Below are 49,012 nucleotides of genomic sequence, written 5' to 3'. Positions count from 1 at the left end.
CCCACTTGAGAGCCACAGGCGCTCAGTGCGATGGCTAATACAACTAATGCAACCTTGTTGAGTTTAGTTAATGGCAATGGTTAGGTCCTATAAACGCGACATCGGGCGTAGGTTCCAGACATCACAATTGCTTATCGGCAAAATTCAGAAAAAATTTAGAGGTAACTGATCCCGACTCGTACGGTGTGGTGAAAATTCCAGCAAAAAAGCGCTAGATCAACTGCTCGTGGGCTGTTAAATTTACAAAGAATTTCATCTGTTTACATTTTTTAGGGTGAGTTTTTGAGCCACCAACCGTCGAGCTGAGGTGATGCTATGTATGGTAAGCCCCGCCGGGTCTCGCTAGTCCCGTCTTTGCTGTGGGTGGGTTTTCTGGTCTCGGGTTGCCAAAGTACGGCTGTCCACAACCGCATTAATCCAGTGGAGCGGTCCCAAGGTGCTAGCGAGGCCTCACAGCGAGGCACCAACAGTGGACGCTCGTACCCACCGGGTCAGGTTGGCATTCCCGGTCAACAGGCTGCCAATGCGGGCCCAGGTTCAGCTGGCTGCGGCAAGTCCCCGACAGCCCTGGGCTTGCACGACGGTTCCGTTAGTGTCAATGGCGCGCAACGAACCTTTCTACGCTACCTGAGCCCTAACTATGATCCCAACCGGCGCCACATCCTGATCATTGGCTACCACGGTTTAGGGCTGGACGGGACCTCGCCGCGTCGTGATCACAAGTGGACGACACTTGAGGAGTCTTCTCAAGATGCTGCGATATTTATTTACGCAAATGCTGCGGGTGGATCCTGGAGCGGTGGTGGTAACAGCCGGGATGTGCTTTTTTTCGACGAGCTTGTGAGGGCCTCTGGAGATGAGCTCTGTGTCGATAAGGCACGCGTTTTTGTGCATGGATTCAGTAACGGTTCGTACTTCGTAAACGCTCTGGCAAGTGCCCGTAACTCTGCCATTCGCGGTGTGATTACTGTCGCTGGCGGCGGCGGTGGCACCAAGATGCCAGTTATGGTCATCCACGGTAAGCAAGATCAGAACGTGGGGTTCTACGGCAATGCTCCGAGTACTGTTAATGCCTATGCGCGCGCCAACGGTTGTAAGGTGCCTCCCAGTATCGATCAGTTGAAATCTGATACCTGTCAGCTTCTCGAGGGGTGTGCCCCCAAACTGCCAGTGTGGGTCTGTCCTTGGAACGGCAACCATCACTGGCCGGAATTTACCTTGCCTGATGTTTGGAAGTTCATAACGACCACGTGAGGAGTCTCAAAAGCGTCCTAACGCAAATGCATAAACATGCATAAAATAAAATTTTATGCAGATAATAAAATACAGGCTAACTAATTGACAATATGTCTGGACATGGGTTTTTATATCAATTATTCACGGCTAAATATCCACCGTTATGCAGGTGTGGCGGTGGTCGATGGGAGAGAGCTGAATGAAAACCTCGGGTTACTTGTGCCGTCTCGTTTATGTCGTGACTTCGATGGGCCTTGCACTGAGCTGTGGTCATAGTCAGCAAACTAGTGCGGTCAAAATCGTGCGAGGTCATGAGGTAGACGCGCGTAAATATCCAGCTGTTTCCCTGCAAGAAGTGGGGCCGGATGGTGCCTACGAGTCTTTTTGCACGGGTGTGATGCTCACTCCCGAGTTTCTCCTTACTGCCGCTCACTGCTCTCTCGGACCTGATGGTTTGCCTTCACTCCCGGAGTCGGTCGCAGTGGTCGCTTCTGACAACGATCCCGAATCTTCACGGGCTGTCCGTCACGAAGTCGCAGCGATTACCATTGAGTCCGGTTACAGCCACGGTGCTGGCGATGATGACGAGGACGACTCTGGGATCGTGAAGCCTGGCAATGCCAGGGACATTGCCGTGTGGCAGCTGCGCGATCCTATACCTGGCGTCATAACAGCGTCCCTGCTTGCCGCGAGCGATCTCGACGCCGCCTTCGCCGATGCGGCTCCGATTGTGATCATGGGGTACGGTAAGCAAGCGCGGCGCGAAAAACGCTACGTAAAGCACAACCTCCACATGGCGGAGACTAAGTACTTTGAGCATCTGGGCGCAGACCCGCAGGATTTTAGTGAGCACTCCGAGGATATCGGTGGACGCACTACGACCGAGTTTTATGCCGGTGCGGAGGGACTTCCCGATACTTGTAACGGTGACAGCGGTGGTCCGGCCTTCGTCAAAAGTGCGTCAGGTCGCTTGTTACTCGCAGGAGTGACGTCGCGCGGTTTGCCTTCTTGCGATCGTGGCGGTGTGTATACTTTGGTTCCGGCCTACCTCGACTGGATCCGCACTGTTGTTGCGAGTCTTCGGTTAGGCCGGATTGACGACTGACGGTGAGCAAACTCAAACGATGGTTTGATCAGATCTTTTTAGTCAACGCTATGGATTGGCCGTCACGAAGCTTGATGGTCAATCGGTCACCCTCCAGCTCGTAGCTAGCCCATTCTTTCGATGGGAGGTCGATAGTCGGAAGGCGCTGAGGCCAACAAGCTCTGAGGGTCGTGACTAAGTGCCAAAGCGCACCTGTCTTAATCGCGCCACTAGGGGCGAAGACAAAACCAGTAGCCTCGGCACCGCTGTCAATGCCACTGAAGAGGTTACAACCGTCGTCTCCGGAGACATTGTGATCGTCAATGTGTAGTGTGCCAAAATGGCCAGGCTGCTCCCAGTCCGTGCCAACCAGAGCCGTCACAGTGCCTTCGATCGCAATGCTTAAGCTATCAGTTGACTCATCAGAGTCAGCGTGTGCCAGAGTACACGAAGCCGCTACGACTAAGCTAAACCCAAGGCGATAGATTTTAGATAAGATGATACGGCGAGAGTGCTGAAAGTTTGGATGTGTCATACTGAGCTACTCCTTAGTGTCGCCCATAATTGGGGGAAGTCGATGAAGTTAGCACCAAGCACTTTGGTCAACAAGCTATCGTTTGCCGTGTTGATGTTCTTTGTGTCCCAAACGGCAAATGCTCAACATCTTGTTGTTAGTGGCTCCATGCAGCAAGAGCTGAGAGGCGAAGTTGGTCCATTTATCGTCGCGTGGCGTGGAGACGTAAGTGGGGCTGAGTCTCTGGTTGTAAGCCATCGAAGTTTTGCCGCGCGCAGGATTTGGCACACGGTTCCTGGTGAGCCCTTTGTCGCATTTTCCGTTGGGAGAGAGCATATCACCGAAGCGCGGGGTTCCATTACCGTGAAGGATCACTCGCTCGTGACGTGCGACCAGGTTTTCATTTCAGACTGGCAAGATGAAGACGATGAAGTTTTGTTGTCAGGTACCGTTCGTGGCAAGGGCTGCGCCGGTAGTTGGACTATCAGGATTCACCTGGTAGACGACGAGCGCCTCGCGGTCGATGTGTCTGGTCACAGCGCGATGCCACGCAGTTTTAATCGCGTCACGCTGCGCTATGCCGCGCCAATGGGTGAGCGAGTCCACGGATTTGGGATGCAGTTTACGCGATTTGATCTGAAGGGATCATTAATACCAGTTATTACGGAGGAGCAGGGGGTTGGGCGTGGGAGGCAGCCGCTGTCTTGGGCCGTCAATGCTACGCAGGGCACCGGTGTAGCGGGTGACTGGTCAAGTAGCTACGCCACTGTGCCTGCATACCTGTCTAGTGCCGGTTATGGCATATATCTTGATCAATACGAGTATGCGCAGTTTGACTTAAGGAGGCCGTCCCAAAGCAATATTCGTGTGTTTGCACCACATATGGCACTGCGGTTAGCAGTTGGTCGCGACTACAAACAGCTGGTAGAGGTGTACACCCGTTGGAGCGGCCGGATGGAGGCGCTACCGGAGTGGGTGGGCCGTGGTGCTATCGTTGGCGTACAGGGTGGCCTGGATCGGGTTAGGTCTGTGTACCAAAAACTACGGACGGCAGGCGTGGCCATCAGCGCTTTGTGGATCCAAGACTGGGTCGGAAGGCGGCAGACCACTTTCGGCTCGCAGCTTTGGTGGAATTGGGAGTTAGATGAAGGGAGTTACCCAGGCCTCGCTGCTTTTGCTGCAGAACTGAGAACGCAAGGAGTTAGACTTCTTACTTACGTTAATCCTTTTTTGGCGGACCCCAGTGCCAAACCAGTGGTAAAGCGAAATTTATTTAGCGATGCCAAAGCGTCAGGCTACCTAGTAATGAACGATGCTGGTGAGCCCTACATGATCCAAAATACGAGTTTTGCGGCAGCGCTGATCGACTTAACTGATACAGATGCAAGGCATTGGTTCAAAAACGTGCTCCGCGAGCAAGTTATGGTGACGGGGGCCAGCGGATGGATGGCTGACTTTGGGGAGGCCCTGCCCTACGACGCTAAACTTAAATCAAAGAGCGCCAAATCTTACCATAACCAGTATCCAGAAGAGTGGGTTAAGGTAAATCGCGAAGCACTCGAAGATGAGGGGCTTTGGCAAGATAGCCTCATCTTTAGTCGCTCCGCTTATTCCCGTAGCCCAGGCTTGGCTCGACTCTTTTGGTTGGGTGATCAGTTGGTGTCATGGGATGGTTACGACGGATTGCAGTCGGCACTCACGGGACTACTGACGGGTGGCTTTACCGGGTTTAGTTTGAATCATAGTGATACCGGTGGCTATACCACGATTGATAATCCGCTCCTGAAGTTTCATCGGTCGCGGGAGTTACTCCAACGTTGGACGGAACTCAATGCGTTCAGCGCTGTGTTGCGTACCCATGAGGGCAATATCCCGCGCCTGAACGCTCAGGTTTACGATGACAGCGAATCGTTGGCACATTTTACCAAGTTCAGCAAAATTTATGCGGCTCTGACGGAGTACCGGCAAACACTGATGGGCGAAGCGGCAGCGTCGGGGATGCCTCTAGTTCGTGCCGTTACCATGATGTATCCCGATGATGCGGGGGCACGCACGCTCGATCGGGAATTCATGCTGGGCTCCGATCTCTTGGTGTGTCCAGTTGTGCGGCCGCGTCGTGATACGGTGAGTTGCTACCTGCCACCAGGACACTGGCGTCATATCGTTTCCGGGCAGCTCTTCCGCCAGGGGTGGCACCGCGTTCAAGCTCCGATTGGCAAGCCTGCCGTATTTTTTCACGAGCGAGATGTTGCGGCACCACAGCCAGAGTGGTTACCGCGATTAACTACTCTGCTCCGCGATGATTCTGCTGCGTAGGGGCAAGTCTGTCGGCCCTAGCCATCAATTCTTGAGCCTCCGGATGTTCCTGATAAAACTGGCGCACAACGGTTGCTAGTTTAGCCTTGACCGCATCGTCGACAAGGCTTTTGGGAGCGTCAGGCAGGACATCAAGTAAGTTTGAGAGCAGTGTCTGCTGGAGCTTTGGCAACTGGGGTACGCACGAGCGGAGTAGCGCCTTGTCTACATGCGAGGGAAGCGAACCCAAAATGCCGACGTCATTTTCTGCATGTACAAGCAGTCCCGATGTCGTCCCACGGTCCAGTGTCAACACTTGGAGAAAATAAATACTATGGTAAGCCAACTGAGCAGCCCAGTCACTCGGGGTGAGAGTGCTCGGTGACCCCAAGTGACTGAGACTGATCTTGTGATAAGTTTCGATGACGGTGCGGCCAAAGCGCCCGGCCATGGTTAGATCAGCATCGAAGACGCCGCTCGTGTGGGCCTCCAGATAAAAGTGCGCAACACCGCGATGGCGCTTAAGTGCCGGGATATAAAAGTATTCCGCTCCCTGCGCCATTCCGTAAGTGCAGAGCTCACGTCCGACTGCATCAACGAATGCCTGTTCAAATAGGGATTTATCATCAGCATCTGGTAAGGCTGGATTTAGATCCCCCATCACGCGCCAGTAGCCACTACCATCCTTCATCTCGGTCCAGCTTATATGCATGTGCATCGATGGCATATCTGGGCGACGTGGGTGGACGATAGTCGATAGCGCCGTTGCCGAAGCCATTTTTTTTGTAGCATCGTTTTCGTATTGAATCTGCGACACGTTGACCGAGGCGCGATTAAATAGCTGTTCATCGGTAGCGATGAATCGCGTGCCCCCACCAAATTTGCCACCGGCTCTCAGCCAGCTAGCCGGATTAAAACGTGACCCCTGTACCGGCTCGGGTAGGGCATCAAGTTTAGATACAAAGTATGCCTGCAACTCATTCACTAGGTCGTAGGCCCTTCTTGCCGTTACCGTTGTTGCTAAACATATGGTCATAGAGTTGCCTCGAGAATGGTTATGCCGCTCATACTATACCCGGTAGTAGATGGTCGCAAGGTCGTGGCAGAGATTTTAGGCTGCTATGAAGTCTGCTATCATTACAGATATTTCCAAGACCTAGGGTAGCCCGGTCAAACTTCTACAGGGTGGCACCATGACTCAGTTTAGGACTGCGGCGATCATGCTCTTTACACTGTTGACGTACGCGGCTGCGAGTTGCCGCTCGACCGATAAGGAGGGTAACCCCGAGCCTCCAAGGGTAACGACAAGTGAGCTCGACGCTAAGGACCGACCTAAACAAAAACCGGTTACTTCTGTACCACCACCCCCCACTTATCCAGATGCCGTAAAATCCCCAGGGTGTGGTAAACCGACGGTAGGGCGCGGCGTGGAAGACCTCAAGTTAACCGTAGCCACCCAGGCGCGTGCCTATCTTCGGGTAGCCCCGGCTCAAGTTACCCCGGGTAAACCGCTGGCGTTGGTATTCTGGTGGTACGGAGCCGCTTCGTCGGTAGAGAAGACGCGTGCCACACCTGACTTTAATCATGCGCCAAATCTCGAGGCGTTAACCGCTAACGATGCCGTTTGGATCCATCCAAGGCATATTCAAGGCACGAATTTGACCTGGGAGCGTCGGGACAACGGCCGCGACGTGCAGTTCTTTGACCAGTTGTACCAGCAAGCGATCCAGGACTTCTGTGTCGATCTACGTAAAGTCTATACGATCGGGGTGAGTAACGGTGGTACGTTCGCCAACTATCTGACGAGTATTCGGGGTGACAAGATCAAGGGCGCTGTCGCCGTGGCCATTCCAGCAGTTGGGGCCGCTTGGCGTAAGGTCAATGTCCCTAGCATGCTGATCCAAGATGACCGGGATAATTTTCGAAGTGCCCAGCAAACCTTGGCCAAGATGACCCAGGACTCTGGTTGTCCACTGGCTACAAATCAGCAACTGACGGCGCAAGAGCCGGCTACCTGCTACTTGGTACCGAATTGCCCGAAGACTACTGCGGTGGCGTTCTGCCCTTGGAAGGTAAAGACTGGTGCAAATCCCCACGATTGGCCCCGTTTCACGGGGGCTGACCAGCAGATTTGGCGATTCTTAACCACTGGGTCTGTCAATTAGTCTGAATTTACCTGCTACCGAGACACTCATGAACTGTGACGAAACGGTAGCCAGCACTGCGGACCATTTGAATCATTTGTGGCAGCACCTTAGTAGTGACTGCCGCGTAGTCATGATTAAGGTCGAGAAGCGAGGTGTTGATGCCGCTTGTTCTCTTGGCTTTGACCAGGTCGAGTTGCTGTTGCACGCGGCTGATGACAGTAGCCGTGTCTTTCTCGGTCAGTGACCAATCGGCCCGATCTGCATTCCACCTGAGTGTCGTAAATCCGCCACTCAGTAGACTCTGCTGGACGGTGCCATCGATAAGTCCGTAGGGAGGCCGCAGGTAATGGGCACCTTGTACAGCTCGCTCACTGTGACCCACGGTGCGCAGTATAACGTCGCGGGTCTTATTTGCCTGCTCACTCACTTCTCTTGGTGTCAGCTTGGTCAGGTCTGGATGGGTGAAGCTATGATTGGATATCTGATGACCGTCGTTAAACGCGGTCCGCAGGAGGGCTCGCTTCTCTTCGGAATCCACTTTACTCCCAATCACAAAGAAAGTCGCTGCCACATGCTCTTGTCGAAGGATGTCTAGCATAATTGGCAATTGTGCGGACGGGACGTCATCAAAGGTCATGGCATAATGGTCGGGTGCGACGCATTCATGGTGTACAGTCAAAGGTACGCCGAGGTCGTGCAGTAGCTGCGCTGAGTTGGTGATCGAACAGTCCCCTATAGTGCAATAGGTGAAGTCTTTGCTTCCGTGGAGTGTCTCTGCGAGCTCAGAGCTACTTCCCTTAGGCGCTGATTGGCAACCAACAGCCATGGCGAAGGCCAGAGGCCCACAGCTTAACTTCAATTTTTCAAGTCCAGATTTGAAGGCCATAGTTCCGTCCCAGTATCCTTGCCAGTATCCTTGCCCACTCATCTAATCGTGTGGAATTTTACTAGTGCTCGCGGCGTCGAGTAGCCCAAAAATCCTAACTTGCCCAGCCGATTCGTCAACTACATAAATTTAGCTTTCTTTACGCCTCGGTCGCTATACGCCTTGTCTTTTATTTTTTTCTGCATAAAGACAATAATTTTGATGTCTTAGCTAATTCGGTAGTGGCCGATGCGCAGTCTCTGGCGCCCATCGCAAGGCAACAAGACCCATGATGTAAACAAAGGACAGTGCAATCGCCGTAAGACGCAGTGGCTCGGCGACACCATAGGCAGCCAATGACGACAGGATCGGTGCCATACCCAGGACACCGGCTGCTGTCAGATAGCGGGCGCTATTGTAGCAAAGGCCAATGCCACTGGACCTTAGGCGGGTCGGGAATAGCTCTGGAAAATATAAGGCATACCCGGCTAAGGGGGACCAAATTGTTAAGCCGAGTAGAGGCATCATCCACCAAATATGTGTGGTTTCGCTCATGCCGCCAAAGCAGATGATGACGGCAATCAGAGAGGCGATAAAACTCGCCGCGAATGCGGATCTGCGCCCAAAGCGTTGCGCTCCCCAGGTAAACAGAGCGATGCCAACGAGAGAGGCAACATCCTTCAGAATGAGGCCGGTACCAACGATTTGGGATTTCTCTGCGGCGCTTACGTGTTGGACCTTATCCAGTACTAGTCGCATCAATTCAGGTGTCCAGGTGCCGATGGCCCACACACCGAGCTGACCGGCAAATCCTAGGGTAATGCCGACCATGGTAGCTGTCTTCCATGGCGTGCTGAATAGTTCTCGTAGGCTGCCAATCGCCTCGTGGTGACGAGCTGCCTCAGCTTTAGCCCTCAGCCAGGCCTCTGATTCTTTGACGCGCAGGCGTAGCAAAATGAGCAGCAATGCTGGCAGAACGCCAATGGCAAAGAGTATGCGCCAGCCCTCGGTGCCTCCGTAGCGCGTCGATGCCTCGAAGATTAATGAAGCTATCGTTCCAAGCAGCGTGCCGACCATAGCCGTACCTTGCATTAATCCTAGAGCATAGGGTCGCTTTGCTGCTGGCAGTATTTCAGCAATAAGTGCGGCGCCGGCGGCAAATTCACCGCCCACACCTAGCCCGGTGAGAAATCTATATAAGCCAAAGTCCCAGACACTGGTTGCTACTCCGGACAGCCCCGTAAACAAGGAGTACACTGCGATTGTTAAACCCATCGTGCGAACACGGCCAAGTTTATCGCCGTAGATGCCGCATATGACGCCGCCCGTGGCCCAACCGGCAATAAACAATGCTGTCATACTAGTCCCGGCTTGCGCCACCGCTAGAGGTCCTGCCGTTGGCGCGAGTAGTGATGCCATCGCTGGAGTTCGCGCGAGGATAAATAGCCTCTGGTCAAAGGTGTCGAACATCCACCCTAAACAGGCGACTATGAGTCCCCACCTCTGCTCTTTAGTCAGTCCTGTTAGGCCTTTTATTAGGGACATGCTGTTATTGGGATCCTCAGTTTAAGATGCCGTGCGCAATACAGCTTCTGACTATGGGGGATTTCGATCTTAGCCGATCCCATTAGTGATTTCCTTGCTATGGCGGCGCGTGACGTAAAGTACACCGATACAAAATCGCAGCAGATACATGGCGGCTGTAAGTACTGGATGTGCCAATAGTTGCCAAATCTTGCCGTTTTCAGCATAAACTACGAGGTAGCGGTAATTAAATCCTAATTGTTTGCGGATAGTGCTGTGATCGCGCCCCCATTTATTGACGTAAGCGTCAAATGACTTGGCATAGTAAGATTTCTTTTTCAAATATCCGGGCAGGTCGAAATGCCCTTCATTATGGTAAAGTTCACATGGTGCCACCGCCACCGGACCATGATTGCGCATGCGGATGTCGATGTCCCAGTCTTCGGTACCTGTCAAAGATTCATCAAATCCACCGATAGCATCGAAGTCTTTGCGTCGCACGAAGCGCACGGCATCTATCACAGTGCCGTCATAAAAGCTGCGCTCGAATCGCCGTACCTTAATCCAAAAGCCGTGGCCGATCACCTTCTCAGGTATGTAAAGGCCGACGAGGCTCGGGTCCTTATCCATCATAGCGACGCATGTCTCTAGCACGTTGGGCGCTAGCGTCATGTCTGCATCCAGATACAAGGCAAAGGAGCCCGACCCTGACCGGATCCCGTAGTTGCGTTGGGCACTGCGCTCTGGCCCAACGTTGTAGACGTTAGGCGTGAACTCTAAAGCTATCTCTTTGGTGCGGTCGCGGGAGTTGTTATCGACAACAACGAGCTCAAAGTCCCGAAACTTCTGGTTTTTGATGCTTTCGAGGCAGGAGCGTAAGTTAGCCTCCTCGTTTTTGGTCGAGACCACCACGGTAACTACGGGCATCGCTATCCTCACGTCGAAATCATGCGGAGTTTATCTAATTATAACAGGATACTACAAGAATGCCTCAAGTCTGGGGCCGATATGCCCGAAAAGAATTTAAATAGATTCTGAATACCGCAACTCGAGAATGGATGAAAAGAGGAACTCATGCTCAAATTATTTGGCACTTCCACGAAGATCCTTGTCCTTCTGAGCCTCACTGGCCTTGCGTGTAAGGCGTCGCATTTCGGCGGTGCTTCGGGAAGCCTCCGTCAAGCGGCGGCCGCCTCCCAGGAGGCCTTGCCGGTACAAACTGAAATGACTGCTGAAGACAAAGAGCTAAAGGCACGTGCAGAGCAGCAAAAAGTGGAGACGAAAGCAGAGGAGGTGAAGGCCTTGGCGCTCAGCGGCGCACTCGATGTCTTGGCAAAGGTCTCGGATCTTATTGAAGGTATGCCCAAGTCCGACGACGAGCTTAAGGCCAATCTGGTCTATCAAAAATCCTTGGTCACCACAGCTACGGCGATCATAACTGGCGTATCTCTGATTGAGCGAGTGACGGTGGTTGTTGGTGCCGATAACGAAGAGGCGGAGACAAATAAAAAACTTGCTTTAATCGGTAGTGAGCGGCGTGAGCCAGCATTGCAGTTACAGTCCCAAGAGCAGTCACCCACTGAGCTACTTAAGCAAGCATCGGGTGCTGTGAGTCATCTACTGCGCAACGAGGCAGCTTGTAGCGGCGTCGTTGAATCAGCGCGGCCAGAAGAACAAGTCGACAATGCACTTACCGTGAAAACGGTGCAAAGACTCTTACAGGGACTTATTTTCGGCTTCGACAACGTCATGAAATCGTGCCTAGCAAAGGTTGCGGGGCCGACGGATTGCAAGCAAATCCACGGACATTGAATACACCATGAAGATCAATTTTAAGAAACTCCTGAACGCAGGCTCAGCAAAATAGCCAAGGGCTCGTGATTGGATTAGACTTGGTGGCAGCTATAGATAGCTGGTGACGGTTGATATCAGCCGATGGCACAGCATAGCCAACGAGGTCTCAGGATGTGGTTCATAAGGCTACTGATTACTGGATTGATATTGGTTACCGCAGAAGGGTGTGTCATGAGCAAAATCGAAGAACCCAAGTATGAAGTTGTCCGCGACTATGGCGCGTTCGAGCTACGACGATATCAGCCAACGATAGTGGCTGAGACGGTTGTTGATGGGGAATTCGACAGTAGTTCAAGTGTCGGTTTTCGACGACTCGCCAACTATATTTTTGGTGGTAACAAATCTAAGGTGTCTATGGAGATGACTGCACCGGTAACTGCGGCAGCAGGGCATTCAACATCCGAAAAGATTAGTATGACGGCACCCGTCTCTCAGGTTGCTTCGGGTACTGGCAAATGGACTATTTCATTTACGATGCCCTCATCGTACACAATGGCAACATTGCCCGAGCCACTAGACCCAGCGGTGCAGCTACGGCAGATACCGGGGGCAACCTATGCGGCATTGCGATTCAGCGGCTTAAACTCCGCGACTTTAGTCGAGGAGAAGACAGAGAGTCTCAGATCTCTTGCGGCAAAAGAAAACGTCAAGTTGCAGGACCGCGTCATCTACGCTCGTTACAACCCACCTTGGAAGCCTTGGTTTCTCCGTCGCAATGAAATCTTAATCGAGACACAGTGATGCGTGACGAGGAATTAATTGATATCCTGCATCACCCAGCGATTGAATGGTCGCGCTATCAATTAGCTGAGTTGTTAGCTCGTTATTTTCGATTGCGGGTTCATGGTGTTAAGCGCTTGCCGTCGTCGGGACGTGCCATCTTGATCGCTAATCACTCTGGTTTCGCAGGCTTTGATGCCATGATGATTGGGCACCTAGTACGTAAGTATGCCAAGCGACCTTACAAGATGGTTGCTCACCGCGCGTATTTCGACATGTTTCAGGCGCTTCGAGTAGTTGCGCGAGCGGTTGGATTCACTGAAGCCAAAATGGCCAGGGCCGTGGAGACACTCGAGCATGATGAATTGCTGATTGTGTTCCCGGAGGGTGAGCTCGGCAACTTTAAGTCTAGCTGGCACCGTTACGAGATGCGGCCTTTTCACACAGGATTTTTGCGCTTAGCGATCGCTACAGGTGCTCCGATTATCCCATGCTTAGTGGTGGGTGCCGAGGAGACCAACTTCAATCTTGGTAATATCGATTTGACTAGATTTGTTGCCCATCTCGTAGTTCCATTGCCAGTTAATATCCTGCCACTACCCGCTAAGTGGTCGATCGAATTCCTGCCGCCGCTAGATTTAGGTCCAACATCGACCCAACTCCTTGACGATCACGAATGGGTTCAGCACAAGACTGCCGCGATACATGCCACTATGCAGCGCAAATTGAGCAAAAAAGTAGCTGCCCGTAGCGGTATATACTGGTAGCTGTCGGCCGGCATCGGTCGCCAGACCATAGCAAAAAGTTTGGACGACTGTAAATTTTGTCGTTTAGGCCCTGGCAATGCTATGATAGCCGACATCCATTGCCCAAAAGTGCGCCCCACAGACAAAATGACACCCCGCGAGAAAAGGATGTGACATGCGTCTTAGTCAGTCCCAGCTGGTAATAGCACTAGGTTTAAGCTTGATGGCTGGAAACAGCTGCCGCTCAGCCAATAACAAAGGTGCTGAGGTCCGCGCCAATGCCGTGGAGGCTGGCTCCGACCTGAAAGCCCAGGTAGCTTCGTTTGATGCGATTCGGGCTAGGATCAATGATCTCAATCGGGCGGAATCGTCTAAGGCGGCCGATAAGCTGGCAACCCTATGGGATCACATAGTGGCGACTAAGCAGGACGACGATAGAGTCACTCCTGCTGCAGCTGGTGCCGCTGTTTTTGTCTTCGGTAACGGTTCGGCTGAGCGTTTTTGGCGGATTTTTACGGGGTGGTCAACTTTCGATGGTGGCTCCGAGGTGCGCCCCAGCGAGAAGGTGCCAGATATCTTGAAGAGCTACATCAGGCTTACGCATCGGTACGGGGTGTTTGCTAAATTGAAGTACGTACCGACCGACGCCGCCAAAAAGCTGTATACTGGACAGTTTGCTGAGGGTAACGACCATGTGCTTGGACGTTTTTCTAGCGCGGTTCCCCCTAGCGTGGCTGATCGCTTCACTCCGGCTGTAGCGGCAAAGTTTTTTCTTGATGGTCGCAATGAAAGCCAGGTCCTGATTACCCAGCACGACGTGGGTGGTCAAAGTGTCGGAAAGGATCGGATTTACAATAATTTCTTTGAGAAGCCACTTAGTAACCGACTGTCCTTTGAAAATAATGTCGAGTCAGGCGTAGGAGCCTTTTCGCGTTTTCTTTACACAGCAATTTATTTCTCCAAAAAGCTTAAATTGCCCTATGAATTCGACCCCCGGGAGCTTCAAGCTGATCACCTAGCGGAGTTTACTCCAGATGGCCGCGAAGTCGCCAACCCTCGGGGCCCGCGATTTGTTTGGACGGTGGCCGGTAGCGCTGCGATAAAGGCGCATTTCCATACACTAGATAAACCAAAAGCAGATTACCGCCAGGCGTTCCTCAGTTTAAATAAAAGCGTCGAGGGTGTTGAGGGTAGTGGCAAAACCGAAGGTGGTATTGTCGTGATGCGTCTCTACGGATCCGATACCTGGACTTATAACCCTGAGGCAAATGCCACATTGCTAGGCGAGTTTGTAACATCATCGCCGGTGGTTGCATCTGATGCAGCTGATCAGCGGCTATTCTTTCGGCATGCCATCAGCTTTTTTCATCCCACGGGTGTCGATCAGTCGGAGGAACGCCGCTTCGAGGTGCGCGCAGAGCGAGGCCACAGCATAGCGGATAACGCTGATCGCTACAGTCAAGACTATCCATTCGATCGTTGGTCTAGTAATGCTGCACGTGACGAGTTGTTTACCAGCCATTGCCGCCTGGGCGTGAAGGAAGATGAAATTCGTCCCTTTCCCACCTCCTCATCACTGCAGGGTACTTTCATCGCTAAAGCTATCGCGACTCGTAAATCACCAGATGGTAAGTACTGTGCCCCTGACGTCTTCCGCAAGCTAGCAGCGAAAGGTAAGGAAAAGGCCTCGGACGAGCAGCTTGCCACTAAAGTCATTGATGAAGATGATCAGACATTGGAGCCGGGGGTCAAAGACGGCTTAGCCAAGTACCTTAAGACCTGGCTGCCGAGCAAAATGTAGAAAGGTGCCCGGCGCCCCTGGATTCAAATGCCTAATGCAACCGCCCTCTCTGCCAGCCCTCCAACAACGGAATGAAAATGCCGATGTTGTCTGAGGGCTTGGCTGCCAAAGCGACGTTCTAATTCGCTACGTAGCTCGGGGATTTTGGCAGTGCCACCGGTGCAACAGACTATTTCGATGTCGGCCGCCTTAACACCGGCGAGGTGTAGGGTCTCATCGAGAGCGGTAATGATTTGTCCCACGATGTCTGAGCTAACTGATCTAAAATGACTTCCTTCCAGTTCTTCTTCAAGACCAATCCCCGGATAATCAAAATTAAATACAGCGGAGTCATTTCCGGAGAGATCGATCTTTGATTGTTCGATTGAGCGGAAGAGTTTGTACCCAAGGTGCTCCTCAATCAGAACGAACAAGCGGTCCATGCGCTGCGCATTTACGGGCGTAATGGACCACTTCTGCGCCTCTTTGAGTAAGTTTAGAATATCCCCGCGCGACAGAAATGAGATGTCCGCTGCCGAGCACATTTTGTTGATTAGTTGCCGTGGCAGGTGCAAATCATTGCTACCCATGGGCATCCGGTAAACGACCTCAGATCCGAAGTGTGGGGCAATCATGTGCTTCATGATCGCGCCATCAAATCGGTCTCCAGCGATTGAAATGCCGTGCGTCGCTAAAATGTCACTATCTTTAAAGCGATGGCGATCCATGTGGAGGACGGTGAAATCGGATGTACCTCCGCCAAAGTCGGCTATCAGCACTAGCCGTTTGCGGTCTAGTTGATGGCGGAATTCGTACGCGGCCGCAACCGGCTCAGGACAGTAGAAAACCTCCTTAAAACCTGCCAACTGTGCTGCCGTGGTTAGGCGTTTTTCGGCAAGTTGATCTTTGTCCCCTTCGCTGGCAAAGACTGCTGGTCGCCCTAAGATGACGGAGGTGACATCCTGTTCAAAAAAGGCATTAGCACGTTCGCGCAGCTCACGAAGAAACACGGAGATGAGTTCTGGTAGGTTGTAATAGCGGCTGTGCACATGCGTGCCCGAAAAGCCTGGGTCAGGTAGGTATTTTTTCAAAGAACGAAATAAGCGTCCTTCGGCTTGGTGGATGCCGTACTGATTGACCGCTTCAGCACCGAAGTACCACTGACCAGCCGTCGGTGTATACAGTACGCTTTTAAGAACTGTGGGGTCGTTTGCAGCAGGATCCAGGCTTATCGGTGGAATGACTTTGTCACCGTCAGCGGCGGCCAAAAGGGAATTGGAAGTACCGAAATCAATGGCATAACAGCGGGGCAAGGTGGACTCCATTTTTTGTGATCAATTATAGCACAGCAGTTACAGTGCGTAGTCAATAGCAATGGCTCACTGGTAGGAAAACAATAGTTCACGGAATTTGTTACGCACCGGATCGAAGCTAGCTAAGGGTAGGGACCAGAGTTCAAGGATGTCCTTTTTTCCAAGTTCTCGCTGCAGGGCTTTTTCCGCACTGAGTATCTTGGCGCTAGGTCCGTGAACAGCGGTGCTACCGAGTTCAGAGACTGTTTTGATCAGCTGGAGGATTTTAACCCTATTTTTGGTGTTGCTGCTTAGTGTCAGCCTAGCCGTCAATTCCTCCACTAAGAAAGTGGCTGTGTTGCAAACATATCGCTTAGCGGCTTGATCACTTGTACTCTTTGAACGACGGATATTAATACAACCGTCTGCTCGCTTCGGCGCGATTAACCAGCGCAACCCCGCCCAGGCATCCATGCGGACAAAGATTGCGCGCACTTTAGCTGAGTAACGCGCATCAAGCGCCGCGAGCCGGTGAACCTGGCTGGCATGTGGTTGTCGGGCTAATTCGTGCAGCGCTTCTTCCAGGCCGTCTAAGTAGCGACTAATCTCTTGAGCCAGAGGCTCGCATTTCAAAGTAACGAGAGGTTGAGTGGTTGTAACGTGATTTTCGGTGAGCAACCATCGCACTTGCAGTGCGTAGTAGGCTCGCATTTGAAGCGCCCGTCGCTCTCTAATCCGCGTTATTTGTTGTGGCGTCAGTCCGTCCAACTGATCCAGACCAGATTCAAAAAAGTCAGTGAAATATCTTTTTAATGCCGTGTTTGGTGACTGTGGTGCCTGGTTCTGGTTCAGAAACGATGGTAGTCCCTCTATGGAGCAGTAGCGTCTAAAGAATTCTGACACATATCCAAAAGCACTCAACGCGCCATGCATGGCACTCAAATAGCCTAAGGTTCCTTTGTAAAAATCATAAGCCTGAGCAGCTAGTGATGCTGCGAAGTCATTCTTACCACGGGGCTGCCACAGAGCCGTCTGCTTGCCGTTGAATCCGTCCAAGTAGATGTCCAAAATGTCTCGATGACTTGTAATCGCGGCAGCTTTGAAGGCGCGTACCGGATGAAAACGGGCATTACTTGCCGTCTGCCTTTCAAGCGCAAACTCACCGTCTGGTAATCGGACGCGGACAGCGCCACCGATGACGATGTCACTGAAAAAGTAGCAAAAACCCTCCGCCATCAATGAAAACGTGCGAAAGTCGCTTTTGCTCCGTGGACGCCAATACCCGGCAAAGAAGGGCTCCCATAATGCCACGTGCATAAGCTCGTGCGACAGAATGGTGAACTCATCCACCGCCGTCTTCAGGGCGGTGATTGCGGAGCCTAGCTCATCTAAGTAGGCGGCTGGTAGCAAGGCATGTGGCCTTTGCGACAGAGGATTCCATTCCTCGTCACTGGTATCTGGAATAGCCGGTGCCACTGATGACATGGTCAGTAATAGATTCTTTAGTCCTTTCGCCTCACGAATAAATGGTTCATTGATGTCCGATGGGGTGAGGCCTCTCGTAGTATGGCCTCCCACACTCATGAGTTCCAAAATGCGCGCGTAAGCGCTCAGTGCAATATGTCCACTGTGCGCGTCATCTTTTAGGTCCACTTGCGGCTTCGATGGATTGTGCTTGGGCATGTCGTTTACGCCTAGGTTTTACGTGACTTGCGCTTGGGGTCATCAGCGGCTGTATCTCTAACACACGCTACTGTGGATTCATAATTCCGGATTGAAATACCCGTAAATATCTGCAATATTTCCGATCTATATGTTATTGCCAACTTAGGAGCGTAGCATGGCTCGTGGCCGCGCCTGGAAGCCAAAAGTCATCGCAAGCGAGCAGAACGACACCTTCAAGAGCTTGTTGAAGTTGCTTAGTTCCCGAGGCATTCAAGACCAAGGCCAGGCCTTGATCGCGGGTGATAAAATTATACCAGAGGTTGCAGCGCACCATCCCGCGGCGGTTAGAGCCTGGATCACACCGGAGGGGTGGGAGGCTCCGCCCCTCGACGTTGCGTGGATTTGTCTGGCGCCCAAGCTTTTTGAGGCTTTGAACCAATTTGGCACCCATTCACCGCTTTTGGTCGTTGGTGTGCCTGAGATGCCGCTTTGGTCTGATAACTCTCAATGGCCGCCTGGATGTAGCCTATTTTTGGCCCTGCAAAATCCAGACAATCTAGGCGCAATCGTCAGATCCGGAGTTGCTTTTGGGGTGAGGCGCTTTGTTTTGCTCAAGGAGGCAGCTCATCCCTTTCACCCCAAATCCATGCGGGCGGCCGGCACCGGCTTGCTCAAAGCCACCTTTGAAAGAGGACCTTCGATTCGGGAATTAAACGTCACTGGAGCGCCACTTTTCGTGCTAGACGCAGGTGGGATGCCTCTCGAAAAGATGTCATTCCCCGAGCGCTTTGCTCTCTTACCGGGTGTTGAGGGACCAGGAGTACCTGGTCACTTGGCCCTGGGTCAGCGGATTTCAATTTCCATGCAGCCTGGTGTTGAGTCGCTGAATGCCACAATTGCAACCGCCATCGCTCTCTATGAGTGGCGGCGATCAATGCCCTGAAAATTCAGCTGTTACCACGTGGGGTAGGACCCGGTGCCAATGCTCTGTAGATGTGACAATTAACTGATCTCTTTCTACGCGGATTGCGACTCGGTCGCCCCAGCCGTGTGAGCGAAAAGCCAACTGAGCCCTCTGGCCGTTACTCAAACGTGCCGCACAGCTGATCGCGATGCCCGGCTCTGGGAACCCGAGACCATCGCCGTACCCCGTGTCAAACTGCGTTGTGTCCTGGGCTCCCGGCGGTAATGCGGTGAGTGATATCAGGGTCCACGACTCTGTCCTGCAGTAGATATCGACGGGCTTACTACCGTAATTGGTCGTGGACCAGCAGCTTCCGTCGTGGACAGAGGAGCACGGTCTGGCGCTGGCATTGCCAGAGATCACTAGGAATATCAAACCAAACAATTCATACGCGGCTTTTCTGATCACTTTGTTTATCCTTCTCTTATGATTGTTTGGATCGATGATTTTTCAACGCGTCTTCCCGAGCGTCGTCAATCTCGTCCAAAATTGCGCCGATGTTAATTGGCTTTGAACTTTGCGCGAATTTGCCAGTGATGGGTGAGTCTGGTCGCAGCTTGCCATTCTGATAAAGCTGCCATATTTCTCTCGCATAGTCTGTCTTTAAGACTTCCGGAGCGAAGCGCCCACAGTAATGAGTCACTTGCTTAATGTCGCGCTGGAGGATAGCAAACGCGTTGTTTGCTGTGGCCTGCACCACTTGAGGGAAATCAATAATTACTAGGCCCTTGGACGACTTTAATACGTTAAATTCTGATAAATCGCCATGGACTAATCCCGCGCACAACATCATCACGATCTGTCTCATGAGAGTTTGGTGATATTCTAACGCCTGATCACGCGTGGTCACCACATCATTCAGTCGGGGAGCTGGGTCGCCCTCGTCATCGAGGATCATTTCCAGTAGTAATACGCCCTCATAATAGGCGTAGACTTTTGGCACCAATACCCCGGCGTTTGAAAGCGCGCCCAGCGCTTCCACTTCTTTATTTTGCCACTCACTTTCGCGTTCCTCGCGACCATAGCGGCTATTTTTTTCCATAGCGCGAGCCTGTCGGCTACCTCTTACTCTACGGCCTTCGGTGTATTGGGTCTTTTGTTTAAAGGTTCGGTTGTTGGCTTCTTTGTAAACTTTCGCGCAGCAGTATGCGCCATTTGCAAGGACGACATATACTGCAGCTTCTTTGCCGCTTTGTAATTGCCCAACCACCTCGTCAATGAGATTCGCGTGAATAAGCGGTATTAATTGATTTGGCGTTTTCATTGATCGATTTTACTTCTTACTAGCAAACACGCCGTCGCCTTCAAGGCGCGTGTTGAAACCAGCGCGCTGCAGTCGCTGCGACACTTCTTGCGGCACGTCACGCCCACTGGTAAGTTTGTTAGGCGAGCCTGTATAATGAAATAAAAGTCCTTTAGGTTTGAGCACTCTGGCGAGGTGGTCGTAGAATACCTGCGAGTAAAGTTCACCCGCGATGCCAAATCGAGGTGGATCATGCAACGCTGCATCGAACCATCCACTTGGCATTTTTGTTATATCTAAAGCGATATCACCGTGTCTGAGATCGAGGGATCCACCGGCCTTTGGCGACCAAGGATTGACTTCGCGTAGCCACATCACATCAGCATTTTTTTCAGTTGAGAGAATTTTCTTGGCGCCGCTCTTCACACAATGAGCGGCGAAGTATCCAAGGCCACCGCAGGTGTCCAGTATAATTTTGCCACGGGGGGCGATAAGCCCAACCTTACGTTCAGCGTCCGCAAAAGGGCAGGTGTGCGCCGTGGGGAGCATTTTGATGCCATCAATTTGGAATGTTGGGGGTCCCCAAGATGTGGGCACAAGTTTAATAAGGGAGTTGGTAAACCGCGCCACCGGAGCAAAGTCGTCACCATCCCACATGTAAATAGTGTTGTTTTTACAGACCTCAGGATAAGGGTAATCAAAAGCACCAACTGTCCAGCACTCTGACCCTACGGTGACAGGGGTCTTCGTCTGATCAAGGTTGAGAGATATCTCAACCATGCCACCCCCCGCATTTTTCTTATTTAAAAGTGCGGTATTTTCTTTTGCAGTAATGAGTACGGCCATATTGGTTTGCTACTTGTCGTTTAGTTGCTTTTCGATCCAGTCAAAAACCGAACTTTCCGCCCGAACTGATATCTTTGTGCCTTCGTTTTCATAGGATTCCCCAATCACACGAGCGCGCTCACGGATCATGCCAAGGACCTTGCCTTTGCCGTATGGGATGAGTATCTCGCGATCTGACATGTCCCGTTCGAAGTAACTGAGAATAATCTCGCGGATGCGCCTGACGTCATCTGGTCTGCGTGTGGAGATGAAAATAGCAGTTGGGAATTCGCTAGCTAAGGCAGCTCTCTGGTCCTCTGTGATTTGATCACATTTATTCAATATAAGTCGACTAGCTGTATTTGTTGCTCCAATTTCTTCCAAGACTTGCCGTGTGACTTCAATTTGGGATCTGAAGTTTGCATCAGATGCATCAACAGTAAAGAGCAGTAGGGATGCCGATAAGGCCTCGTCCAGAGTCGAGCGAAAGGATGCCACTAAGTCATGCGGTAGTTTCTTGATGAAACCTACTGTGTCAGAAATCAAAATGCGCGGAACTGACTCAGGCTGGAGTGCTCGCACGGTAGTATCAAGAGTGGCAAATAATTTATTTTCCACTAGGACTTCGCTGCCGGTAAGGGCGCGCATCAATGAGGATTTGCCGGCATTGGTGTAGCCAACTAGAGCCACACATGGTGCTTCTTGGCGATGCGCGCGCCTAGTGGCTTGCTCGTGGCGAATGGATTCGAGCTGCTGGCGTAGCTCTGCTATGCGGTCGCGGACGCGGCGACGGTCGAGTTCATGCGCGCTTTCGCCGGCGCCTTTGGCACCGATGCCACCGCCCTGTCGGTCGCCACCTACGTGGGATTCGCGTAGGCGCGGCGCCATATAAGCAAGCTTGGCAATTTCGACCTGAAGTCGAGCTTCGCGACTGCGGGCGTGGCGACTAAAAATCTCTAAAATGACACCGCTGCGATCAAGTACCTCGACGCCAGTTGCTTCCTCTAGGTTGCGGAGCTGGGTAGGAGTCATCTCACAGTCAAATACGACTAGGTCAGCTAGTTGATCATGGTCGTCAGAGGAGTCATCGTCATCGCTGGCGTAGCTAGCGGCGGCAATGTCATCAGTGGCGTCGTCATCGTCGCCGCCTTTGCGGAAACCGCGCACCACACCGGAGCCGCCAGTCCAGGTAGCGAGTTCACGAAGTTTACCTTCGCCTAAAATGGTGCCGGTAGCTAAAGTTTTGCGCTTTTGTGACACCCGACCGACGGTTACCAAGCCCAAGGTCGAGCAAAGTCTTTCCAGCTCATCAACGGAAGCCTGATGTTCAGCGTCCGTGACTGCCGGTAACTGCACTGATGCGAGTATCACGGGGGTCTTTGGTTTTTGGGCTGTAGATTGGGTCATCGAGGTTCCTTGATGGGAGCGAGCAGTTAGTCTCCGGTCATACGACTTAGCGGACGAGTTCTACATTGAACTTACGCCCTTTAATACTGCCGCATCGCAGGCTTGCCAGGGCCTTCTCCGCTATGTCTTTCTGGATGGCAACATACGAAAAATAATCATGAATTTCAATTTTGCCGATGGCAGAGCCACTGAGTCCCCCGGCCTCGCCCGTTAATGCGCCAAGGATATCGCCCGGACGTACCTTGGCTTTCCGACCGCCAGAGATATAAAGCGTGACCATCGAAGCTGTTGCCAATGCTGCTGGGCGAGGGGACTCTTTCGAGTCCAATTTCAACCGTGGGATCGTTCGCCCCACGAGAGCTTCGATAGCTTCAACTTTGTGAGTTTCACTGGGGTTGACCAAAGAAACGGCATGGCCTTTTTTGCCAGCGCGACCTGTACGTCCGATCCGATGGATGTAGGTCTCGGGTTTCACGGGTAGGTCGAAGTTGCACACCAAATCTAAGTCGGCTACGTCGATACCACGGGCAGCCACATCAGTGGCAACCAAAACGCGAATACTTTGGTTGCGAAACTTGGCTAGCACACGGTCGCGGTCGGGTTGCAGGAGATCGCCATGAAGCGCATCCGCACTGAACCCTGCGTCCTTAAGATTTTGTGCAATCTCTCCAGCGGTTGCTTTCTGGTTGCAGAAAACAATCGCCGCGTTGACTGTCTCACGGTTGAGTAGTGCTTGGAGTGCCTGCCATTTACGACCTGCAGGGATCTCGTAAAGCTCTTGCTTCACTTCAGGGGCAGCGACGGTTGGGGTGCCTTGGCTAATCGAGATGCGTACGGGGTCTGACTGACGTGCTTCGCTCATGGCTGCGATGGTTTGCGGGTAAGTGGCGGAAAAGAAAACGGTCTGCTTAACTTTGGGTAGGGTGGCGAAGATTTGCTCCATATCTTCCTCAAATCCCATGTCGAGCATCCTATCTGCTTCGTCCAAGACGATACAGCGCAGGCGCCAAGGATTCAGACTGCCCCGCCGTAAATGGTCCAATACGCGACCCGGAGTCCCGACTATGATATGGACGCCTTTTTCCAACGGCAGTAATTGTGATCTTGCGGGTTGCCCACCTGAGAGGATCATCACCTGCAGCCCCGGAAGGCGGCGGCCAAGCTTACGGATCTCCCGTGCGACCTGGGTGCAAAGCTCCCTCGTCGGGCAAAGGATCATAGCTTGAAGGAAACGGCCCTCGATCCGTATTCTCTCCAGAATTGGTAAGGAGAAGGCGAGTGTTTTGCCACTGCCGGTCTGGGCTTGAGCTACAAGGTCGCGCCCGGCAAGAAGCAGAGGGATACTTTTAGCTTGAATCGGAGTTGGTTGCTCGTAACCTAATTCCTCGAGAACTGCACTCATTGCCGGCGATAAATTCAAGCGTTGGAATCCTCGTGCCGTAACGGGCGAGACGGTTTCGGTAGTCATATGTCTATAGCTCCTGGGCGGAGGTGTGGCGAGCGCCGCATACCTGTATCACAAAGCTCAGGTAAGGTCAGGGATTTGTTGTAAGGGTCTAGAATTACATTGTAAACAAAATAATGTGACAAATGGCTCAAGTGCGGACCAGGTGAGTCCGATAAATCCCCAACAAGAAGCGGTTTTCGTGAGGGATTTATGAGCTTAGGCCAAAAAATGAAGTGGGTTTTGGATAGTTATTTCACCCCCCTAACTTCGTCTCACTACATCGAACTTCTCAACCCGCTCTGGGCCGATCACCAACTGCATGCAAAAGTCGTTGCTGTCATCGATGAGACAAAAACAGCGCGCACCCTGGTGCTTCAGCCTGGACGTAACTGGCGTATCCATCGACCTGGGCAGCATATTCGCGTTGGTGTGACCATTAATGGGGCTAGGCATACTCGCACTTATTCTCTCTCGTCAGCCCCAGAGGCCGGGGGCGGACAGATAGCAATCACCGTAAAGGCCTCGGAAGGTGGTTTTGTATCGCGCCACCTCACCACCGAGGTCAAGGTCGGTGACTTGATTCCAGTGGGTCTTCCGCAAGGCCTATTCGTGATGCCCGAAGCTGGCCCAGTCCGCCCCCTGTTTGTCACCGGTGGCAGCGGCATTACTCCTGTCATGGCGATGCTGCGTAGTTTGGCTATAAGACGATCGGCGATGAGCATAGTACACATACACTATGCGCGCCATGCCTGGGATGTCATCTTTGGGCAAGAGCTTCGAGCCATGCACAGGAGTCTGCCAAACTATCGCCTCATCGAGATTTATACCGAGAACAAACGTCGGGGAATTCCTGGTATCTCCGATCAGCCAGCAGATCTCCATTTAACACGCGGCGCTCTCACTGCGATATGTCCAGATTGGCAGGATAGGGAATCTTGGGTTTGTGGTCCTACCGGCCTAAATGAGGCCGCTTTACAAATTTGGCGCGAGTGTCAGGTTGAGTCACGACTTTGTATCGAGGCCTTTCACGCCAAACTAGCGCCGCTTCCCGGCGACGCCAAAGGTGGGGTGATAAAGCTGCAGCGAAGCCAAAAGGAAATCTCATCTGACGGTCAGTCGTCGATTCTGCAGGTTGCCGAGGCAGCTGGGATCAACTTGCCACACGGATGTCGGATGGGGATTTGCCACGGTTGTAATGCCACTCTGATTGCAGGGACAGTGCGCGATCTTCGGACCGGTGCGGTGCGCCAATGCTCTCCGGGTGAGACGGTGCAAATTTGTGTCACTGCGGTGTCTGGCGACTCCGAGTTCGATGTTTAGTGACACCTTTAATGGAGGAGAGACGATGTCAGGTCTACCTGTAAACCTCAGTGATAGTCAGATAGCGGAATTCGGCCGTCAGATGGATCGCATCAAGTACGAAGTGACGCGTAGCCTTGGTGATGATGATGCAAGATATATAAGGCGCCTCATTAAAATACAGCGTCTGATGCTCGTGGCAGGAAGATTGATGATATACGCCAGTTTACCATTTTTGCCGATGGCGGGATTAGCCGTTGGGTCCTGGGTAGTGTTTGCAAGCGTCATATCGCTCGGAATCGTGGCGTTGGCGGTGGCGAAAATTCTTGAAAATATGGAAATAGGACACAACATCTTGCATGCGCAGTGGGACTGGATGCGCGATCCTCAGATCAATTCCACTACTTGGGAGTGGGATACACACTGTGTTGCCGAACATTGGAAACAGACACATAATGTGGTGCATCATACCTGGACAAATGTACTCGGGAAAGATCACGACGTCGGGTATGGATTTCTGCGTGTTGACGCTGCGCAGCCGTGGCGTCCACGTCACCTGATACAGCCATTTTTCAACGTCGTACTAATGGTTTTTTTTGAATGGCTTTTATCGATGCAAAGTTGGCGTATTGAAGATGTCGCCGAAGGGAGAACGACCCTGGCACAGATGAGGCCAACCATTAGAACGACGCTGCGCAAAATGTTGCGTCAAGGTCTCAAGGATTATGTTCTTTTTCCATTGCTCGCAGGACCGTTCTTTCCAGTTGTCGCAGCAGCGAACTTCGTGGCTACCGTGATGCGTAGTATATGGTCCAACATGGTTATTTTTTGTGGTCACTTTCCTACTGGTTCTTACCTCTTTACCGAGGAACAGGTGGAGAACGAGACTCGCGCTGAGTGGTATATGCGCCAGATGCTTGGCTCAAGCAACTTCAGTGGTGGGCGTCTCATGACGATCATATCGGGGTCGCTGAATTACCAAATTGAACATCATCTGTTTCCTGACATGCCCAGTAATCGCTATCCCCAAGTGGCACCGCAAGTGCGGGCCTTGGCAGCAGAGTACGGACTTCCCTACAATACGGGCACTCTACTTGGGCAGTACTGGAAGACGACTGCGAAAATTTGGCGCTTGGCTTTGCCCGGTCAGGCAGCGCCGACTGAGATAAGAAAACAGGTTAGCAAGGCGGCTTGAGCAAATTACCTGTTGCGTCCAATCTTGTCGGATTTTTTTCTTAGTGACATGAAGTAGCGTTTTCGTGTCTCAGGCAAGCGTTCAATCGCGTACCTAAGCGTCGTACGCGGCATCACGGCTCCATAGGCTTCTAGGTAGGTCTCTAAGGCGTTTAGGGAACAATGTTTGCCGACTTCGCGCAGCATCCAACCAATCGCCTTTTGCATGAGATCATGGTCGTCATTCATCAGCTTCCTGGCCAAGGCTAGGGTAGGGCGCGGGTCGCCGGATTTGATGTAGTTTAGGGTTGAAACCACGGCTATACGCCGATCCCAAAGCCAGGACGATGCGGCTAGCTTGCCTAGTACGGGCATCGGGCTTTTGTCTGACGTTCTGAGGTATGCGCCGACAATGTGCGGGGCGGTCGCATCAACTAAGTCCCAGTTGTTGATGTGTCGGGTACTGCGCAGATACAAGGTATAAGCCTTCAACCTATAGGGGAGATCTTCACGTTTAAATTGGGCAACAAGTATGAGCAGGGCCGACATCCGACATTCATGGTAGGGAGATCTAAGCAGCGATTTCATCTCTGCTATGGTGAGGTCCAAATAATTTTTGATAAGTTTGCGCTGTTGGGGCACTGTGACACCGAGAAAAATATCTTCTGCAGCGTACTGACCGGGACCAGTCTTAAAAAAGGTTTGCAGGATATTCTTTTGGCCTGCGTCGGCTAAGTTCTTTAGATCACGCTCAAGCTGTAGGTAGCGTTTTTGCATGATTTTCACTTTAGAGCAGTGCCATACCTGTGCGCAAAAGCAGGATTAATAGGGAAATCGAAGAAACAAAAAAAATGGCGAACCTTATTTCGATCTTGTTCACCAGGGCCTGGAACAGGCTGTGGACCACTCACGTACCGACATAAGTCCAGGCCAGCGCCAGATCCATAGAGTCAGTTGTGGATAAAAGTGCTGCAATAATGACTGTCGGGTAAAATATCGTCGGTTGTTCAAAGAGATGATTATAGTTGTCGGCTTTCCACCTAACTTTGGCAGGTAGCATTGCCATCTGCTCGCCTCGCGGGATTGTAGCGTCCAACTTCATACCCATACGACGTATAGCAGGGATGCGTGTGACATACATCCAAGTCCACATGACGAAAGTCCATGCAGAGAGAGCGACGGCAGGTAACAACAAAGATCTGTTCGGTTCCATAGGGCCACAATCCTTGTGTCTAGCGTAAACTATGATTGTTAAAAATAATGTACCAGAGATTCAGTGAGTGAATCCAAAAAAAAATGGCCTGCGTAAATGCGATGGTGCCTTAATAGACGTTCGTGCAATAAACTAATTTACTTGAATTTTTGCAATGATCAGCATAAGGAGATGCGCGATGGCAACAACGATACGAATACGCTATGGCAAGCATTGTAAATTTTTTTGGGTCTACTAATGAGCGAAATCTGGTTACATGATGCAGTATTCTTTCTCTTGCGCCTTGTTGAGGCTGCAGCTGCGCTTGTCATATTTCTCGGTGCAGCCATCGGTTTTTTTAAATTCCTTGTTGGGATTCTGGGGCGGAGATCGGCGGGTAGTTTTACCGCCGTAAGGCTCGATCTCGGCCGATTTCTAGCGCTAGGACTTGAATTTCAGTTGGCCTCGGATCTACTCCGAACCGCTGTGGCTCCGTCTTTTGAGGAAATTGGTAAACTGGCAGCCGTGGCCGCGATCCGTACGGCGCTCAACTTCTTTCTGAGCCGCGAAATCGCTGCCGAACGAGAAGAAGTAGCACACGAAAGTTCACCCACAGTATGAATTACCAAACGAGCCTGGTCGCGTTACCCGCTGTAGGTGGAGTTATTGCCGGCGCATTGGCAATGGCCCGAGGTCTTGGACTAAGGCAGGCGGTACCCATATTTTTAGATCTTTTTACCGCAGCCGGGCTGATAAGGTTGTCTCAGGACTCCTCCTGGCAAACGATCGCATGCACTGGTGCCATCATAGGTGTGCGTAAAATATTAACCAAATCCCTATCCATCACAACTAATACCTAACCCAGCAATCCACGTTCAACGGTAAATCTCTCGCGCTACGGGTATCTGCACGCAGTGGGGTTTTGCAAACGAGTTGCGACGTTAGTGGCCGTAATGATTAGTGTAATTATATTTCTTTAAAGGTTGGTGATCCTTCTGCCGATGCCATCCCAAACTTCACGAAAAACACTAGAGGGTTTAGGAGGTCGTACAGAGTATTGTGCGATATCTTTGTGCCTTCGTAATGCTTGTAGTCATTTACTTCGGGGGATTTATCGGCTGTGAAAAGATGTTTGATGTCGATGCCACACCTGTTGGTAGCAAGATAGATAGTTTGCAGAAAAGTACTAACCCGACAGTGTTGCCCGGAAGTTATAAGGAGCAGGTGCTCTACATGACTTGCTATACCGTGGACCCTGATTCCATCCGGGTAGTTGAATCCATCGCTCCGAATAAACCATTCAAGATATCGATTGCTGACTTTGCAAGTAGGGTGGATGCTTTACGCCAATCGACTGAAATTGCGACTATATCCGTCATCGGTCATTCCTATGGGGGCTGGGCGGCCATGAAATTTATTAGTCTGCTGTCTGCTAGTTGGAATTTCGAAGGACTGATTACCATCGATCCAATCAGTCGCGTCACCTGCACGCCTGAAGCTTTTGTCAGCCAGGTCTTCAATCGAGCTCCTGGATGTGTCGACTCTCCCAAGGACTTTGACGATACAACCATGCGCTACATCGCGCAGCTGGCAAAAAAGTGGCAAAATTTCTATCAGGCCAAAGATCCGTGGTTGCGATCGGCGCCGATCAGTGGCGCTGAGAATATCCTTGTAAATTTTGACGGTGCTGCCGATAAAGCGCACGTCGGCATTCTCGACACACCACAGCTCATTGCGGGCGTAAAGTCACTGGTTAGCCGGTGACGGTTGTAAAAAATAATCAATCAGATGGGCGGACGTTTTAGGTTTTTTTAGTAATCGCACCTTTTTTTTGGCATTCCTCTGGAGTTTTCTTGCTGGTCTTAGGAACTGGCGCGAGAGTTTCGGGCTGTGTGTTGGTCTCACCTTCGACTTCTGCCAGAGAAAGGGTCGGAGCGGTATAGTCCACAGTCTGTATTAAACCTAAGTTAGTGATTGTCGCTTCGTCGGGATTTGAGGTCGGGGCAGTTTTGACAGTGGGACCTGTACCTGCACCTTGCTCATCTTTAGCAGTCGGCGAAGGTTTTTTGCTAGTTGCGCCACAGACCTCATCTTTCAGTGATTTTTTGTTTCTGTTGCAACTTAGGAGTGACAAATGATTTTCTTTGACACGCTCCTTCACATCACTAGAATCGGTCAAAATGGCTGCATCACCATTCAAGGCTAAGTTAGCCTCGGCGGACGCCTCCTTGTAAAGTAGGCCGTGAATAGCATAAACGTAGCCTATCGTGGCAGTTGAGGCTAATGCTTCATGTTTAGTATCTTTTGCTGCGGCCGAGAACACTAATCCAGCGTTTAAGGCGCGGAGATAAAGCTGTCCGTCCATGTCACCGTCGTAAGGGAACTTGCCATTTTTGCTGTATTGGATGCCAGCTGTTGCCAGGCGCAAGTAATCATCTACGTCGCCAGGTGCCACTTGTAGATCCTTGGGCACACCGTAGGCTCGCAAAATGGTTCCCACGCTAGTGTATCGTTCGCTAAAAGAGTCGATAATCCAATTCAATTCTGCATCAAATTTGATCTGGCTTTTTAGTCCCGCAAATTTCCGACCGTTGAAATCCAAAACACTTTCAATCAAACCAGCCTTGGCGCTCTCGACCCAGCCACCTACAGTTTTTTTCTTGAACTCGGTCAAACTGTCAGTGAACCCAGTACCGCTCTGAGCGCGACTGATGGCACCGAGAATATCGATTGTTCCTGGTTCTAAAGCTGCGCTTGCAATTTGTCCTGCGTTACCGCCAGCGCACCCTGTGATCAACAACGATAGAAGTCCTAAATTGTTGGACATGCTATGTCTCCTTAAACCATTTGCGGGGCGTTTTCGGAAATATCTCGCAATAAATGGTCCGTAGATTGATCAAGTTTTGTTGGGTATTTATTGCCGCTCGGGATGACTATAGGTTGTGCACTGTCTAACAATTTTTAGCCAGTACAGGTCTACCGCTTAATCCAGAGTTCCAGGCTACCACTGCCAAAAGGCTCGCTATAATCATGGGCCCAAGACGGTGGCAGGTGGTCGCCCATGCCCCAGTAAATTGCGGCTTTAGTTCCTGACGGGGTCTGCTCTAATTTATCCATGGCTAGGTTGACCATAGCGGTGTGGCGGTCCCCAGCAATGGCGTGTGCATGGATACTTTTGGTGTTGGATTCAAATGCGGCAGCGAACGGATTAAATAGATAATAAGCGTTCCACTGGCGCCAGTCCGCCGCTAATGCGTCGCCGCAAATAAAAGATACGTGAGACAAGCCGCAGCGCTGGGCCATGGTCTTTGCCATAGTTACTAACTTGGAGTTTTTCTCGATGCCAGTGTAGTGGGCTTTAGTTGTAAGAGCAGCGATCAGACAAAATTTCCCAGCGCCTGAGCCGACGTCTAATATGCGTGTCTGAGGTCCCTCAACCAAAAGTTCTGCGGCACGGCGTGCCACGGCTATCGGAGTCCAATAAGTCTTCGAGTAAGCACGAGCCTCACTGTGGAGAAAACGATCAAACTCTTTGTCATGAATCTCGTCTCCCAACTTGATCTGCTCGAGCAGATCTCTAAATGTGCGATCGTCAGCCTTTTGCGCCGTAATGAAATGTCGCCGATTCATCTTTGTCACTTATGAAGCCCTAAAAGCACGCCTAGAGGAGCTGGCTAAGTTCGTAGTGTTTTTCACCCTTATTGGTGCGCAGAGTGATTTCGTCGCCAACGCGCTTGCCGATTATAGCGCGTCCCAGAGGTGTCTGTGGTGTAATCGACATGATCGTACCAATTAGTGAATCGTGGTCACTATGGAGCGTGTAACCGCCGGCAACCTGTAAGATAAAGTACCAGGTTGCGACGTCTTCTGTGCTCAGCTTGACTAGCGCAGTCAGGCCGACTGCATCCTCGTTTAAAAAAGGACGCGGAGTTATCGATTTTATAAGTTCTGATGTGGCTTGCAGCTGCGAGGCACGTGCCTCTTGAGCCCCGGCCAGATAGGAAGCCTCCAGGCCGCGCGTATCATATTTGTTTTCTGGCCTGTTTTCGGCATGTGTTGCTGCATCGTGCGCTGCGGCGGCGACTGTGCGGAGCGCCATGAGTTCCCCATCCAAATGCTCCGTAATTTGTCTGAGTAGGGAGTTTTTCAGGTCCAGGCTCAAATGATAGCCTCGCTTGCATGACTATTGGTGATTTTTTGTTGTCTTTAGTTGCTCGATCAAAACTTTGTCTCGTTCCCCAACAAAATTGATCACCAGCCCTCGTCGTCCAGCTCTAGCAGTACGTCCTGCGCGGTGCAGGTAGTTATCCATCTGGTAAGGCATGTGGTAATTGATGACTCGTCCAACGTGTTCCACATCAAGGCCACGGGAAGCCAGGTCCGTTGAAATGAGTAGGCCTATTTGGCCCGTGCGGAATGCCTTGAGATTGGCACGGCGCTCGACTTTATCCATGGAACCGCGATAAACAACACAGTTGCGTTGCACTTTCGCCAACTCTGCCGCAAGTAAGTCGCACTGTTTGCGGGTATTGGTGAAGATCATGGTGCCGCCACTCACGTTTTCACGCAGGACGGATTCGAGTAAACTAAATCGATCGCTGTCAGATACTAGTTTATTGCACGTAGTCAATGTCGCAACTACTTGGTTGCTGCCGCTAGTGCGAATCACCGTTGCATCGGTAAATAGGGTCTTCATGAGTGTCTGCACTTCAGCAGACACGGTGGCCGAAAACATGACAAGCTGTTTTCCCGAGGGACATGCGGCCGCAATCTTTTTTGCATCGGGCAAAAATCCTTGATCCAGCATTTGATCGGCTTCATCAAATACCAAAACGCGGACGTCGCCTAGACTCAGTAGGCCACGATCGAGCAGTTTGATCAGGCGTCCGGGGGTGGCAACTAGGACTTCAAATGGACCTTGGATATTCTTCTTGGCGACCTCGAGGGTACTGCCGCCAAGCAGGCTCCGTACGCGAATCCGGGTCGAGTGTGTGAATGGTTTGAAGTTACGTGCAACCTGTTCACCTAATTCACGAGTTGGTACGATCACTACGGCGCGCGGACGGCTGTCTTTGGTGATTTTATCGCCGTCGTTTTCAAGGGTCTTCAACTGATGCAAAACTGGCAGAATGTAGGCCAGCGTTTTACCGCTGCCAGTCTCCGATACGCCGACTACTGATGTGCCAGCGAGTAGGACCGGCAGCACGCGGCTCTGGATTTCGGTTGTTGCCTTGAGTCCCTGTTCTGCTAACGAGGCCTGTAGGGTGGAAAGCAGGCGAAAGTCTGAAAAGTAAGTCATGAGTTGTCCAGTCTTAGGATACAAGGGTTTAAAAATGAAGGGGTATCAGCGGCTTAGTTATAACGAATGCTTATGACTCAGCGTTGGAAATGACACTGACTAAACACCTTGCCGCTGCCACAGGGACAAGGGGCGCTTTTAGCTATAGCCTTCGGTTTATCACCCTCATTTTGAAACTCACCGGAGTGATAAAGCCAACGGCCATCGATGAGGTCAAATTGGCTGATTTCGTGCAGGGTCTCGAGTTTATTATTAAAGATGAGGCAGGCCCGGAATTCGACTTCACCCTCGTCGCCATCGACATGGGCGTCAAGTATTTCTAAACTAACCCAGTTGGAAGGTTCGTCGGCGTCGAGATCGTCGGGACAGGTGTCGGGATGCCACGTGGCCTTAAGATAGGCAACGTCACCAAGGCAGAACGCTGTATATCTACTGCGCATCAGTACAGTTGGATCGGCGGCATTTTTACCTTCCCGTAAATACGGGCCGCAGCATTGGCCAAAGGTGTGGCTACTGCCGCAGGGACAAAGATCAGTTGTGGTGGGCGATACCATGACGACACTCCTACGGCGATGCTGCGACTCAATCTTTATACAAGTAAAAGCCCTTAACACCCGTTACTTCATTCAGGGTGAATTTCGGGTTCTGCTCGCCAATATGCGCGGCTTTGGCTTCGTAGGTGGCTGAGGGCACCAAAAAATCTAGTGGGTCGCCGCCCGCTGCGACTAGCGCTAGCAGACCGTCAATAGCCTCGACCTTTGCATCGCCATGAAAATTCCAAATCCCATTATAATGGTGACCCTCTATAAGCTCTCGCGAGTGTTTCGTAAGAAAATCATGCCGCGGGGAGGAGAATCCCTCTAGTCTAATGTGAAACCAAGGTTTGAGGTTATTCCGGCCCGTTGGGTTCCCATCGAGCTGCAGAGCGGTGGGATGCCTTTTCCGCCACGCACGCAGGATCGCCACTGCATCGCGCAGGGGAACGGCGCCCTTTTTCGTCACCTTCACGCAAGCATCTGGATGCCCTACCGCCACGTTAACTTTACCAGCAACTTGAGATTTTGTGTCTGTCATGGAGTCGGTCTCATAAGGCGCATCAGTGCAGCCTGCCCCCTATATCCCAGGTAACGTTGATTTATCAAGGTACAGAATCAAAGTTTGCCTCCCGGACGGTTGGCGAATAAGCCGGCGATACTGCTGAAGTCATTAGGGCGAAGATGCCTCTGCTGTACAGCCCCCATTCGGGTTATAACAAGACTGGCTTTTAAAGTTGCCACCTCTCCCCGAGGTCTTAGCCGAAGCCTTGCCACCCTGAGCCGAAGCCCAGGCACCGTTCGCACCAGCTTCAGCGTGACTCTGAGCGCCACCTTGGGAGGTACCGTAGCTGGAATTGTCAGAGCCGCTATTTTCGCCATTGTTTTCTGGTGCTGGTTCATAATGAGTGATTTTTCTAGTGCGCCAGTTGAAAGTAAACTTACCCTTTGGGCACTCTTGACTAACAATAGCGGAAGGAAGGTTCCACTTGCGGCCACGCGGCGTGCAATTCCTAGTTCGGTCGGGAAGGGCCATCGCGGGACAATCTACTGCTCTAGGATCTTGAGCTAAAAGGGCGAGAGCGCTGATGTTCTCGCGGCATGCCTTATTAATATTAGGAATCGTGGATGCTTTAGCTGCCAAGAGGCTCAAACCTTCTGTGTCATCAAGTTGCAAAGCTCCGCCATTCGACTCTAGAAAGGCGGCCAAGTTCATAGCTTGCTGAAAGCCCGCAGCCAGTTGTGCAGGACTCAACGCTTTTTCTTTGCCACCTGCCGATGCCCTGAGGGCACCAATGGTTTGAAAGCGTGCAGCATACTGTTTCAGAATCGTCGCGTTTTGAGTGGCAAAAGCGCGGCTGTTTTTAATCACTGCCCCGGCAATTTTGACTTGAGTGGTTGGCAGATTTCTGATGGTAGCATTGAGATCTTCGAATAAGGGAGCGGCATCGATTTTCGCCATCTCTTCGGGTGAAATCCCTTTTCTCATTTCAGTAAACAATTGCACGAGATTATCGAATGAGAGAATTTCGCTCACAGAATCAAGCGCAGAATCTTCGGCCTGGCCGCAGGCCAGTGTGCCCATGGCTAACGCAGCTACAACGAGAGCGCTGCGGATGCTTTGCCTACGGCTACTACTCTGAGCATTAGTTGTTCTAGAACGCTTAGTTGCGATAAACATGACTAAGATCCTCTAGGTGATTCTCTAGTTGAAGACCCCGTACCGACTAACCAGTTGATCTGGATCGCGGCCTTCCACTTGGCTGTTTCCCAGACCCCGAATCTATATACGAACTGCGAGATACATATTTCTATGTATCGGTACGAACACCCAGATTCTAAAGCTAAAAGAATCTTTATTTATCTTACAATGTAACCCATCATGGATCGCTCGCCTTGCATAAGTGGGCAAATTTTCTAACCCAAATCATCCCGCCTATTCCGCCTTTTTAGCCTACTAACTCGAAGTCCTTCGAGCGAATCCTCTAAAATCTGCATTTGTTTTTGGGCGTTCCCGGTGAAACCTGTAGGTCTCATGTCAACACATATGAGTTTATTTTATTATTTGTAGGAGAATTGCGCTTGCTGCGACAGTAACCTCATCAGAAGCTCGCTCAACAAAAGATGCATGGCGCACAACATAGTCCAGACTTTTAAGCTGCTCGATAATGACAACACCTTTAGTCATCATGTGATTGGTGAGCTTAATATGAAATCCGTGTCGGGGTGGCGTCGATGTAATGGGACAGAAAAAGGCAAGTCCAAGTTTGCGATTGAATTCACCGTCAGACAACACAAGAACTGGTCGTCTTTTATCTTGCTCAACACCTAGGATGGGATCCATATCCAGATAGCAGATATCACCTCGTTCTGGATGGTAAACAGGTTTCTTTTTACTCATCGTCGATCACCTCTTGGCCCGTCGCATGTCCTGTCTTCCATTCTTCGCTCGTCTCATTCTCTGGTACGGATGCCAGTAGATCTTTCAGAGTTTGAACTTTGCGAATGATCAGGCAGTCCCCTCGAATGGTAAGCTGCAACTCTTCGCCCAGATGCAGCTGAAGCGCTTCGATCACCTGTTTGGGTAGACTGACGCCCGCTGAGTTGCCGACTTTTCTTAACTTCGTTGTTTCACTCATGATTGTAGAATTCCATCACGTTGGTGATCTCATGTATCACGGTTATTACAAGTTATAACATTGCGCGTCACTTGGATCAAGTTAGAGTGGTGTTGCTGCTCTACATCATCCCGCCCATGCCGCCAGTTGCAAATGGTCCACGCCAGAGTTGGTGCCAATTAGTATTGGTTCGTATTTAAGGGTACTTAGGACTTAACTTTACGGGTAAGTCCTCCCATTTCTTGGTGCTGATTGGTAGCGAGAGGCATAAAAATCGTGTCGCAGTCGTGTCGAAGTGGTCCGCTTGATTAATGCTCTGCAGTGGCGAGGCGCCCATTTATGTTTTGGCTAGTTGATAGACCTGCAAATGTTCTACTCGCTCTTTTTAACCCATCCCGCGTTAGGTCCGCGTCCTTCTGCTACGAGTCTGCCTGCATCGCGTTCGGCGCGCAGGATCTTCCTAACGTGGTCGATGCCGACGGTGGGGCATTTCTTCGCAACATCACCGATTGTAAACCTCACTGGAAGTCTCTCAATGGCGGCTATGACGATTGCTGCCTTAGCACCCTTGGCGGTTTCAACCGATCCGACGCGGTTCTCAAATTCTCGGTAAGCTGTGAGCAGCATGACGCCAAGAAAATATTCGAGCCACGGCGTCAGGTCGTGCTTCCCGTCGTGCCAGCCCTGTGACGACTTGTATAATGCGTCGTAATATCCATCCTTGGTATCTTCGACGACTTTCTCGAGGCTGCTGTATCGTCCGACATTGAAACCGGCTTGATAGAGCATCAGCAATGTCAAGAGGCGCGCAATCCTCCCATTTCCGTCCAGGAAGGGATGAATGCAGAGAAAGTCGAGGATATAGGCGCCGAGCGCGATAAGGGGCTCGACCGAGTTCGGTGGTTCCAAAGCGCGACGAAATTGCTCGTGCAGCGCTTCCATGGCGCTTGGCGTCTGCCAGGCTGACACAGGCTGAAAACGCACCGTCCTTGTGCCGTCGGCAGCAGTTTCAGTGATGGCGTTGTCGGTGTTTTTCCAGGTTCCGCCTGGGGCAGCTGTGTATTTGAACAGATCGCGGTGGAGTTGCAGCACGATTCGAGCTGTATGGGGAATATCGGCGTGTGAATCGTGAATCGTTTGCAGCACGTCCCTGTAGCCAGCAATCTCCTGCTGCGGCCGTGTGATCGGTTGAATCTTGCTTTCAACCAGCGCTTTCAGCTGCCGATAGTCTTGAAGAACGACCCCCTCAATTCGGTTGGAAGACTCGGTACTTTGGATCACTGCATTTTGTCTCAGGGTTTCGAGGGTCTGCGGTGATTGGACACGGAAAAGGTCCTCTTTGCCACGAAACTCTCCGAGCAGCCGAATGGTCTTAATGAGCGTCTGGTTGATGGGGTGTCTCTGTAGAAAATCGTCCTCGAAAGACTTCACTGAACACCTCGTTAATAGGTACCAAAGATATATTCAGTACCTATTAATAGGGTATTGTACCCACTCTTGGCAGTCAAGTTGAATGGGGTGTGGAACGCTGTACAGTACCCATTTAATGGGACTGCTACCCAATTCGCCTCATACTGGGGCTATGCGTGCCTCGGTCAAATTCCAGCAATCGCGCCAAGAGTAAAGCAGAAATATCGTAATCCTACGCCAAATTCTTCGGCAAAACAGCCTAGCATTGGTCCTCCTACTTCGGGATGCGAGCTGTGCCGAGCATTTTTATCTAAATAATTGTAAATATTGGTAATTTATCAGGATGGGGTAGAAAATTGTGTTCAAGTTTAGTCCCCCACGTGCCGAAAAACATCTGGAATTAGGGCTTCGCCTTAGGGGAATTTCGGGAGCCAACGGTATGCGCCGAATCCTCATGACAAGCTCAGACTACACTTGCTCACTTGGCATAGCGAAGCGAGTTTTAGTGGCTTTCAGCCGATGGCTAACTGCTCGAGTCTGGAGCGGTGCCTAAGACTCTGCTTAAAAGAATCGCTAAGGTGGCGCAGCGTTGTCCGGTGTCCCCAAGCGGTTCGTGTTTGCGACGTCATCCTAGGCAACTCAGTGCGGATGAAGTACGGCTTATGAGGGAGATGGTGCAAAGCCCTAAATTCTCCCATATGCCTATTTGTTCTGTAGCGCTACTTGCGAGACGCCGCGGCACTCTGAGCTGCAGCATCCAAACGTGGTACAAATACGTTTCTAAAAATAAATGGATACGTCCGCGTCTCAAGGCACGGCGCCACACCAAAAAATATCGCGGCCTCCACGCTAAACACCCTCATGAGTATTGGCATCTTGACGTTACCAAAGTGCGCCTAGCTGACGGTAGTGTCCAATGTCTGCAGGTGGTACCTGATAATCGCTATCGTGCGGTGCTCAGCTGGCATATGTCCCCAACCGTTAGGGCGGAGAACACCGGCGCTCACGCTATTCCAACAGATGCTGCCTCAAAGCCTCGGGTGCTTAGGCGCATAGCCCGGCGCGAGATTCGTCACGCAAATACGATGATTTAGGTCTTTTTTAAGTCGCTAAAGAGCAATTGTTTAAATCACAAAATCATTCGGAACGTGGACGAGTTGCGGCGTGCTGTAAGCTTCTACATTAAGCAGCAAAACGAGGTCATCCCCCGGATGGCACTTAAAGGCTTAACTCCCTATGAGCTGCTGACTGGGGTGAAAGCGGAGATGTATAGTGACGAGCAACGTGATCGGTCCCATGCGGCACAGATTAGTAGGAGACTAATCAATGCATCGATGAGTTGTCACTCCTGCAGTAACTCTTCGATAAAAAACTTTGTTTTCGGTGGGATCATTGAGTTTGGGTAGTAAGATTGAATGATGTCAAATATGACTTGGGATGTCCTGATCCCCAGGTAGTTGGTCAAAAAAATTACGTCATCACTATCGGAGGAATCCCACCTCGCGCTGATACATTTCATGGCGAGCATGTACTTTGGTTCCGGTGCCCAAACTAGTAAATTAGACAATTGTAGGTAGTCCTGCCGCGCAAAGTCCTTAACGAGGTAGGCCTTCGCGCCGTCATTGAGCCAATCCGTAGGCAAGCCCAAGTCACCAGCAATTTTGGCTGCGGCTTGTCTAATGATGTGACTTGGCTCAAAAATAGCATCTACATCACGAGTGGCAGCCCTAGCATTATAAATCAGGCACATGACGGAGCCCCCAACGATGCCGATTTCGCCCTTGTGGCCCTGACGGCGCAATTCTTCATTGAGCGCGTTGAAAGATGATTTTATTTGCTCGGCTGTGAGCATTAGGCCCTCTGGAGAAAGTTGTCATGAACGAAGATATTGTTGCGTCGGAATTCAACAGGCGATTCAATTATAGCCATGGCCTTTAGCGACTCCATGCCGGACAAAAACCACGGTTCATCCAAGAAATAGCTTGGTCTTGCCCACTCGGGGACATCAATCCCTGATTCGGCGCAAAGTGCAGCGGTAGTTGAGGCCATGAGCGCTCTGAGTCTGGGGTCTAATGCTTTGACTGGAGGCAGTAGGACAAGTCTCGCATCGAGTGAACGCCTGAACTCATCGACGAAGTCCATCAAATAAATCTTCCAGGATTCAAAGCCCTGATTAACGACGGCAATTGAGATAGCTACGATCGATTGTTCGCTGGCAGCTGGTTCGATCGGGACTAAGGCTAAGATTGCCTGACGTGAGTATAGGTGAAGCACCTGATCCAAGATATCAGGCCTGCTACTTCGCGGTTCAGCTTCAAGTGATCGCAAAGTTGCACGCGCAATACCGGCAGATCGCGCGGCATCGCGCTCACCTAGATTTTTTGAGTTGCGAATCTTGCTTAGTAACTTCATGCCCCCTCCTATGTCGTTTATCGGTCTTTTTGAGTAAAAACTCAATACCATAATGGTCTAATAAGTTAGACCAAATGCACGGCATTTAGGTCACTGGCGGTTTTTGGTGTCTTAGATCAAACAAATTGGGCCCCTACCTTGCGGTAGGAGCCCAATTGTTTAGCTTAGGTGAGCTATAAAGCCCTGTAACTACAGGATCTTACATCATCCCGCCCATGCCGCCCGGTGGACCGCAGGTGAATGATTTTTGGTACAGAGAAGTATGGGCTAGTATTTACGGGTAGTTGAGACAAAAATTTTGCCGAAAAGTTTTTTGCGTTTGGTAGGGAGTGGTATCTGGTAGCACAAAAATTGCGGCGCAATTGGGGCGCGGATGGGGGTGCTGACCCCGCTGCCACGTATGCCGATTAAGTTTAGCCCAGGTTGTTGAGTGGATCGCCATCCCTCTTTGAAAAAGGATAATCAACGCCTCTTATGCCTCTAATCCCGTAGCCTGGATAGTGGTCAGCCTGAATTTCTGCGATAAATTCGGCTCTTGATAGGACCTTTGATGAATCAAAATCGTAAAAATGCTCATTAACTCCCTTGTTGTCCTTTTTAAGGACAATCACCGAATGATCGCCAGAGGGTTTTTTGGGCACACTTTCAGTAAACTTTCTTGAGTCGTCTAACCTTATGATCAATTCCCCGGATTTTAGGGCTTGCCTTACTGAGTCTGCGAGCTGTTCCCTTGTTTTTGCCTTTGAGCCCAGTTTACGGCCGATGCTGTTATTTCATAGGTCCATATTGGTACTTCCGAACGGTGAAAGTATCGATGTCCCTTCATTGAGCCAGCCTAAAATATTTGCCGTTTGTTCGTTATATTCTTGGGTGAAAACTCCACTCACGTATGCATGGCGAAACGCGTCAACGTCATTATCAACGAACCCTGCTACTGTAGCATCTATTTGACCATTTTCGTCTTTAGGTAGGGGGCGAATCTTCGTATCGAAATATATGTATGCCTCTTTTGTTGCCTCAGCCATTAGATTGGGTGGCCACCAATACATGGTTTGTCCTTTCAGCATTGTAAACTGTAATATAAGCCCAGAGGGCTACCGCAAATGATAGCCATCCCATGATGGTGAACGGAAAACCCGCGATTTGTGGAGACATAAGGAGTGACGGTAATAAGAGTAGGTACACCGTTTTTTTGTGTCTCCAGCCCCATGCTGTAGACGAAAGCCATAGCCCTATGACAAAAAGTACAAAGACCTTTGGAATTTGCTCGGTCATGATCCTAAACGTAAATCTGATATGAGCAACATCAGACTGTGTGGTGAACAGAAACCACTCGTAGGTGAGATAGCAGCTAAATATCCTCGCTACCCATCTATATAGCTTACGTGGGCTGAGCAGTTTCGCTTTTATTAGTTTTGTGGAGCGCAGTTCTGTAAACTTAAACATTTTTTCCACGATTTCAGATGGATATAATTTAACTTATTTCAAAATGTCGGCGAGCAGTTTTGTTTGTTCAACTCGCTTTCTTTCGCTGATCTTACCGAGGTTATGGAGTTTCCAGCGAATTGAGGGATAGTCCTTAATTTTAGGCTGATTGTAGCAGCTCCAGTCAGGGTCGTTTTTTGTAAAGGTAGTTAGGAAGCGGCGATCACGGTCATCGAGCGCCGACAATAGTTCAAATTTTAATTTCGTTCGGGCCTGTGTGAGATCTGAAACAGAAATCTCTCGATCGGTCATTCCGAGAAAATCACTTTCGTAAATTTCCGCGATATTTAACTCCCGAGCATCCAGGAGCTCATGTGTGGGTCGATTATGCGACAGAAGATAGAAGATAAAGGCGTCTTTCACCTGAGTGTTTATTGAGTTCCTCAAGAAGTAGTGATGGACGTCAAATAGATCGCGTGGGTGCTGTCTATCTAGTGCAGCACAGAATTTGCCACCATAGAGATCACTTTGGTCGAGAACGAGTGCGGTGGCATTTTTTTCAAATCGGGCTTGCACAATCTCAGAAATCTCCATCTGTATCGGAGCAAATAAACTGCCACGAAGGACATAATTGGGCTCAATCTTAATGTTAGCGCTTCCGGTCGCGACCACTATCCGTGCTTCCCGCTTACCGTCGAGTGGATGATTCGGTTGCGCTTTAAACCCAAACGTTCGTTCAATCTGGTCTTTCATCTGGTCCAGGATGCGATGAATGTCAGAGTATGATTCAGAGCGGTCTTTGATCGGCAAATAGCAAAGATCGATATCAACAGATAAACGGGGCATATCCAGACAGAATAGATTAAGGGCCGTCCCACCCTTGATGGCAAACTCAGGGTGTCTCGCCACAATAGGTAAGACTTCCAAGAGGAGATCAACTTGATTTTCATAGATCTCAGAAATCAAACCTATCCTCCGTATCTTCCCTCGGTACGGTGATCTTATACTTTGTGTCAAACTTCCCACCTTTGACGACGACCCGTTTGCCGGACCCCAGTTCGATCGCGTCAAGGCTGAGCTTGGAGAAGAAAGGTAGATTCATCTTGTCTGCCAGATACAAAAATACGCGTTTCACTCTGATGGAATTGCAACGAGTTAGTAGATCCTGGACTAGTGTAGGTCTCAGAGTCATCAGCGGTAAGAGATAATTCTCTGCTGTTTCAAAGCCGTGAGTAAGGTCAAGGTCGTCGAGCAGCTCTAAGATAGCCTGCTCGCGGGTCGAGATCTTGATTTCAAGTCTATTAGCGCTAAACGCTGTGAGAGATTGTTCGCCATTGATCAAACAAGATTGTTTGAAACAGAGTTTTGCATGCCAGTCATTCATCCGAACCCAACTCGGGACGTTAAATTTTCTGGAGCCGATAACGGTAATCATGGGGTTTGTGTCTGGCTCAATGTAATGGGCTGCACCATGAAGCTCCAATGCGGTTCGGGCTCCCACATGGATGGGGAGCTGGAGTTCCTGCTGCATTGCTCTTATAGCACCTAGCCAAGACAGTTCAGCATCCGGCAGGCTAAATGCGCCGACACCGATCTTTTGAATGGAGCGACTCTCTGAATAGCCGAAGGCAACCCGCTGGCTAACGCCATTTTCTTTAAACCACTTGAGGGTATGCACGTCCCCAGGAAGCCACTTGGCAAGGATTTGGTTTATCTTTGATGCCATTTCAGACCTATTGCATCTGTTTTGTCGATTATTATGAACCAAGCCTTGGTTCATTTCAATCCAAAAAAAAGATGTATTTAGTCTGTTTTAAGATCCAAAATAAACCGTACAGATTACTTCCTGCCGCACATACTGAGCGATCGAAGTTTCCAAATTGTGAAATAAAAACGGGAGCCTACCTTCTGATAGGCTCCCGTCCACTGGGATAAATTTACGCAGAAAATGATGAATAACTCCCTGAAATCAGGGGGCTATCACATCATCCCGCCCATGCCGCCCATGTGTAAGGAGGTAACAGCAGGTTTGGTACTGAGAAGTATGGGTTAGTATTTACAGGTAGTTATCTTTCAATTTTGCCCCTCAGTTTTGCCCACGACCGGTATTGATGAGTATTCTCGTGTATAGAATTTGGCCCACTTTGGCCCACCTCTATTTGGTTGCTCTCTAGAAACGTCTGTTCCCAGCCTTCGACCGCGGTCGAGCGATTACCGCGCTCAACAATCGCGATCATTTTGGGCGGAACGGAAATGACGGTTACATCTGAAGTTGGCAATGTGGGCAATGGCGTTTCAAAAAAGAGACGCAAGCCGGAGGCAAATGTAGCCTCAACGCCAATCAGAATTCGCACCACCACCAAACTCAAACTGGAACAGTTGCTCCAGCAAGCCAATAAGCATCGGCGTGGCCGGCGTGTTAAGGCCGATGATCTGCTGAGCTACGCTCTGGAGCTGCTTACGGAGCATCATATTGCGACAATTTGTGAGGGTACGCTCACGAATAAGGATCGGTTGGAATTGTTGTTTAGCAAAGTCTCCAAAGAGCAGCGTGGTCTAAGTCGTGACGAATTACTTGGCATGCTGCTAGCGGGGAGTCTCACGAAATAGGGCCACATGAATGTCATGATGCGAGCTTAAGGGCTTGCCAGTTCTGGCCTTCGCGGCCGGAACCGGCGGCCCAACCAATTGGTATGAGTGCCTCAGGCCGGCAGCCTATGCCTTTCAGGTATTCGCCGTAACAACCCTTCGATCCATTCCGTGTTCAGTCCCCGTTGAAACTCTGTTCAAACGCCGAGATGGTCGCGATGATCACCTCTAAGTCTGGAATCGTATCAAAGAACATCGACGACATTGCCGCATAGTCTGTTCTGAGAGCGGTACATCGGTGGTCCGGTGGCGCGAGGCGGAGGGTTCCACGTTTCGCCTCTTCATATTTTGCAGATGCGGCACGAAAGAATACGGATTTGTGCTCGGCAACGCGCGTCAGAAGGGCGTCGTCTTTCAGCGCGAGGTCTTTAACGATAGATCCAAGCAGCATGTAAAAGTCGCAATAGTGGCGTGACATTCGGATCGGGAGGAGCTTGGTGGCCGGCCAATGATGGAGCATGTGCAGGATCGTCGCCTTTTCCCAAAAAGTTCTTTCTGCTGCCAAGACACGGATTGTAGACGACGGCTCGCTCAACGCTGCTGGAAAGGCATCGTGTAGGTAAGGCTTGATACTTGCTTGTTGCGCAGGCCAGTGGTCCGACCGGGCACCGAGTTCGATCTTAACTACAGGCCGCACGTAGGCTTGGAGGCCGGTGTCGATCGCGTTGGGGAAGGTGAATAGCAGAGTCTGGCGATCGGAGTCGTTTGCGTCAATGGCGAGGCTCCAGCTGTTAGGCTTAAGGAGTGATTCACAGCGTGCAGAAAATGCTGTGAGTATCTGACCCTTGACAGTATCCTGACAACTGACCTTGAGGCTCTGTAGTCGCCGCTCTCGCTCCTTTGTTCCGGCTGCGTGTTCCGGGCCTTTTAGATCCCCGAACCCGAGGTAGTCTCGTTCGATTGCTACGTCGATGTCCTCAGAGAAGCGTTTGATGATTCCGTAGACCTTGGACAGAGATGTGCCCCCCTTGAAGGTGAGATGGGCGCCGATGTCGTCGAGACCGAAGAGATTTTTAAGTGTCCAGCAAACCCAAAAATCTTTTTGGATGATCTCGGCGCTCATGTTCCCGAGATTAGCTGCGGCTGCTTCAAAGTAGGCACGGCGCTCGTCAGGAGCGAGCTGAGCGAATTGATCCATTCTTTAGTCCTTAGGTTCAGCGATGTGACGGATAATCGAGCCAATCCATGCGGGCGCGTAGCGGATATCCTTCAGGAGCTGCATTTTGTCGGTATTGGACAGTCGACTGCGTAACTGGTCGATGGTTTGCTGATTAACGTGCGCTTTTCCGAGGTAACGGATGGCTTGGATCACCAGTCCTGTGATTCGGCCCGAGGTAGCCATGTTCTTGGGTGTGGTTTTCTTGAAAGTGATTTTTGTCTTGCCGATGGTGACCGTTCGGTTCATGCCATCAGTGAGAAAAACGATCTTTGCGGGAACCTGCTCGGTCAATCCGAGGAGGTTTGCGGCATAGGCACCGCTTGGTTGAAATTTGGATTGGTCCTTTGCCGCGATCGCGGCAGCTACCTGCTCGGGAAAAGGTGGCAGGATGCCAAGTTTGGGATGTAGCCGTGGGTAGTCATACAGTCCCCTTGTTAGACGCCTTACAGTTCCGCGTTGCGCCAGATTCGATAGCGCTTTATCGATAATAGCTCGGCTTCCAAGATCGAGGAAGTCGTTTGGGGTAAAGACCCACCCCCTCTTTCGGCCGTATATGCGACTTATTACTTTATTTTCAATAGATTGCATTGATACACATATAGACTTTTTTTCAGAAAAACCACATATTATTTCTACCTTGGATGTCGCAACTTAGCAAGCCGCCAGCGGCAAGTCGAAGCCATAAGTGACACTGGCGGCCGGCGGGACCGACATCACATCCGCGTGCCCTAGGAGTCGCGATCCTGATCAGTCGACTCAGCGGCGTCGATGGACGCCTCAACGTCCGCCAGCCAGTGTTTACTGATCAGTAAACCGGCGTAATAAAGTGCTCGTATATGCCGGTCAACGTACCCTGTCGAAGAACTTCTCTACGAATGGACTCACCGCGCGCTGAGCTCCGGACAATTGCGCATTTCCGTAGATGAACTCGATGAGGTTGCGCCGCACTGTTTTGTCCGATGGCATCAGTACGAGTGCCTGCTCCCACGCAGCCTTTGCCTTCATAGGGTCACCAGATTCGAAATACGCAGTGCCCAGATTGTTGTAGGCCTCATTCAGATGGTAGCGAGCGGTCTTTGGGTAGCAATCGATCGCTCTTTTGTACGCCTCGATGGCGCCGTGGTGATTGCCGGCGTCCATCAGGTCGATGCCACGGATGTAGTTGGCGCGTGGATGGCTAGGATTTGCTGCTAGCGCGCGTTCCAGAATGGCAGTTGATTTGTCCTTGTCGAAATGAGACCAGACGATAGCTTCGCGACAAAGGACCTCAGGCGTTTCGCCCACGATCTTTTTCGCTTCTTCGATGTGTCTGAGTGCTTCGTCTTTACGGCCTTCCTCGGCGAAGGCCATGGCGCCGACAATGTCCTTGAAGATGGGCTTGCAGCAGAACTTAAACTTCTTGCCCGAGGCACACCAGCATGGATCGTAGGTTTCCGGGATCATTTGCTTAACGCTCTCGCGGTCCATTTCATCAATGTCTTCGTCTAGAGCGGCATAGGGCATCGACGAGGGAGAGAAGCAACGCTGCCCGTATGACTGCTTGACTGGTGCGATTAAATCTTCAAGCTGTGGTTCGGGAACACACTCGAGACGGATGTCGCGCACGGCCGCGGCCTTCCGCAGTGGATCTTCCGCCGGATCGGCTTTCGCGAGGATGATGCGCTTAGGCCACTGACCTTTGACGTCAAAAGCGCTGTCCAGCAATGCTTGCGCATGACGGTCCTTGGCGACGTCAGTGTCAACAGCCTGAAATCCGAGCAACTTGCCGCTGGGCAGGTCCATCAACATATAAATGTCGACTGCTTGATTTTGGACTTGGGCGTCTAGTCGAAAGGCCATCCAGGCATCGCCGCTGCGAAAGTCTGTTAACTGCCAAGTCTTCATGCTCATCCTCGCTTGGAACTGGAAACAAGATCCCAGTATATTTTAATATTTTTTCAGTCTTTTCATCAAGCCGGCGTCCGGGCGGGGAGTCGTGAGATATTTGGGTGAGCTGTTACCAACTAGATACCCACGATATGTACGAATACAAATAGCAGTTTCGGCGATCGCGAACCAGCAGCGCAAGTCGTGGCTAGTTTATGATTTCCGCGAAAAGTCGTCCATTGCCGTCGCCATGATGCCTCGCAGCATCTCTCGCCTCCCTCTCGCTGGCTTATCGGCCCGATCTAAGCGAGGGAGGGAGGACTCGATATGCCTGCTAGAAATCATCATCAGAATTGTGACGACTTCTCGCTCACAATCAAGCTTCGCGTCAAGGGCACGAAGTGTCGCGACTTACTGGTGCGCTTTTTTGCGATCGCGGCAGAATTGATCGCTGCAGCTGCAAAAATCGCTCTGCTAATCATTGAGCATACATATTAAGTTGCCGGGGCCGCAGCGCACCGATGGCTGCGGCTTTTGTATTCCCTAGCTCGCGTTGGATAGCCAGGTCATTGCGCTGAGAATTATGATAAGTTCTTGTTTATGGAACCTCTACATATACGCTGGTTTAAAGAACTCGTACTCGGACCGATTTCTAAACGCTGTTGAGTTAACATACACCATCGTGGACTCAATGAAAGCGTGGCCCAGTTGGTCGCGAATCATGATTAAGCTAGCACCCCTATTTAATAAATTAGTCGCCAAGCTGTGACGAACCAAGTGTGGGTACACCCTTCGCTTGCCGAGTTCGCGTTTAGCCACCGTGCGCAGAGTCTTTCTGAGGTCCCCTGGACTTAGCTGATTATTCTTCACCAGTGTCGAAAATAAATAATCTTCCTTATTGCGCGGATATTTTTTTAGGTACTCGATTAATTCGAGGGTGCATTCTGCCGATATGTTAATGATCCGGTCCTTATTGTTTTTACCTGCTTTCACGGTGATTCGGTTAGACCCTAAGTCAACATCAACAAGCCGGAGGTTGCAGATCTCGCGATTTCTCATGCCAGAGTATGCGAGCAAGCAGATCATTGCCTTCTCGCGCGAGTTTTTTGTAGCTTGAATCATCCGTGAAATTTCCGACTCGCTTAGCGTATCCTTGATGACTCGTTTGGGTTTTCTCGGGCGACCTAAGCGAATGACAAAGCCTCGCAGCTTGCAGTAATGCTCGATGGCCAAACTGGTATTGACTATATGGTGATAACTGTATTTTTCTGAGTACATCCAGAGAATATGCCGCTTGATGTCGCGTACGGTCGGACAGAATTTGCGCATGCGTCTTAGTGCAATACTCAGACTGCGCATATAGCCCTCCACGGTGGTTTCGGCTAGGCCGTGATCGACGATCAGGTATTCCTCAAACTTGTTAAGCAAGGTCTTCAGCTTCCCTTTGTGCATATATAGCTCCACTTGGTCGTCTGACACCGCCGAGGTAGGCGGCCGATAAGGCACTCGCCTAAAGCAAGATGAAGACCAAAAAAGGAAAGGGTCGTGGTTGCTTTGTAAGATGGGAGTAGTTGGAGCTGCGTGACCGAGTATGGTCGTAATATTTTATCAGCTAATTCGCGAGTGCGATGAAGCATGATGTTTAAAGATCGCCTCACGGACGGTTGTAATATTTTTGGCGTCGATGATTTACCTGATACATCGTACTGTCCAAGCTGTTGCCACTAAGCTGACTAAAAAGTGCACATATTTTGGAAACTATTCCAATCGTTGAGAATCAAAATGGTCCGTTTCTGGTGAGCTACGCCGCTCACATAAATTGACCCATCCATGCTCACGTAAACTGACCCGGGTAGCTTGTGGTTGCGCGACTAGTTTGCTAAAGATTTGCGCCAGATTTCCGATACCGGAACTCGGGAGGCCCAATATGTGGTCGAATGGTGGGTAACAGCGTTATCAGGAGCAGCTAAGCAACTGCATTATGATATGTGTGCTGAATACGCTAGTCCGGCGATGCTTTTAATCATCGCGAAAGAGCTCGCTCCGCCTCTAGTGTGACCCGCTGTTCCCGTGCGAGATATAAAAGTTGAGCCCCATTTGGTCACCAAACAGGCTTTGCACTAAACAAAACAGGGTCGAAAACTATCGAGTTGATGCCAAATTGGTCACCATAAAGTGGCTCTTTCGCCTGCTGGCGAGGTCTTAGGGGGCGCTTTTGGTGACCATTTGCAGCTCAACTAGGTGATTCTATCTAACTTTTAAGACACCTACCGCCCTTGTGATTTGGTAAGCGGCCTCAACCCAGGAGGCCCCTTATGTCCAACGACCCCGTATCGCCATCCCTAGAGCAACGACTTGATGTCGTGCAC

The 49,012-nt window shown here is 50.9% G+C and carries 49 protein-coding genes and 1 pseudogene; 16 read left to right on the top strand and 34 right to left on the bottom strand.

From position 1 onward, the window contains the following. Positions 1–315: 315 nt before the first annotated feature. Entirely contained in the window at positions 316–1,254 is a 939-nt protein-coding gene (locus FJ146_12715) for a hypothetical protein (GenBank protein ID MBM4252827.1), read from the top strand. Between the two features lie 181 nt (positions 1,255–1,435). Beyond that, complete coding sequence (locus FJ146_12710; GenBank protein ID MBM4252826.1) at positions 1,436–2,341, top strand: trypsin-like serine protease; 906 nt, start codon at positions 1,436–1,438, stop codon at positions 2,339–2,341. A 28-nt stretch (positions 2,342–2,369) separates the two neighbouring features. Here FJ146_12710 and FJ146_12705 read toward each other — a convergent pair whose 3' ends face one another. Next, a complete protein-coding gene (locus tag FJ146_12705; GenBank protein ID MBM4252825.1) occupies positions 2,370–2,855 on the bottom strand; it encodes a hypothetical protein in 486 nt (161 codons plus the stop codon). On the opposite strand from FJ146_12705, the gene FJ146_12700 reads away from it, so the two are divergent. Then, complete coding sequence (locus tag FJ146_12700) at positions 2,847–5,150, top strand: alpha-glucosidase (GenBank protein MBM4252824.1); 2,304 nt, start codon at positions 2,847–2,849, stop codon at positions 5,148–5,150. The two genes, FJ146_12705 and FJ146_12700, sit on opposite strands and share 9 nt — an antisense overlap. On the opposite strand, the gene FJ146_12695 is transcribed toward FJ146_12700, so the two are convergent. Continuing rightward, positions 5,119–6,165: a coproporphyrinogen III oxidase gene (locus FJ146_12695; GenBank protein ID MBM4252823.1), complete on the bottom strand. Its 1,047-nt coding sequence runs from the start codon at positions 6,163–6,165 to the stop codon at positions 5,119–5,121. The two genes, FJ146_12700 and FJ146_12695, sit on opposite strands and share 32 nt — an antisense overlap. Positions 6,166–6,322: 157 nt before the next feature. On the opposite strand from FJ146_12695, the gene FJ146_12690 reads away from it, so the two are divergent. After that, entirely contained in the window at positions 6,323–7,294 is a 972-nt protein-coding gene (locus FJ146_12690; GenBank protein ID MBM4252822.1) for a hypothetical protein, read from the top strand. Between the two features lie 7 nt (positions 7,295–7,301). On the opposite strand, the gene FJ146_12685 is transcribed toward FJ146_12690, so the two are convergent. The 3 genes from FJ146_12685 to FJ146_12675 form a co-directional block, all read right to left on the bottom strand. Then, positions 7,302–8,204, bottom strand: coding sequence for a hypothetical protein (locus tag FJ146_12685; protein MBM4252821.1), 903 nt, complete (start codon positions 8,202–8,204; stop codon positions 7,302–7,304). A gap of 168 nt (positions 8,205–8,372) precedes the next feature. Further along, positions 8,373–9,686: an MFS transporter gene (locus FJ146_12680; protein MBM4252820.1), complete on the bottom strand. Its 1,314-nt coding sequence runs from the start codon at positions 9,684–9,686 to the stop codon at positions 8,373–8,375. Positions 9,687–9,755: 69 nt separating this feature from the next. Continuing rightward, entirely contained in the window at positions 9,756–10,592 is an 837-nt protein-coding gene (locus FJ146_12675) for a glycosyltransferase (protein ID MBM4252819.1), read from the bottom strand. A 147-nt stretch (positions 10,593–10,739) separates the two neighbouring features. Here FJ146_12675 and FJ146_12670 point away from each other — a divergent pair, with 147 nt between their 5' ends. The 4 genes from FJ146_12670 (at position 10,740) to FJ146_12655 (ending at position 14,786) form a co-directional block, all read left to right on the top strand. Then, positions 10,740–11,477: a hypothetical protein gene (locus FJ146_12670; protein MBM4252818.1), complete on the top strand. Its 738-nt coding sequence runs from the start codon at positions 10,740–10,742 to the stop codon at positions 11,475–11,477. A gap of 213 nt (positions 11,478–11,690) precedes the next feature. Beyond that, complete coding sequence (locus FJ146_12665; protein ID MBM4252817.1) at positions 11,691–12,260, top strand: heme-binding protein; 570 nt, start codon at positions 11,691–11,693, stop codon at positions 12,258–12,260. Continuing rightward, a complete protein-coding gene (locus FJ146_12660; protein MBM4252816.1) occupies positions 12,260–13,006 on the top strand; it encodes a hypothetical protein in 747 nt (248 codons plus the stop codon). Before FJ146_12665 ends, FJ146_12660 begins: the two co-directional genes overlap by 1 nt. Positions 13,007–13,160: 154 nt before the next feature. After that, on the top strand, positions 13,161–14,786 hold the full coding sequence (locus FJ146_12655; GenBank protein ID MBM4252815.1) for a hypothetical protein: 1,626 nt from the start codon (positions 13,161–13,163) through the stop codon (positions 14,784–14,786). 23 nt (positions 14,787–14,809) lie between these two features. Here the strand turns inward: FJ146_12655 and FJ146_12650 are convergent, their stop codons facing one another. Beyond that, positions 14,810–16,090, bottom strand: a complete 1,281-nt coding sequence (locus tag FJ146_12650) for an Hsp70 family protein (GenBank protein MBM4252814.1) — start codon at positions 16,088–16,090, stop codon at positions 14,810–14,812. A gap of 54 nt (positions 16,091–16,144) precedes the next feature. Continuing rightward, complete coding sequence (locus FJ146_12645; GenBank protein MBM4252813.1) at positions 16,145–17,740, bottom strand: hypothetical protein; 1,596 nt, start codon at positions 17,738–17,740, stop codon at positions 16,145–16,147. Positions 17,741–17,897: 157 nt separating this feature from the next. Between FJ146_12645 and FJ146_12640 the strand changes: the two genes are divergently transcribed. Beyond that, positions 17,898–18,665 carry a TrmH family RNA methyltransferase gene (locus FJ146_12640; GenBank protein ID MBM4252812.1) on the top strand — a complete coding sequence of 256 codons (768 nt, stop codon included), beginning with the start codon at positions 17,898–17,900 and terminating at the stop codon, positions 18,663–18,665. Here FJ146_12640 and FJ146_12635 read toward each other — a convergent pair. From FJ146_12635 to dbpA, 5 genes are read right to left on the bottom strand one after another with little or no spacing between them, the layout of a single operon-like run. Continuing rightward, a complete protein-coding gene (locus FJ146_12635) occupies positions 18,654–19,094 on the bottom strand; it encodes a hypothetical protein (GenBank protein MBM4252811.1) in 441 nt (146 codons plus the stop codon). The two genes, FJ146_12640 and FJ146_12635, sit on opposite strands and share 12 nt — an antisense overlap. Before the next feature lie 16 nt (positions 19,095–19,110). Then, positions 19,111–19,950: a serine protein kinase RIO gene (locus tag FJ146_12630; protein ID MBM4252810.1), complete on the bottom strand. Its 840-nt coding sequence runs from the start codon at positions 19,948–19,950 to the stop codon at positions 19,111–19,113. 9 nt (positions 19,951–19,959) lie between these two features. Further along, the gene (locus tag FJ146_12625; protein MBM4252809.1) at positions 19,960–20,775 is read right to left on the bottom strand and encodes an SAM-dependent methyltransferase; all 816 of its coding nucleotides are present in this window, start codon (positions 20,773–20,775) and stop codon (positions 19,960–19,962) included. A 9-nt stretch (positions 20,776–20,784) separates the two neighbouring features. Further along, complete coding sequence (hflX, locus tag FJ146_12620) at positions 20,785–22,161, bottom strand: GTPase HflX (GenBank protein MBM4252808.1); 1,377 nt, start codon at positions 22,159–22,161, stop codon at positions 20,785–20,787. A gap of 46 nt (positions 22,162–22,207) precedes the next feature. Then, positions 22,208–23,629 (bottom strand): ATP-dependent RNA helicase DbpA, encoded by a 1,422-nt coding sequence (gene dbpA, locus FJ146_12615; protein MBM4252807.1) that lies wholly within the window; start codon positions 23,627–23,629, stop codon positions 22,208–22,210. A 189-nt stretch (positions 23,630–23,818) separates the two neighbouring features. Here dbpA and FJ146_12610 point away from each other — a divergent pair, with 189 nt between their 5' ends. Both FJ146_12610 and FJ146_12605 read left to right on the top strand, forming a co-directional pair. Then, positions 23,819–24,928, top strand: a complete 1,110-nt coding sequence (locus FJ146_12610; GenBank protein MBM4252806.1) for a 2Fe-2S iron-sulfur cluster binding domain-containing protein — start codon at positions 23,819–23,821, stop codon at positions 24,926–24,928. 25 nt (positions 24,929–24,953) lie between these two features. Then, a complete protein-coding gene (locus FJ146_12605; GenBank protein MBM4252805.1) occupies positions 24,954–26,102 on the top strand; it encodes an acyl-CoA desaturase in 1,149 nt (382 codons plus the stop codon). 5 nt (positions 26,103–26,107) lie between these two features. Here the strand turns inward: FJ146_12605 and FJ146_12600 are convergent, their stop codons facing one another. After that, positions 26,108–26,857 (bottom strand): DNA alkylation repair protein, encoded by a 750-nt coding sequence (locus tag FJ146_12600; protein ID MBM4252804.1) that lies wholly within the window; start codon positions 26,855–26,857, stop codon positions 26,108–26,110. 10 nt (positions 26,858–26,867) lie between these two features. Next, positions 26,868–27,293, bottom strand: a pseudogene (locus FJ146_12595) (MAPEG family protein). Positions 27,294–27,530: 237 nt separating this feature from the next. Here FJ146_12595 and FJ146_12590 point away from each other — a divergent pair. Further along, a complete protein-coding gene (locus FJ146_12590; protein ID MBM4252803.1) occupies positions 27,531–27,893 on the top strand; it encodes a DUF1622 domain-containing protein in 363 nt (120 codons plus the stop codon). 462 nt (positions 27,894–28,355) lie between these two features. Further along, a complete protein-coding gene (locus FJ146_12585; protein ID MBM4252802.1) occupies positions 28,356–29,036 on the top strand; it encodes an alpha/beta hydrolase in 681 nt (226 codons plus the stop codon). Positions 29,037–29,073: 37 nt separating this feature from the next. Here FJ146_12585 and FJ146_12580 read toward each other — a convergent pair whose 3' ends face one another. The 10 genes from FJ146_12580 to FJ146_12535 form a co-directional block, all read right to left on the bottom strand. Then, a complete protein-coding gene (locus FJ146_12580; GenBank protein ID MBM4252801.1) occupies positions 29,074–30,099 on the bottom strand; it encodes a hypothetical protein in 1,026 nt (341 codons plus the stop codon). Between the two features lie 149 nt (positions 30,100–30,248). Further along, positions 30,249–30,902 (bottom strand): methyltransferase domain-containing protein, encoded by a 654-nt coding sequence (locus FJ146_12575; GenBank protein ID MBM4252800.1) that lies wholly within the window; start codon positions 30,900–30,902, stop codon positions 30,249–30,251. Positions 30,903–30,933: 31 nt separating this feature from the next. Continuing rightward, positions 30,934–31,434: a transcription elongation factor GreAB gene (locus FJ146_12570; GenBank protein MBM4252799.1), complete on the bottom strand. Its 501-nt coding sequence runs from the start codon at positions 31,432–31,434 to the stop codon at positions 30,934–30,936. 21 nt (positions 31,435–31,455) lie between these two features. Next, positions 31,456–32,571 (bottom strand): DEAD/DEAH box helicase, encoded by a 1,116-nt coding sequence (locus FJ146_12565; GenBank protein MBM4252798.1) that lies wholly within the window; start codon positions 32,569–32,571, stop codon positions 31,456–31,458. A 77-nt stretch (positions 32,572–32,648) separates the two neighbouring features. After that, on the bottom strand, positions 32,649–33,125 hold the full coding sequence (locus tag FJ146_12560) for a hypothetical protein (protein MBM4252797.1): 477 nt from the start codon (positions 33,123–33,125) through the stop codon (positions 32,649–32,651). A gap of 28 nt (positions 33,126–33,153) precedes the next feature. After that, positions 33,154–33,645 carry a hypothetical protein gene (locus FJ146_12555; GenBank protein ID MBM4252796.1) on the bottom strand — a complete coding sequence of 164 codons (492 nt, stop codon included), beginning with the start codon at positions 33,643–33,645 and terminating at the stop codon, positions 33,154–33,156. 132 nt (positions 33,646–33,777) lie between these two features. After that, the gene (locus FJ146_12550) at positions 33,778–34,785 is read right to left on the bottom strand and encodes a hypothetical protein (GenBank protein ID MBM4252795.1); all 1,008 of its coding nucleotides are present in this window, start codon (positions 34,783–34,785) and stop codon (positions 33,778–33,780) included. Between the two features lie 372 nt (positions 34,786–35,157). After that, on the bottom strand, positions 35,158–35,505 hold the full coding sequence (locus FJ146_12545; protein ID MBM4252794.1) for a type II toxin-antitoxin system PemK/MazF family toxin: 348 nt from the start codon (positions 35,503–35,505) through the stop codon (positions 35,158–35,160). Beyond that, on the bottom strand, positions 35,498–35,743 hold the full coding sequence (locus FJ146_12540; protein ID MBM4252793.1) for an AbrB/MazE/SpoVT family DNA-binding domain-containing protein: 246 nt from the start codon (positions 35,741–35,743) through the stop codon (positions 35,498–35,500). Before FJ146_12540 ends, FJ146_12545 begins: the two co-directional genes overlap by 8 nt. A gap of 351 nt (positions 35,744–36,094) precedes the next feature. Further along, on the bottom strand, positions 36,095–37,153 hold the full coding sequence (locus FJ146_12535) for a Fic family protein (protein ID MBM4252792.1): 1,059 nt from the start codon (positions 37,151–37,153) through the stop codon (positions 36,095–36,097). Between the two features lie 524 nt (positions 37,154–37,677). Here FJ146_12535 and FJ146_12530 point away from each other — a divergent pair. Both FJ146_12530 and FJ146_12525 read left to right on the top strand, forming a co-directional pair. Further along, complete coding sequence (locus FJ146_12530; protein ID MBM4252791.1) at positions 37,678–38,226, top strand: hypothetical protein; 549 nt, start codon at positions 37,678–37,680, stop codon at positions 38,224–38,226. 42 nt (positions 38,227–38,268) lie between these two features. Beyond that, on the top strand, positions 38,269–38,538 hold the full coding sequence (locus FJ146_12525) for a hypothetical protein (GenBank protein MBM4252790.1): 270 nt from the start codon (positions 38,269–38,271) through the stop codon (positions 38,536–38,538). Here the strand turns inward: FJ146_12525 and FJ146_12520 are convergent. The 6 genes from FJ146_12520 to FJ146_12495 all read right to left on the bottom strand — a co-directional run bounded on the left by FJ146_12520 (position 38,475) and on the right by FJ146_12495 (position 42,749). Then, positions 38,475–38,984 carry a hypothetical protein gene (locus tag FJ146_12520; GenBank protein ID MBM4252789.1) on the bottom strand — a complete coding sequence of 170 codons (510 nt, stop codon included), beginning with the start codon at positions 38,982–38,984 and terminating at the stop codon, positions 38,475–38,477. The two genes, FJ146_12525 and FJ146_12520, sit on opposite strands and share 64 nt — an antisense overlap. Continuing rightward, the gene (locus FJ146_12515; GenBank protein MBM4252788.1) at positions 38,984–39,544 is read right to left on the bottom strand and encodes a hypothetical protein; all 561 of its coding nucleotides are present in this window, start codon (positions 39,542–39,544) and stop codon (positions 38,984–38,986) included. Before FJ146_12515 ends, FJ146_12520 begins: the two co-directional genes overlap by 1 nt. Positions 39,545–39,957: 413 nt before the next feature. Next, positions 39,958–40,155 (bottom strand): hypothetical protein, encoded by a 198-nt coding sequence (locus FJ146_12510; GenBank protein ID MBM4252787.1) that lies wholly within the window; start codon positions 40,153–40,155, stop codon positions 39,958–39,960. 162 nt (positions 40,156–40,317) lie between these two features. Beyond that, complete coding sequence (locus FJ146_12505) at positions 40,318–40,569, bottom strand: hypothetical protein (protein ID MBM4252786.1); 252 nt, start codon at positions 40,567–40,569, stop codon at positions 40,318–40,320. Between the two features lie 454 nt (positions 40,570–41,023). Beyond that, positions 41,024–42,067 carry a nucleotidyl transferase AbiEii/AbiGii toxin family protein gene (locus FJ146_12500; GenBank protein MBM4252785.1) on the bottom strand — a complete coding sequence of 348 codons (1,044 nt, stop codon included), beginning with the start codon at positions 42,065–42,067 and terminating at the stop codon, positions 41,024–41,026. Further along, positions 41,925–42,749: a hypothetical protein gene (locus tag FJ146_12495; protein MBM4252784.1), complete on the bottom strand. Its 825-nt coding sequence runs from the start codon at positions 42,747–42,749 to the stop codon at positions 41,925–41,927. Before FJ146_12495 ends, FJ146_12500 begins: the two co-directional genes overlap by 143 nt. A 473-nt stretch (positions 42,750–43,222) precedes the next feature. Here FJ146_12495 and FJ146_12490 point away from each other — a divergent pair, with 473 nt between their 5' ends. Then, complete coding sequence (locus FJ146_12490; GenBank protein ID MBM4252783.1) at positions 43,223–43,579, top strand: hypothetical protein; 357 nt, start codon at positions 43,223–43,225, stop codon at positions 43,577–43,579. 154 nt (positions 43,580–43,733) lie between these two features. On the opposite strand, the gene FJ146_12485 is transcribed toward FJ146_12490, so the two are convergent. The 4 genes from FJ146_12485 to FJ146_12470 form a co-directional block, all read right to left on the bottom strand. Then, complete coding sequence (locus FJ146_12485) at positions 43,734–44,756, bottom strand: nucleotidyl transferase AbiEii/AbiGii toxin family protein (GenBank protein MBM4252782.1); 1,023 nt, start codon at positions 44,754–44,756, stop codon at positions 43,734–43,736. Between the two features lie 3 nt (positions 44,757–44,759). Next, positions 44,760–45,365: a hypothetical protein gene (locus tag FJ146_12480; GenBank protein ID MBM4252781.1), complete on the bottom strand. Its 606-nt coding sequence runs from the start codon at positions 45,363–45,365 to the stop codon at positions 44,760–44,762. A 255-nt stretch (positions 45,366–45,620) separates the two neighbouring features. After that, a complete protein-coding gene (locus FJ146_12475) occupies positions 45,621–46,667 on the bottom strand; it encodes a tetratricopeptide repeat protein (protein MBM4252780.1) in 1,047 nt (348 codons plus the stop codon). Between the two features lie 585 nt (positions 46,668–47,252). Then, positions 47,253–48,095, bottom strand: a complete 843-nt coding sequence (locus FJ146_12470) for a hypothetical protein (GenBank protein MBM4252779.1) — start codon at positions 48,093–48,095, stop codon at positions 47,253–47,255. Positions 48,096–49,012: the final 917 nt, after the last annotated feature.

The organism is Deltaproteobacteria bacterium (assembly GCA_016874735.1).
GTDB lineage: Bacteria > Bdellovibrionota_B > Oligoflexia > Oligoflexales > CAIYRB01 > CAIYRB01.
This window is presented reverse-complemented; position numbering and strand designations above follow the sequence as displayed.

What these genes read in the sequence shown, in the direction of transcription:
- FJ146_12645 (MBM4252813.1), bottom strand. Translation starts at nt 17,740, where the DNA reads ATGCCCAAGCACAATCCATCGAAGCCGCAAGTGGACCTAAAAGATGAC.
- FJ146_12670 (MBM4252818.1), top strand. Translation starts at nt 10,740, where the DNA reads ATGCTCAAATTATTTGGCACTTCCACGAAGATCCTTGTCCTTCTGAGC.
- FJ146_12495 (MBM4252784.1), bottom strand. Translation starts at nt 42,749, where the DNA reads ATGAACCAAGGCTTGGTTCATAATAATCGACAAAACAGATGCAATAGG.
- FJ146_12705 (MBM4252825.1), bottom strand. Translation starts at nt 2,855, where the DNA reads ATGACACATCCAAACTTTCAGCACTCTCGCCGTATCATCTTATCTAAA.
- FJ146_12555 (MBM4252796.1), bottom strand. Translation starts at nt 33,645, where the DNA reads ATGACAGACACAAAATCTCAAGTTGCTGGTAAAGTTAACGTGGCGGTA.
- FJ146_12685 (MBM4252821.1), bottom strand. Translation starts at nt 8,204, where the DNA reads ATGAGTGGGCAAGGATACTGGCAAGGATACTGGGACGGAACTATGGCC.
- FJ146_12665 (MBM4252817.1), top strand. Translation starts at nt 11,691, where the DNA reads ATGAGCAAAATCGAAGAACCCAAGTATGAAGTTGTCCGCGACTATGGC.
- FJ146_12660 (MBM4252816.1), top strand. Translation starts at nt 12,260, where the DNA reads ATGCGTGACGAGGAATTAATTGATATCCTGCATCACCCAGCGATTGAA.
- FJ146_12540 (MBM4252793.1), bottom strand. Translation starts at nt 35,743, where the DNA reads ATGAGTGAAACAACGAAGTTAAGAAAAGTCGGCAACTCAGCGGGCGTC.
- FJ146_12590 (MBM4252803.1), top strand. Translation starts at nt 27,531, where the DNA reads ATGAGCGAAATCTGGTTACATGATGCAGTATTCTTTCTCTTGCGCCTT.
- FJ146_12520 (MBM4252789.1), bottom strand. Translation starts at nt 38,984, where the DNA reads ATGCTCACAGCCGAGCAAATAAAATCATCTTTCAACGCGCTCAATGAA.
- FJ146_12675 (MBM4252819.1), bottom strand. Translation starts at nt 10,592, where the DNA reads ATGCCCGTAGTTACCGTGGTGGTCTCGACCAAAAACGAGGAGGCTAAC.
- FJ146_12575 (MBM4252800.1), bottom strand. Translation starts at nt 30,902, where the DNA reads ATGAATCGGCGACATTTCATTACGGCGCAAAAGGCTGACGATCGCACA.
- hflX (MBM4252808.1), bottom strand. Translation starts at nt 22,161, where the DNA reads ATGACCCAATCTACAGCCCAAAAACCAAAGACCCCCGTGATACTCGCA.
- FJ146_12650 (MBM4252814.1), bottom strand. Translation starts at nt 16,090, where the DNA reads ATGGAGTCCACCTTGCCCCGCTGTTATGCCATTGATTTCGGTACTTCC.
- FJ146_12490 (MBM4252783.1), top strand. Translation starts at nt 43,223, where the DNA reads ATGACGGTTACATCTGAAGTTGGCAATGTGGGCAATGGCGTTTCAAAA.
- FJ146_12545 (MBM4252794.1), bottom strand. Translation starts at nt 35,505, where the DNA reads ATGAGTAAAAAGAAACCTGTTTACCATCCAGAACGAGGTGATATCTGC.
- FJ146_12470 (MBM4252779.1), bottom strand. Translation starts at nt 48,095, where the DNA reads ATGCACAAAGGGAAGCTGAAGACCTTGCTTAACAAGTTTGAGGAATAC.
- FJ146_12600 (MBM4252804.1), bottom strand. Translation starts at nt 26,857, where the DNA reads ATGCAAAAACGCTACCTACAGCTTGAGCGTGATCTAAAGAACTTAGCC.
- FJ146_12480 (MBM4252781.1), bottom strand. Translation starts at nt 45,365, where the DNA reads ATGCAATCTATTGAAAATAAAGTAATAAGTCGCATATACGGCCGAAAG.
- FJ146_12680 (MBM4252820.1), bottom strand. Translation starts at nt 9,686, where the DNA reads ATGTCCCTAATAAAAGGCCTAACAGGACTGACTAAAGAGCAGAGGTGG.
- FJ146_12610 (MBM4252806.1), top strand. Translation starts at nt 23,819, where the DNA reads ATGAGCTTAGGCCAAAAAATGAAGTGGGTTTTGGATAGTTATTTCACC.
- FJ146_12485 (MBM4252782.1), bottom strand. Translation starts at nt 44,756, where the DNA reads ATGGATCAATTCGCTCAGCTCGCTCCTGACGAGCGCCGTGCCTACTTT.
- FJ146_12585 (MBM4252802.1), top strand. Translation starts at nt 28,356, where the DNA reads ATGCTTGTAGTCATTTACTTCGGGGGATTTATCGGCTGTGAAAAGATG.
- FJ146_12515 (MBM4252788.1), bottom strand. Translation starts at nt 39,544, where the DNA reads ATGAAGTTACTAAGCAAGATTCGCAACTCAAAAAATCTAGGTGAGCGC.
- FJ146_12700 (MBM4252824.1), top strand. Translation starts at nt 2,847, where the DNA reads ATGTGTCATACTGAGCTACTCCTTAGTGTCGCCCATAATTGGGGGAAG.
- FJ146_12475 (MBM4252780.1), bottom strand. Translation starts at nt 46,667, where the DNA reads ATGAGCATGAAGACTTGGCAGTTAACAGACTTTCGCAGCGGCGATGCC.
- FJ146_12550 (MBM4252795.1), bottom strand. Translation starts at nt 34,785, where the DNA reads ATGTTTATCGCAACTAAGCGTTCTAGAACAACTAATGCTCAGAGTAGT.
- FJ146_12640 (MBM4252812.1), top strand. Translation starts at nt 17,898, where the DNA reads ATGGCTCGTGGCCGCGCCTGGAAGCCAAAAGTCATCGCAAGCGAGCAG.
- FJ146_12690 (MBM4252822.1), top strand. Translation starts at nt 6,323, where the DNA reads ATGACTCAGTTTAGGACTGCGGCGATCATGCTCTTTACACTGTTGACG.
- FJ146_12625 (MBM4252809.1), bottom strand. Translation starts at nt 20,775, where the DNA reads ATGGCCGTACTCATTACTGCAAAAGAAAATACCGCACTTTTAAATAAG.
- FJ146_12505 (MBM4252786.1), bottom strand. Translation starts at nt 40,569, where the DNA reads ATGGCTGAGGCAACAAAAGAGGCATACATATATTTCGATACGAAGATT.
- dbpA (MBM4252807.1), bottom strand. Translation starts at nt 23,629, where the DNA reads ATGACTACCGAAACCGTCTCGCCCGTTACGGCACGAGGATTCCAACGC.
- FJ146_12710 (MBM4252826.1), top strand. Translation starts at nt 1,436, where the DNA reads ATGAAAACCTCGGGTTACTTGTGCCGTCTCGTTTATGTCGTGACTTCG.
- FJ146_12565 (MBM4252798.1), bottom strand. Translation starts at nt 32,571, where the DNA reads ATGACTTACTTTTCAGACTTTCGCCTGCTTTCCACCCTACAGGCCTCG.
- FJ146_12695 (MBM4252823.1), bottom strand. Translation starts at nt 6,165, where the DNA reads ATGACCATATGTTTAGCAACAACGGTAACGGCAAGAAGGGCCTACGAC.
- FJ146_12630 (MBM4252810.1), bottom strand. Translation starts at nt 19,950, where the DNA reads ATGAAAACGCCAAATCAATTAATACCGCTTATTCACGCGAATCTCATT.
- FJ146_12580 (MBM4252801.1), bottom strand. Translation starts at nt 30,099, where the DNA reads ATGTCCAACAATTTAGGACTTCTATCGTTGTTGATCACAGGGTGCGCT.
- FJ146_12560 (MBM4252797.1), bottom strand. Translation starts at nt 33,125, where the DNA reads ATGGTATCGCCCACCACAACTGATCTTTGTCCCTGCGGCAGTAGCCAC.
- FJ146_12715 (MBM4252827.1), top strand. Translation starts at nt 316, where the DNA reads ATGTATGGTAAGCCCCGCCGGGTCTCGCTAGTCCCGTCTTTGCTGTGG.
- FJ146_12655 (MBM4252815.1), top strand. Translation starts at nt 13,161, where the DNA reads ATGCGTCTTAGTCAGTCCCAGCTGGTAATAGCACTAGGTTTAAGCTTG.
- FJ146_12605 (MBM4252805.1), top strand. Translation starts at nt 24,954, where the DNA reads ATGTCAGGTCTACCTGTAAACCTCAGTGATAGTCAGATAGCGGAATTC.